This is a genomic window from Streptomyces sp. NPDC002787, from assembly GCF_053592095.1.
Genome location: NZ_JBSFVC010000036.1, coordinates 1 through 56,167, shown reverse-complemented (window position 1 = coordinate 56,167; position 56,167 = coordinate 1). Strand labels below are relative to the sequence as shown.

General features: G+C 70.5%; 53 protein-coding genes and 2 pseudogenes (1 of these 55 cut by a window edge). 28 read left to right on the top strand and 27 right to left on the bottom strand.

Features of this window, described 5'->3' with window-relative positions:
• From ACWD26_RS36985 to ACWD26_RS36970, 4 genes are all read left to right on the top strand, one after another.
• Positions 1-300 carry the 3' portion of a 5'-methylthioadenosine/S-adenosylhomocysteine nucleosidase gene (locus ACWD26_RS36985; RefSeq protein WP_451276896.1) on the top strand. Its footprint begins 573 nt before the window's first position, so the window shows 300 of its 873 coding nt (coding positions 574-873); its start codon lies off the left edge, out of view; its stop codon occupies positions 298-300.
• A gap of 163 nt (positions 301-463) precedes the next feature.
• Positions 464-2,392 carry a tetratricopeptide repeat protein gene (locus ACWD26_RS36980; protein ID WP_451276925.1) on the top strand — a complete coding sequence of 643 codons (1,929 nt, stop codon included), beginning with the start codon at positions 464-466 and terminating at the stop codon, positions 2,390-2,392.
• Between the two features lie 111 nt (positions 2,393-2,503).
• The gene (locus ACWD26_RS36975; RefSeq protein WP_451276895.1) at positions 2,504-2,776 is read left to right on the top strand and encodes a Scr1 family TA system antitoxin-like transcriptional regulator; all 273 of its coding nucleotides are present in this window, start codon (positions 2,504-2,506) and stop codon (positions 2,774-2,776) included.
• 9 nt (positions 2,777-2,785) lie between these two features.
• Positions 2,786-2,977 carry a hypothetical protein gene (locus ACWD26_RS36970; RefSeq protein WP_451276893.1) on the top strand — a complete coding sequence of 64 codons (192 nt, stop codon included), beginning with the start codon at positions 2,786-2,788 and terminating at the stop codon, positions 2,975-2,977.
• Here the strand turns inward: ACWD26_RS36970 and ACWD26_RS36965 are convergent.
• The gene (locus ACWD26_RS36965; protein ID WP_451276891.1) at positions 2,974-3,414 is read right to left on the bottom strand and encodes a PPOX class F420-dependent oxidoreductase; all 441 of its coding nucleotides are present in this window, start codon (positions 3,412-3,414) and stop codon (positions 2,974-2,976) included. The genes ACWD26_RS36970 and ACWD26_RS36965 overlap by 4 nt on opposite strands.
• Before the next feature lie 144 nt (positions 3,415-3,558).
• Between ACWD26_RS36965 and ACWD26_RS36960 the strand changes: the two genes are divergently transcribed.
• On the top strand, positions 3,559-4,374 hold the full coding sequence (locus tag ACWD26_RS36960) for a helix-turn-helix domain-containing protein (protein WP_451276889.1): 816 nt from the start codon (positions 3,559-3,561) through the stop codon (positions 4,372-4,374).
• A 90-nt stretch (positions 4,375-4,464) separates the two neighbouring features.
• Here the strand turns inward: ACWD26_RS36960 and ACWD26_RS36955 are convergent, their stop codons facing one another.
• Complete coding sequence (locus ACWD26_RS36955; RefSeq protein ID WP_451276887.1) at positions 4,465-5,490, bottom strand: ATP-dependent 6-phosphofructokinase; 1,026 nt, start codon at positions 5,488-5,490, stop codon at positions 4,465-4,467.
• Positions 5,491-5,749: 259 nt separating this feature from the next.
• Between ACWD26_RS36955 and pta the strand changes: the two genes are divergently transcribed.
• The 3 genes from pta (at position 5,750) to pyk (ending at position 10,710) form a co-directional block, all read left to right on the top strand.
• The gene (gene pta / locus ACWD26_RS36950) at positions 5,750-7,867 is read left to right on the top strand and encodes a phosphate acetyltransferase (RefSeq protein ID WP_451276885.1); all 2,118 of its coding nucleotides are present in this window, start codon (positions 5,750-5,752) and stop codon (positions 7,865-7,867) included.
• Positions 7,868-7,905: 38 nt separating this feature from the next.
• On the top strand, positions 7,906-9,117 hold the full coding sequence (locus ACWD26_RS36945; protein ID WP_451276883.1) for an acetate kinase: 1,212 nt from the start codon (positions 7,906-7,908) through the stop codon (positions 9,115-9,117).
• 162 nt (positions 9,118-9,279) lie between these two features.
• Positions 9,280-10,710 carry a pyruvate kinase gene (gene pyk, locus ACWD26_RS36940; protein ID WP_451276881.1) on the top strand — a complete coding sequence of 477 codons (1,431 nt, stop codon included), beginning with the start codon at positions 9,280-9,282 and terminating at the stop codon, positions 10,708-10,710.
• A 99-nt stretch (positions 10,711-10,809) separates the two neighbouring features.
• Here the strand turns inward: pyk and ACWD26_RS36935 are convergent, their stop codons facing one another.
• From ACWD26_RS36935 to ACWD26_RS36920, 4 genes are all read right to left on the bottom strand, one after another.
• Positions 10,810-12,216, bottom strand: coding sequence for a hypothetical protein (locus ACWD26_RS36935; RefSeq protein WP_451276879.1), 1,407 nt, complete (start codon positions 12,214-12,216; stop codon positions 10,810-10,812).
• Positions 12,206-12,829: a DUF6114 domain-containing protein gene (locus ACWD26_RS36930; RefSeq protein WP_451276877.1), complete on the bottom strand. Its 624-nt coding sequence runs from the start codon at positions 12,827-12,829 to the stop codon at positions 12,206-12,208. Before ACWD26_RS36930 ends, ACWD26_RS36935 begins: the two co-directional genes overlap by 11 nt.
• Positions 12,830-12,997: 168 nt before the next feature.
• Entirely contained in the window at positions 12,998-13,633 is a 636-nt protein-coding gene (locus ACWD26_RS36925; protein WP_451276875.1) for a DUF6230 family protein, read from the bottom strand.
• A gap of 690 nt (positions 13,634-14,323) precedes the next feature.
• Positions 14,324-15,301, bottom strand: coding sequence for a tetratricopeptide repeat protein (locus ACWD26_RS36920; RefSeq protein WP_451276873.1), 978 nt, complete (start codon positions 15,299-15,301; stop codon positions 14,324-14,326).
• A 195-nt stretch (positions 15,302-15,496) separates the two neighbouring features.
• Here ACWD26_RS36920 and ACWD26_RS36915 point away from each other — a divergent pair, with 195 nt between their 5' ends.
• On the top strand, positions 15,497-16,120 hold the full coding sequence (locus ACWD26_RS36915) for a TetR/AcrR family transcriptional regulator (RefSeq protein ID WP_451276871.1): 624 nt from the start codon (positions 15,497-15,499) through the stop codon (positions 16,118-16,120).
• Between the two features lie 140 nt (positions 16,121-16,260).
• On the opposite strand, the gene ACWD26_RS36910 is transcribed toward ACWD26_RS36915, so the two are convergent.
• The 8 genes from ACWD26_RS36910 to ACWD26_RS36875 form a co-directional block, all read right to left on the bottom strand.
• Positions 16,261-17,961 carry an acyl-CoA mutase large subunit family protein gene (locus ACWD26_RS36910; RefSeq protein ID WP_451276869.1) on the bottom strand — a complete coding sequence of 567 codons (1,701 nt, stop codon included), beginning with the start codon at positions 17,959-17,961 and terminating at the stop codon, positions 16,261-16,263.
• A gap of 141 nt (positions 17,962-18,102) precedes the next feature.
• Positions 18,103-18,441: a DUF3817 domain-containing protein gene (locus ACWD26_RS36905; protein WP_451276867.1), complete on the bottom strand. Its 339-nt coding sequence runs from the start codon at positions 18,439-18,441 to the stop codon at positions 18,103-18,105.
• A gap of 89 nt (positions 18,442-18,530) precedes the next feature.
• Positions 18,531-19,040, bottom strand: coding sequence for a MarR family winged helix-turn-helix transcriptional regulator (locus ACWD26_RS36900; protein WP_451276865.1), 510 nt, complete (start codon positions 19,038-19,040; stop codon positions 18,531-18,533).
• 272 nt (positions 19,041-19,312) lie between these two features.
• Entirely contained in the window at positions 19,313-19,945 is a 633-nt protein-coding gene (locus ACWD26_RS36895) for a TetR/AcrR family transcriptional regulator (RefSeq protein ID WP_451276864.1), read from the bottom strand.
• The gene (locus tag ACWD26_RS36890; protein WP_451276862.1) at positions 19,942-20,598 is read right to left on the bottom strand and encodes a DUF4166 domain-containing protein; all 657 of its coding nucleotides are present in this window, start codon (positions 20,596-20,598) and stop codon (positions 19,942-19,944) included. The genes ACWD26_RS36895 and ACWD26_RS36890 overlap by 4 nt, the downstream gene beginning before the upstream one ends.
• A gap of 75 nt (positions 20,599-20,673) precedes the next feature.
• Positions 20,674-21,420 (bottom strand): hypothetical protein, encoded by a 747-nt coding sequence (locus ACWD26_RS36885; RefSeq protein ID WP_451276860.1) that lies wholly within the window; start codon positions 21,418-21,420, stop codon positions 20,674-20,676.
• Between the two features lie 151 nt (positions 21,421-21,571).
• A complete protein-coding gene (locus ACWD26_RS36880) occupies positions 21,572-21,865 on the bottom strand; it encodes an MTH1187 family thiamine-binding protein (RefSeq protein WP_451276858.1) in 294 nt (97 codons plus the stop codon).
• Positions 21,862-22,206, bottom strand: a complete 345-nt coding sequence (locus ACWD26_RS36875; protein ID WP_451276856.1) for a DUF3817 domain-containing protein — start codon at positions 22,204-22,206, stop codon at positions 21,862-21,864. The genes ACWD26_RS36880 and ACWD26_RS36875 overlap by 4 nt, the downstream gene beginning before the upstream one ends.
• 191 nt (positions 22,207-22,397) lie before the next feature.
• On the opposite strand from ACWD26_RS36875, the gene ACWD26_RS36870 reads away from it, so the two are divergent.
• The 4 genes from ACWD26_RS36870 (at position 22,398) to ACWD26_RS36855 (ending at position 25,096) form a co-directional block, all read left to right on the top strand.
• Positions 22,398-23,030, top strand: coding sequence for an AIM24 family protein (locus ACWD26_RS36870; protein WP_451276854.1), 633 nt, complete (start codon positions 22,398-22,400; stop codon positions 23,028-23,030).
• A 1-nt stretch (position 23,031) separates the two neighbouring features.
• The gene (locus ACWD26_RS36865) at positions 23,032-23,682 is read left to right on the top strand and encodes an AIM24 family protein (RefSeq protein ID WP_451276852.1); all 651 of its coding nucleotides are present in this window, start codon (positions 23,032-23,034) and stop codon (positions 23,680-23,682) included.
• 2 nt (positions 23,683-23,684) lie between these two features.
• Entirely contained in the window at positions 23,685-24,482 is a 798-nt protein-coding gene (locus ACWD26_RS36860; protein WP_451276924.1) for an AIM24 family protein, read from the top strand.
• Between the two features lie 137 nt (positions 24,483-24,619).
• On the top strand, positions 24,620-25,096 hold the full coding sequence (locus ACWD26_RS36855) for a MarR family winged helix-turn-helix transcriptional regulator (protein WP_257540523.1): 477 nt from the start codon (positions 24,620-24,622) through the stop codon (positions 25,094-25,096).
• Positions 25,097-25,168: 72 nt separating this feature from the next.
• Here the strand turns inward: ACWD26_RS36855 and ACWD26_RS36850 are convergent, their stop codons facing one another.
• Complete coding sequence (locus tag ACWD26_RS36850) at positions 25,169-26,590, bottom strand: ATP-binding protein (RefSeq protein ID WP_451276850.1); 1,422 nt, start codon at positions 26,588-26,590, stop codon at positions 25,169-25,171.
• The gene (locus tag ACWD26_RS36845; protein WP_451276848.1) at positions 26,587-27,255 is read right to left on the bottom strand and encodes a response regulator transcription factor; all 669 of its coding nucleotides are present in this window, start codon (positions 27,253-27,255) and stop codon (positions 26,587-26,589) included. Before ACWD26_RS36845 ends, ACWD26_RS36850 begins: the two co-directional genes overlap by 4 nt.
• Positions 27,256-27,427: 172 nt before the next feature.
• Here ACWD26_RS36845 and ACWD26_RS36840 point away from each other — a divergent pair, with 172 nt between their 5' ends.
• Positions 27,428-28,114 (top strand): PepSY domain-containing protein, encoded by a 687-nt coding sequence (locus ACWD26_RS36840; protein ID WP_451276846.1) that lies wholly within the window; start codon positions 27,428-27,430, stop codon positions 28,112-28,114.
• A gap of 199 nt (positions 28,115-28,313) precedes the next feature.
• On the opposite strand, the gene ACWD26_RS36835 is transcribed toward ACWD26_RS36840, so the two are convergent.
• From ACWD26_RS36835 to ACWD26_RS36825, 3 genes are all read right to left on the bottom strand, one after another.
• Positions 28,314-29,540 carry an MFS transporter gene (locus tag ACWD26_RS36835; RefSeq protein ID WP_451276844.1) on the bottom strand — a complete coding sequence of 409 codons (1,227 nt, stop codon included), beginning with the start codon at positions 29,538-29,540 and terminating at the stop codon, positions 28,314-28,316.
• A 313-nt stretch (positions 29,541-29,853) separates the two neighbouring features.
• Positions 29,854-30,810: a methylmalonyl Co-A mutase-associated GTPase MeaB gene (gene meaB / locus ACWD26_RS36830; protein WP_451276842.1), complete on the bottom strand. Its 957-nt coding sequence runs from the start codon at positions 30,808-30,810 to the stop codon at positions 29,854-29,856.
• A 54-nt stretch (positions 30,811-30,864) separates the two neighbouring features.
• On the bottom strand, positions 30,865-32,067 hold the full coding sequence (locus ACWD26_RS36825) for an acetyl-CoA C-acetyltransferase (RefSeq protein WP_451276840.1): 1,203 nt from the start codon (positions 32,065-32,067) through the stop codon (positions 30,865-30,867).
• Positions 32,068-32,215: 148 nt separating this feature from the next.
• Between ACWD26_RS36825 and mce the strand changes: the two genes are divergently transcribed.
• From mce to ACWD26_RS36790, 7 genes are all read left to right on the top strand, one after another.
• Positions 32,216-32,656: a methylmalonyl-CoA epimerase gene (gene mce, locus ACWD26_RS36820; RefSeq protein WP_257567155.1), complete on the top strand. Its 441-nt coding sequence runs from the start codon at positions 32,216-32,218 to the stop codon at positions 32,654-32,656.
• A gap of 242 nt (positions 32,657-32,898) precedes the next feature.
• Positions 32,899-36,747 carry a polarized growth protein Scy gene (gene scy / locus ACWD26_RS36815; RefSeq protein ID WP_451276837.1) on the top strand — a complete coding sequence of 1,283 codons (3,849 nt, stop codon included), beginning with the start codon at positions 32,899-32,901 and terminating at the stop codon, positions 36,745-36,747.
• A 237-nt stretch (positions 36,748-36,984) separates the two neighbouring features.
• Positions 36,985-37,923, top strand: coding sequence for a coiled-coil domain-containing protein (locus ACWD26_RS36810; RefSeq protein ID WP_009310208.1), 939 nt, complete (start codon positions 36,985-36,987; stop codon positions 37,921-37,923).
• Between the two features lie 287 nt (positions 37,924-38,210).
• Positions 38,211-39,161 carry an ABC transporter ATP-binding protein gene (locus tag ACWD26_RS36805; protein ID WP_451276835.1) on the top strand — a complete coding sequence of 317 codons (951 nt, stop codon included), beginning with the start codon at positions 38,211-38,213 and terminating at the stop codon, positions 39,159-39,161.
• A 2-nt stretch (positions 39,162-39,163) separates the two neighbouring features.
• The gene (locus ACWD26_RS36800; protein ID WP_451276833.1) at positions 39,164-39,934 is read left to right on the top strand and encodes an ABC transporter permease; all 771 of its coding nucleotides are present in this window, start codon (positions 39,164-39,166) and stop codon (positions 39,932-39,934) included.
• Between the two features lie 181 nt (positions 39,935-40,115).
• Positions 40,116-41,384 (top strand): ABC transporter ATP-binding protein, encoded by a 1,269-nt coding sequence (locus ACWD26_RS36795; protein ID WP_451276831.1) that lies wholly within the window; start codon positions 40,116-40,118, stop codon positions 41,382-41,384.
• Positions 41,381-42,247, top strand: a complete 867-nt coding sequence (locus ACWD26_RS36790) for an ABC transporter permease subunit (protein WP_451276829.1) — start codon at positions 41,381-41,383, stop codon at positions 42,245-42,247. Before ACWD26_RS36795 ends, ACWD26_RS36790 begins: the two co-directional genes overlap by 4 nt.
• Before the next feature lie 17 nt (positions 42,248-42,264).
• Here the strand turns inward: ACWD26_RS36790 and ACWD26_RS36785 are convergent, their stop codons facing one another.
• Positions 42,265-42,615 carry an ATP/GTP-binding protein gene (locus ACWD26_RS36785; protein ID WP_451276827.1) on the bottom strand — a complete coding sequence of 117 codons (351 nt, stop codon included), beginning with the start codon at positions 42,613-42,615 and terminating at the stop codon, positions 42,265-42,267.
• Between the two features lie 221 nt (positions 42,616-42,836).
• Here ACWD26_RS36785 and ACWD26_RS36780 point away from each other — a divergent pair, with 221 nt between their 5' ends.
• A complete protein-coding gene (locus tag ACWD26_RS36780; RefSeq protein ID WP_451276825.1) occupies positions 42,837-43,865 on the top strand; it encodes an LLM class flavin-dependent oxidoreductase in 1,029 nt (342 codons plus the stop codon).
• A gap of 79 nt (positions 43,866-43,944) precedes the next feature.
• Here the strand turns inward: ACWD26_RS36780 and ACWD26_RS36775 are convergent, their stop codons facing one another.
• Complete coding sequence (locus ACWD26_RS36775) at positions 43,945-44,337, bottom strand: SCO5389 family protein (protein WP_005480204.1); 393 nt, start codon at positions 44,335-44,337, stop codon at positions 43,945-43,947.
• Between the two features lie 394 nt (positions 44,338-44,731).
• Between ACWD26_RS36775 and nucS the strand changes: the two genes are divergently transcribed.
• The gene (gene nucS / locus ACWD26_RS36770) at positions 44,732-45,403 is read left to right on the top strand and encodes an endonuclease NucS (protein ID WP_451276822.1); all 672 of its coding nucleotides are present in this window, start codon (positions 44,732-44,734) and stop codon (positions 45,401-45,403) included.
• A gap of 119 nt (positions 45,404-45,522) precedes the next feature.
• Here the strand turns inward: nucS and ACWD26_RS36765 are convergent, their stop codons facing one another.
• The 4 genes and pseudogenes from ACWD26_RS36765 to ACWD26_RS36750 all read right to left on the bottom strand — a co-directional run.
• Complete coding sequence (locus ACWD26_RS36765) at positions 45,523-48,120, bottom strand: ATP-binding protein (protein ID WP_451276820.1); 2,598 nt, start codon at positions 48,118-48,120, stop codon at positions 45,523-45,525.
• A 309-nt stretch (positions 48,121-48,429) separates the two neighbouring features.
• Positions 48,430-48,753 (bottom strand): STAS domain-containing protein, encoded by a 324-nt coding sequence (locus ACWD26_RS36760; protein WP_033526497.1) that lies wholly within the window; start codon positions 48,751-48,753, stop codon positions 48,430-48,432.
• A gap of 185 nt (positions 48,754-48,938) precedes the next feature.
• Positions 48,939-49,787 (bottom strand): 3-hydroxyacyl-CoA dehydrogenase family protein, encoded by an 849-nt coding sequence (locus ACWD26_RS36755; RefSeq protein ID WP_451276818.1) that lies wholly within the window; start codon positions 49,785-49,787, stop codon positions 48,939-48,941.
• Positions 49,788-49,916: 129 nt separating this feature from the next.
• A pseudogene (locus tag ACWD26_RS36750) lies at positions 49,917-50,153 on the bottom strand (TetR/AcrR family transcriptional regulator); the annotation flags it as partial.
• Between ACWD26_RS36750 and ACWD26_RS36745 the strand changes: the two are divergent.
• Positions 50,151-50,665: pseudogene (locus tag ACWD26_RS36745) on the top strand (ABC transporter permease); the annotation flags it as partial. The pseudogenes ACWD26_RS36750 and ACWD26_RS36745 sit on opposite strands and share 3 nt — an antisense overlap.
• Before the next feature lie 13 nt (positions 50,666-50,678).
• Positions 50,679-51,251, top strand: a complete 573-nt coding sequence (locus ACWD26_RS36740) for a cob(I)yrinic acid a,c-diamide adenosyltransferase (RefSeq protein WP_451276816.1) — start codon at positions 50,679-50,681, stop codon at positions 51,249-51,251.
• Between the two features lie 30 nt (positions 51,252-51,281).
• Here ACWD26_RS36740 and ACWD26_RS36735 read toward each other — a convergent pair whose 3' ends face one another.
• Both ACWD26_RS36735 and ACWD26_RS36730 read right to left on the bottom strand, forming a co-directional pair.
• Positions 51,282-51,503: a DUF5708 family protein gene (locus ACWD26_RS36735; RefSeq protein ID WP_451276814.1), complete on the bottom strand. Its 222-nt coding sequence runs from the start codon at positions 51,501-51,503 to the stop codon at positions 51,282-51,284.
• Positions 51,500-52,087, bottom strand: a complete 588-nt coding sequence (locus ACWD26_RS36730) for a hypothetical protein (RefSeq protein ID WP_451276812.1) — start codon at positions 52,085-52,087, stop codon at positions 51,500-51,502. Before ACWD26_RS36730 ends, ACWD26_RS36735 begins: the two co-directional genes overlap by 4 nt.
• Before the next feature lie 153 nt (positions 52,088-52,240).
• On the opposite strand from ACWD26_RS36730, the gene ACWD26_RS36725 reads away from it, so the two are divergent.
• The 3 genes from ACWD26_RS36725 (at position 52,241) to ACWD26_RS36715 (ending at position 56,029) form a co-directional block, all read left to right on the top strand.
• Entirely contained in the window at positions 52,241-53,437 is a 1,197-nt protein-coding gene (locus tag ACWD26_RS36725) for a sensor histidine kinase (protein ID WP_451276810.1), read from the top strand.
• Complete coding sequence (locus ACWD26_RS36720; RefSeq protein ID WP_451276808.1) at positions 53,434-54,072, top strand: response regulator; 639 nt, start codon at positions 53,434-53,436, stop codon at positions 54,070-54,072. The genes ACWD26_RS36725 and ACWD26_RS36720 overlap by 4 nt, the downstream gene beginning before the upstream one ends.
• Before the next feature lie 136 nt (positions 54,073-54,208).
• Positions 54,209-56,029 (top strand): glycosyl hydrolase family 18 protein, encoded by a 1,821-nt coding sequence (locus tag ACWD26_RS36715; protein ID WP_451276806.1) that lies wholly within the window; start codon positions 54,209-54,211, stop codon positions 56,027-56,029.
• The last annotated feature ends 138 nt before the right edge of the window (positions 56,030-56,167 follow it).

Genomic DNA, 56,167 nt, shown 5'->3' with positions numbered 1-56,167 from the left:
CACGCGGCCCACCTCAACGGCCAGTTGGACGCGCTCGTCATCCGGGGCATCAGCGACCGCGCCAACCGCCACAAGCACAAGGCGGACGCCTCGGGTTCACAGGAGTTGGCCTCCAAGCAGGCCGCTGCCGTGGCCGTGGCCGTCCTCCGTAAACACCGGCCGCGCGGCGGCGGTTCCTCCGACTCCCAGGAGGGTCCCTTGCGCAGCCACGAAGGCGGAGCCACTTACGGCGGCGATCACATCGACTTCCGAGGGGGCACCTTCCACGGGCCCGTCACCGGCAAGTCGGACGGACGGTAGCGTCGAGGACCGGCCGCAGGGCCGGGAACTCGTCCACGGCCCGGTCCCGGTCGCGACCAGCACCCTCCCGCCCCGCCCTCCCGGTTTCACCGGCCGCACGGCGGAACTGAACCGTCTACTCCCCCGCCTCGCCCCCACCTCGGACGAGGGCACCCCACTTCTCATCTCGGCCGTCACCGGCATGGGCGGCATCGGCAAGACGGCGCTCGCGGTGGAGGCGGCGCACCGGGCGCGGGCGGAGGGCTGGTTCCCCGGCGGTTTCCTCTTCGTCGACCTGCGCGGCTACGACGACAACCCGGCGACAGCGGACCAGGGCGTCCTGGCCCTGCTGGACGCGATGGGCGTACGGGACGCGGACCTACCGCCGACGACAGCACGCCAGTACGACGCCTACCGCACGCTCCTCACCGAGCGGCGTGCCCGCACCCTCCTGATCCTGGACAACGCCTCCGACCCGTCTCAGTACCTCCCCTTGCTCCCCGGCACGGACCACCACCGGGTACTGATCACGTCCCGGGACCGCCCTGACGCCCTCCCGGTACGCGTCATCGACCTCGAAACGCTCGACCCGGACGAGTCCGCCGCGCTCATCACCCGCGCGCTGCACGACGCCGACGAACGCGACGACCGCCCGTCCCGCGAACCGGACGCCCTACGCGAACTTGCCTCTCTCTGTGGCCACTTGCCCCTCGCCCTCCAGATCGCCGCCGCGATGCTACGACGACGCCGTCACCGGGAGATCTCATCGCTGGTGGAGGAGATCCGGGAGGCCGGCGATCCGACGACCGCCCTCGACAGCGGCAGCCCCGGCACCGACCTGTACGGCCGCTCGCTGGTCCTGCGGCCTGTGCTGGAGACCTCCTACCGCCGCCTGCCGCCTGACCAGGCCCGGTTGCTACGGCTGCTGTGCCTCGCGCCGGGCGCGGAGACCGGGACGGAGGCGGTGGCGGCGCTGGCAGATCTGGATGAGGGGACCGCCTTGCCCCTGCTGGAGAGCTTGGCTGCCGCGTACCTGGTCACGCCAGTCCGAGGCGACGAGGGGACGGCTGCCGTCCTGCGGTGGCGGTTGCATGACTTGGTGCGGGTGTTCGGGGTGGGTGTGGTGGCGGGGGATGTGGGGTTGCGGGAGGAGGGGGAGGAGGCTCGGGAGCGGGTGTTGGAGTTCTATCTGCGGTGGGCGCAGGTGGCGGATGACCGGTTGCGGTGGTTGCCGGGTGCTCCGGTGCCGGAGCGGTTCACCGATCGGGGGGAGGCGTTGGGGTGGTTTGACGGGGAGCGGGCGGGGTTGGTGGCGGCGGTGTTGTGGGGGCGGGAGGATCTGTTCGCGGACCCGGCGATGCGGCTGGCCGAGTGCCTGGCAGAGTATTTGGACTGGCGGCGGTACTTCGACGACGGGATCACGGTCTGCAGGGTGGCGCAGGAGGCCGCCTACCGTGCCGGAGAAAGCGTCCGCGAGGCCGGTGCGTGGAACAACCTCGGCCTCGCCCTGCGGGAGGCGGGCCGGGTGGAGGAGGCGATCGAAGCCCACACCCGTGCCCGCGACCTGTACCAGGCCGCCGGGGACGGCCACATCGAGGCCGGTGCGTGGAACAACCTCGGCAACGCCCTGGGGGAGGCGGGCCGGGTGGAGGAGGCGATCGAAGCCCACACCCGTGCCCGCGACCTGTTCCAGGCCACCGGGGACCGCCACCGCGAGGCCAGCACGTGGAACAACCTCGGCGGCGCCCTGCAACTGGCAGGTCGGGCAGAGGAGGCGATCGAAGCCCATACTCGTGCCCGCGATCTACACCAGACCGCCGAGGACCGCCACGGAGCGGCCCAGGCATGGAACAACCTCGGCAGCGCCCTGCAGAGGGCAGGACGGGTAGAGGAGGCGGTCAGGGCGCACGGCATGGCGCTGCAGATTTACCGGGAGTTCGAGGACTGGTACCGCACAGGCCTTGCCCTGCGCAACCTGGCCCTCGCGCACGAGGGTGCCCATCGCCCCGCCGAAGCCCGCGCCCACTATCTCCAGGCCGCCGACGCCTACACCCGAGGCAACGCCCCGACTCAAGCCGCCCGAGCACGCACCCAAGCCGAGCGACTAGCCTGACCCACCCGGGCCCCCTCACACCCTCTCCCCAAACCCCAAAGCCCCCCACCCCGGCAGCACCACCCACATCAGCCGGCAGTCGCCAAGCGGCAACTCCAGCACCTTCTCCGCATGTCGGAGCGCGACAACGTCACGATCTGCGTCATCCCGTTCAAGGCGGGCGGCTTCCCCGGCGCTGGACAGTCCGTCATCTACGCCGAGGCCGCCGTGCCCCGCCTCGACACCGTCGAACTCGACAGCACACACGGAGCCGAGTTCGTCGACACCGAGGCGCAGCTGAACAAGTACCGAGCCCAGCTCGATGCGGCCCAAGCCCTCGCACTCACCCCCGACGCCTCACGCGACTTCATCCGCACCGTCGCCGACGACCTCGCCACGCCATAAGGACCCCGCATGCCTGACATCACCTGGGAAGAGCCCTTCTGTGGTGGAGGCGCCAACTGCTTCCGCCTAGGCACCGACCCCACCGGCAACGCCTACATAGCCATCGCCGGCCAAGAAGACACCTACCTCACCGACACCCGCGAAGGCCTCCGCACCCTCATCCGCGACATCAAGGCCGGCAAGGCCGACCACCTGCTCTAGGCACCCTCCGGCAACACCCCGGGCCGGAACGGCTCCACCCCCACAACCCGCCGCACCCGCAGCGGCTCGATCAGGATCATCAGGCGCCGCTCCCCGGGGAGGAGCCACGGATACCGCTCCTCCCCGATGTACTTCCGCGTGAGCCGGTCCATCGCCCTTTCCGCCTCCTCACCCTCCACGAAGCGGACGACCCGCCCCCGGATCTCCGCCCGGTCGTAGGGGTTCGCGGAGTCGATGTGGGACAGGGAGACACTCGGGTTGCGCCGCAGGTTCTCCTCCTTCACCCGCCCGACCGACGTGTTCACCATCACGTACTCACCCTCGATGTCCACCCACATGGGTGACACCTGAGGCGCCCCGTCCGGTCCGACCGTCGCCAAGTGCCAGAAGTTCGGGGCGAGTAGGCGCTCACGTATGTGTCCGTCCAGCTTCGTCATGCGGTCACCTCTACCCACGCATGCGCACGCAGCCACTCCGATCACTCGAAGCACATCGCCCACACAAACCGTAGATTCCTACAATCCGTGATTGTGGCCGAACAGCCCGTAGTCACCGCACTCCCGCCGCCCTACGTTGTGCGCGTGCACCGACGCTCAGCCCACGAACGGCAGCCCCACCAGCCGTACACGGACCCATACCCGCAGACGGACCCGTACCCGTATCCCGACCCTCACGCCGCCGCGACCCCCACCCCGCCCTTCAACGCCCCCACCGCCCGAAAACTGCGCGTAGCGCTGGGCATGGGACCCGAGCACGTCGCCTACGGAATGCGCTCCTCCTACGGGCTCCCCTACGTCACCCCGGACATCGTCGCCGCCTGGGAACGCGGCGCCGTCGCGCCCACCGGCCCCGAACTCACCGCGCTCGCGGGCGTGTTGTGGTGCTCACCGGGCGAACTCATCGGGGTGCCCCGGACCTTGCGCGAGCACCGTATGGCGCGCGGTCTCGCCGCCGAGGACGTCGCCCGCGCGGTCGGTCTCGAACTCTCCGCCTACCTCCGCATGGAGGAGACCGACGAGTGGCGCGGCACGGACCGCCAGTCCGCCGCGCTCGCCGACGTGCTCGACCTCTCGCTGCCCGACCTGATCACCGTCACGGGGCGCGAGGCGAAGCTGACCGACCTGCTCCGCAGCGCGGTGACCACGCGCTGGCAGGCCCATGTACGGCCGACCGCCAAGCTGCTGTCACTCGAACGGAATCGCGGCCGAAATCCCGACCGGCAGCTGCTGGAAGACGTGCTCCAAGAGATGCACAGCGAGTACCAGGGTCGTATGAGCGCGACCCTCACCTGGGCCAACGGCACCGCCGCCACCGACTCGGGAGACGTCGGCCGCGACTACCTCGACCGGATCACCGACCACTTCTGGTCACTGATCCAGAGAACGACCACCTACTAGGAAAGCCACCGCGAAGCCCTGCCACGCGAAGCGAAGCCTCGCGAACCGAGACCCCGCAGACCGGGACCCCGCGAAGCGAAGCCCCGACCCCTAGAACACCGACTCCGCCTCATCCATCCGGTCCTTCGGCACCGTCTTCAGCTCGGTCACCGCCTCCGCCAGCGGCACCATCACCACCTCGGTGCCGCGCAGCGCGGTCATCCGGCCGAAGTCGGCCCGGTGCGCGGCCTCGACCGCGTGCCAGCCGAAGCGCGTGGCGAGCACCCTGTCGTACGCGGTCGGGGTGCCGCCGCGCTGGACATGGCCGAGAATGACCGGCTTGGCCTCCTTGCCGAGGCGGCGCTCCAGCTCGTAGGCGAGCGCCGTGCCGATGCCCTGGAAGCGCTCGTGGCCGAACTGGTCGATCTCGCCGTGGCCGTAGTCCATGGAGCCCTCGGCCGGATGCGCGCCCTCCGCGACACAGATGACCGCGAACTTCTTGCCGCGCGAGAAGCGCTCCTCGACCATCTTCACGAGGTCGGCCGGGTCGAAGGCCCGTTCGGGCAGGCAGATGCCGTGCGCACCCGCCGCCATCCCGGACTCCAGCGCGATCCAGCCCGCGTGCCGGCCCATGACCTCGACGACCATCACCCGCTGATGGGACTCGGCGGTCGTCTTCAGACGGTCCATCGCCTCCGTGGCGACCCCGACCGCCGTGTCGAAGCCGAACGTGCGGTCCGTCGAGGAGATGTCGTTGTCGATCGTCTTCGGGACCCCGACCACCGGCAGGCCCGCGTCGCTCAGCATCCGCGCCGCCGTCAGGGTGCCCTCGCCGCCGATCGGGATCAGTACGTCGATACCGAACTGGTGAGCCATGTCCTGCGCGTTCTCGCAGGCCTCGCGGAGGCGGTCCCGCTGGAGACGCGACGAACCGAGGATCGTGCCCCCTCGCGCCAGGATGCCGCTGACGGACTCCAGGTCGAGGGCGCGGTAGCGGCCGTCGAGCAGGCCGGCGTAGCCGTCCTCGAAGCCGATGACCTCGTCGCCGTACTGGGCGACCGCTCGGTGCACGACCGACCGGATCACTGCGTTCAGGCCCGGGCAGTCGCCGCCTGCGGTGAGAACTCCGATACGCATCGTGCTGTGTCTCCTGCTCGTCCAGATCGTCCTGATCGTCGTGCGCGGTACTGATACTTGTGAGCCAGTCCGATTGTTTCACGGCTCCCCGGGGCCCGCCGCGCCCGTAGCACCCGCCTGCCCCGACCGCGACCTGACAGGCGCCTTATCCATCCGCAAGGGTATTGTCAAGAGGGTTTCCGCCCGCCACTGCGGTCATTTTCACCCATGACCATCACACGAATTCGCCCACGACCATCACATGAAACGGAGAGCACACGTGACGCGCAGCGTGTACGTGACCGGGATCGACCGCGGCGACGGCCGCCAGGTCGTCGAGCTGGGGATCATGGAGCTCCTGACCCGCCAGGTCGACCGGGTGGGGGTGTTCCGGCCGCTGCTGCACCACGGACCGGACCGGCTCTTCGAACTGCTGCGCGCCCGATATCGGCTCACCCAGGACCCCGCGACCGTGTACGGCATGGACTACCACGAGGCGTCCACCCTCCAGGCGGAGCACGGCACGGACGAGCTGGTGTCCACGCTCGTCGACCGGTTCCACGCCGTCGCGCGCGGCTACGACGTCGTCCTCGTCCTGGGTACGGACTTCGCCGACACCCAGTTCCCGGACGAGCTGTCCCTCAACGCCCGGCTCGCGAACGAGTTCGGCGCCTCCGTCATCTCCGTCGTCGGCGGGCGGAAGCAGACCGCCGAGTCCGTCGCCGCCGAGACGCACAACGCGTACCGCGCGTACGAGGGCCTCGGCTGTGACGTCCTGGCGATGGTCGTCAACCGGGTCGCGCCCGGCGACCGTGCCGAGATAGCCGAGCGGCTCGGCGACTCCCGGCTGCCGCTCCCGGTGCCCTGTTACGTCCTGCCCGACGAGCCCGCGCTCTCCGCGCCGACCGTCGCCCAGATCACCCACGCGCTCGGCGGCAAGGTCCTCCTCGGCGACGACTCGGGCCTCGCCCGCGACGCGCTGAACTTCGTCTTCGGCGGCGCCATGCTCCCGAACTTCCTCAACGCTCTGACCCCGGGCTGTCTGGTCGTCACCCCCGGCGACCGCGCCGATCTCGTCGTGGGGGCGCTGGCCGCCCACAGCGCCGGCACCCCGCCCATCGCCGGTGTCCTCCTCACCCTCAACGAGCGGCCCAGCGAGGAGGTCCTCACCCTGGCCGCCCGTCTCGCGCCCGGCACGCCCGTCGTCGCCGTCGAGACCGGTTCCTTCCTCACCGCCTCCGAACTCTTCTCCATGGAGGGGAAGTTGAGCGCGGTGACCCCGCGCAAGGCGGAGACCGCGCTCGGTCTCTTCGAACGGTACGTCGACACCGCCGAGCTGCGCGGCCGGGTATCTGCACCCAGCAGCGACCGGATCACGCCGATGATGTTCGAGCACACGCTCCTCGAACAGGCCCGCTCCGAGCGGCGCCGTGTCGTTCTCCCCGAAGGCACGGAGGAGCGCGTCCTGCACGCGGCCGAGGTCATCCTCCGCCGGAACGTCTGCGACCTCACCCTCCTCGGCCCGGTCGACCAGATCCGCAAGAAGGCCGCCGACCTGGGCATCGACCTCGGGGACAGCATGCTGGTGGACCCGGCGACCTCCGAGTGGCGGGACGCCTTCGCCGAGAAGTACGCCCAGTTCCGCGCCCACAAGAACATCAGCATCGAGCTGGCGTACGACGTCGTGTCCGACGTGAACTACTTCGGCACGCTCATGGTCCAGGAGGGGCTCGCCGACGGCATGGTGTCGGGGTCGGTGCACTCCACCGCCGCCACCATCCGGCCCGCCTTCGAGATCATCAAGACCAAGCCGGACGCCGACATCGTCTCGTCCGTCTTCTTCATGTGCCTCGCCGACAAGGTGCTGGTTTACGGGGACTGCGCGGTCAACCCGGACCCGAACGCCGAGCAGCTCGCCGACATCGCCATCCAGTCCGCCGCGACCGCACAGCGGTTCGGGGTCGAGCCGAGGATCGCGATGCTGTCGTACTCCACCGGTACGTCCGGCTCGGGCGCCGATGTCGACAAGGTGCGGGAGGCCACCGAGATCGTGCGCTCCCGGCGGCCCGATCTGCTGATCGAGGGGCCGATCCAGTACGACGCCGCCGTAGAGCCGAGTGTCGCGGCGACCAAGCTGCCGGACTCCGAAGTCGCGGGCCAGGCAACGGTGTTGATCTTCCCGGACCTCAACACCGGGAACAACACCTACAAGGCCGTGCAGCGTTCGGCCGGCGCTCTCGCGGTCGGACCGGTCCTGCAGGGGCTGCGCAAGCCGGTCAACGACCTGTCCCGGGGCGCGCTCGTCCAGGACATCGTCACCACCGTCGCCATCACGGCGATCCAGGCCCAGACCCCCGCCTCCCCGCTCACCCCGGCCCCGGCCACCCCCGCCCCGTGAATCCGGTGAATCCGTTGAATCCCGTCAGGAAGCAGACCGTGACCGCCACCCGCGTCCTCGTCCTCAACTCCGGCTCCTCCTCCGTGAAGTACCAGCTGCTCGACATGCGCGACAGCAGCCGGCTGGCCGTGGGCCTGGTCGAGCGGATCGGCGAGGAGAGCTCCCGGCTGAAGCACACCCCGCTCACCGACGGGGGCGCCGCCCGCGAGCGCACCGGGCCGATCGCCGACCACGAGGCCGCCCTGAAGGCCGTCGCCGAGGAGCTGGCCGAGGACGGGCTCGGCCTCGACTCCCCCGAGCTGGCCGCCATCGGACACCGTGTCGTGCACGGCGGGCAGAGCTTCACCCAGCCGACGGTCGTCGACGACGCCGTGCTCGCCGAGATCGAACGGCTGATCCCGGTGGCCCCGCTGCACAACCCGGCCAACCTGACCGGCCTGCGCACCGCCCGGGCCCTGCGCCCGGACCTCCCCCAGGTCGCCGTGTTCGACACCGCGTTCCACACGACGATGCCGGAGTCCGCCGCCCGCTACGCGATCGACGTGGAGACGGCGGACGCGCACCGCATCCGGCGCTACGGCTTCCACGGCACCTCGCACGCGTACGTGTCCCGGGCGACGGCCGAGCTGCTGGGAAAGGCGCCGGAGGACGTCAACGTCATCGTGCTGCACCTCGGCAACGGGGCGTCCGCGTCGGCGGTCGAGGGCGGCCGGTGTGTGGACACCTCCATGGGGCTGACGCCTTTGGAGGGGCTCGTGATGGGTACGCGGTCCGGAGACATGGACCCGGCCGTCATCTTTCATTTGATGCGCGTTGGCGGAATGTCCACGGACGAGATCGACACTCTCCTCAACAAGAAGAGCGGTCTGATCGGGCTGTGCGGCGACAACGACATGCGGGAAATACGCCGGCGTATCGACGAGGGCGACGAGCGGGCGAAGCTGGCCTTCGACATCTACATTCACCGGTTGAAGAAGTACATCGGCGCCTACTACGCGGTGCTCGGCCGGGTCGACGCGGTCGCGTTCACCGCCGGTGTCGGCGAGAACGCGGCGCCCGTGCGGGAGGCCGCCGTGGCCGGGCTGGAGGGACTGGGCCTCGCGGTCGACGCCGAGCTGAACGCCGTACGGAGCGGTGAGCCGCGGCTCATCTCGCCCGTCGGCGCGCGGGTCGCGGTCGCGGTGGTGCCGACGGACGAGGAGCTGGAGATCGCGGCACAGACGTACGCCCTGGTCGGAAAGAACACCTGAAGCACCTGAATCACATATGAGCTTCGAAAAGAACAACTGAGCAAAGAACAGCCGAACAGGCTGAGCAATACACGCCGGTAACACGACTGAGCGCATAGCCGCCCATCTGCAATTCCACCAGACGGAATATTCCGGAGCGAAACAAACCGATAGGATCGTCCCATGCGCCGTTCGAAAATCGTCTGTACTCTCGGCCCCGCGGTCGACTCCCACGAGCAACTGGTCGCCCTCATCGAGGCCGGCATGAACGTGGCCCGTTTCAATTTCAGCCACGGCAGTCACGCCGAGCACCAGGGCCGCTACGACCGGGTCCGGGCCGCCTCCGCCGAGACCGGCAAGGCCATCGGTGTCCTCGCCGACCTGCAGGGCCCGAAGATCCGGCTGGAGACCTTCGCCGAGGGTCCGGTGGAGCTGGTGCGCGGTGACGAGTTCACCATCACCGCCGAGGACGTGCCGGGCGACAAGCAGATCTGCGGTACGACGTACAAGGGCCTGCCCGGTGACGTCTCCCCCGGCGACCAGGTCCTCATCAACGACGGCAACGTCGAGCTGAAGGTCCTGGAGGTCGACGGCCCGCGCGTGCGGACCGAGGTCATCGAGGGCGGTGTCATCTCGGACCACAAGGGCATCAACCTGCCCGGTGCGGCCGTCAACGTGCCCGCGCTGTCCGAGAAGGACGTCGAGGACCTGCGGTTCGCGCTGCGGATGGGCTGCGACCTGGTGGCGCTCTCCTTCGTGCGGGACGCGGGCGACGTGCGGGACGTCCACAAGGTGATGGACGAGGTGGGCCGCCGGGTCCCCGTCATCGCCAAGGTGGAGAAGCCGCAGGCGGTGGAGAACATGGAGGACGTCGTGATGGCGTTCGACGGCGTGATGGTCGCCCGTGGCGACCTGGCCGTCGAGTACCCGCTCGAGAAGGTCCCCATGGTGCAGAAGCGGCTCATCGAGCTGTGCCGCCGCAACGCCAAGCCGGTGATCGTGGCGACCCAGATGATGGAGTCGATGATCACCAACTCCCGCCCCACGCGCGCCGAGGCCTCCGATGTCGCCAACGCGATCCTGGACGGCGCGGACGCGGTCATGCTGTCGGCGGAGTCCAGCGTGGGCGCGTACCCGCTGGAGACCGTCCGGACGATGTCGAAGATCGTCGCGGCGGCCGAGGAGGAGCTGCTCTCCAAGGGGCTGCAGCCGCTCGTGCCGGGCAAGAAGCCGCGTACGCAGGGTGGTTCGATCGCCCGTGCCGCCTGCGAGATCGCCGACTTCCTCGGCGGCCGGGCGCTGGTGGCCTTCACGCAGTCCGGTGACACCGCCCGCCGGCTGTCCCGCTACCGCGCGTCGCAGCCGATCATCGCGTACACCACCGACGAGTCCACCCGTAACCAGCTGGCGCTCAGCTGGGGTGTGGAGTCGCATGTCGTGCCGTTCGTGAACAGCACGGACGAGATGGTCGACCTGGTCGACCACGAGATGGTCAAGCTCAACCGTTTCAACGAGGGCGACATCGCCGTCATCACCGCCGGCTCGCCCCCCGGTGTCCCGGGCACCACGAACATGGTCCGGGTGCACCACCTGGGCGGCGGCGCCCGCGACTGACGCGGACACCGTCGTACGACAGCACCGAGGGCGCTCCCTGGCGACAGGGGCGCCCTCGGTGCTGTGCGGCTCCCGGACGGGTCCTGGGTGACCGGCTGCTCAGTCGGTCATGTACTGGTGCATGCCCGGGACGGTGAGCGTTCCGCCGAACTGGCCCGCCTGCACGACCTTCACCTTGGTGAAGTAGATCAGCGGGATGTTCAGCGGCGGCGGGTGCTTCGGGTCGAAGGTCACCGGGATCAGACCGAGCAGGTTGCCGGAGATGCTCTCGGTGTACATGACCGTCTTGCCGTCGCGGATCGTGGACGTCGTGCCCTTGCCGGCCTGCACGTGGTAGGTCACGCCGGCCTGCTTGTCCTCGACCGTCTGGTGGAGGTCGCCGATGTCGGTGCCGTCGGAGACGACGTACTTCAGCACCTCCTTGACCGTGCCGTCGGCCGTCTTCACCTTGACGATGCCCTTGTAGTCGGCGCCCTTCAGCGTCAGCGAGCTGGCGTTGAGGTACCAGGGGTCGTCGGGCAGCGGCGGGATGCCCTTCTCGACGCCGCTCTCGTCGTCCGTGGCGACCGGGCAGCCCTCGGCGTCCGTGCTCTCGCTCGGGGACGGGCTCGCCGTCGACGTGGCGTCGTCGGTCGCCTCCTCGGTCGGGTCCTCGGTGTCCTCGACGGTGTCGGTGACGTCCTTCGCGGCGCCCTCGACCTTGTCGGTGGCGTCGTCGGCGGTGTCCTGCGCGTCCTTACCGGAGTCCGAGCCGGAGTCCGAGCCGGAGTCCGAGCCGGTGTCCGTGTCCTCGTCCGAGCCGGAGGCGTCCTCCGAGGCGGAGGGCGAGGGCGACGGGCTGGTGGACTCGGTCGGCGTGGTGGCCGCCGTCTCCTTGTCGTCCGGGGTGAACAGGTCCTCGAGCGCGCCGCCGATGTCCTCCAGGACGTTGCCGCCGCTCTCGCTCCCGGAGGTGTCGGTCGAGCCGGCCGTGTCGGTGGCGGACTTGTCGCCGTCGGTCGTCGTGGACCCGCCCGAGGTGTCCTTGTCGTCGGAACCTGAATCCGACGAAGAGGAGTCGTCCTTGGACGTGTCGTCGGAGGCCGAGTCACCGGAGGAGTCGCTGTCGTCGGCGGGGTCGTCGGCGGAGTCGTCGCCCGCGGGCGTGTCCTCGTCCTTGGCCGCGTCGTCCGAGGAGTCGGTGCTCTCCGACTCGGACGGTGTCGGGGTCGGCGAGGCGGAGGTGTCGGTGCCCTCCTCGGCGGCCTCCAGGGCCTCCACGCAGTCCTTGTACTCGTCGGCCGTCAGGCTCAGCTTCTTCGGGTCCTCGGCGCGGGCCAGGGTGAGCGTGGGCGTGAAGCCCATGCCCATGAGGACCGCCGACGGCATCGCCGCCAGGGCTATCGCCTTGCCCGCCGGCATGTTCAGCCGGGTGAGAAGGGGCTTCTTGGGCGCCGCGTGCCGCGGTCCGGATCTCGCACGGGACTCTCCCACCGAAGTCCCGTGGGTCACCTCGTCAGCCGGCACTGTGCCTCCCGTTCGTCCCGTTCGTGGGGGTGGTACCTGTCAGGTCGTCGCCCTCGCCGTTCGCCGCCCCGCTCACCGAGCCCGCTCCCGCGGACTCCGGGGCGTCGCCCTTGTGCAGGGGGACCGCACCTTGCTGTGCCGTGTTCTGCGGGGCCGTGTCCTGGGGAACCGGGGTCCGCGCGGGGGTCTTGTAGGTGGACGGCACCCGCTCCTCCTCGTGACCGGGCGCCCAGGCGATGGCCAGCGCACCGCCGATCAGGGAGAGCATGAAGCCGACACCGAAGCCACCGAAGTTGGAGACCGGGATGGACACGAGCGCCAGGAGGATCGCCGCCGTACCGGCGAAGGTGCGTACATGCCGCTGGAACCACAGGCTGACGCCGAGCACCATCAGCAGCACACCGATGATGAGGGATCCCGCGCCCGCCGTCGTCGACATGGCGAGCGTGAGGTGACCGATCTGCAGGTTCGCGTACGGCAGGTACATGATCGGGAAACCGCCGAGCAGTACCAACAGGCCCGCCCAGAAGGGGCGTGCGCCCCTCCAGTCGCGGAAGCGCCGCCGAAAGGCGCGGAGATAGTCTTCGTTCTGCCCCGTTGACTCGGCGCTCATGGACAACAGCTCCCTGGAACGGTGTTGCTGTGGGAAGTTCACGTGCGGCACGTACGAAGCGCGTGCACGGAATTCACGTACGGAGTTCGCGTGCGCGGCGTTGGCGCGCACGGCGAGAAAGACGGGCGGGCGAAGAAGCGCAGGCCCCCTCACCCGCCCAGGGAGTGCTCAGTAGCACTCCACGACGCCCTTGTGGAGCGACATCTTGAGGTTGCTCAGCTTGAAGGTTCCGGCGGTGGTCGCCCACGCCGTCTGCTTCACTCCGGTCAGCGAGGCCGAGTCGGCCTGCTGGGAGAACCCGTAGGGGTTGGCCTGCTCCGAGCCGCCCTTCATGCCCGGACCCTTGTTGGCGTCCTTGGCCGCCACACCGATGTCGATGCCCTTGAAGACGGCGTCCGCCTCAAGGTCCTCGACGTCGATGTAGAGGTTCTCGGCCTCGACCTTCTTGCCACCGGTACCGGCGGTCAGCTTGAGGCTGACGCTACCGAGGATGGGGACACCCGGGGTCACGACCGACTGGCACATGTTGGTGATCGTCGCGGACTTGAACGCCGAAACGGCGACGGGGTGAACCGTCTTCTCGCCCTTGAGGGTGTAGCCCTCGTCGAGCGCTCCGTACTGCGAGAAGCCCGTACCGTCGAGCTGACCCGCCGTCACCTTGAACGACTGGCCCGACACACTGAACGACGCGGCGAGGGCGCCCTGCGCGAGGGCGACACCTATCGCTGCTGTGGCGGCGACGCTGGGCACCATGACCACAGCGAACCGCTTCCATCTGGTCCCGCCACGCACCTGGGACTCCATATTTCCTCCTTCTCGGACGTACATCTCCTGTCACCGGCTCGCCTCTTGGCGGCTCGGCCGGACAGGGATGGGAGAAGTGCTACGTCCTCGGGAAGGAGAGCGCCCGCGCTCGGTGGCGCGAAAAGCGCCCGAATCACCGGCGATCACCCCCGAGCGACAACCACTGGTCGCGCCTGACACGCATCACGCACAACCTGCTGGACAGGCTCCGCCGTTGAGCGGAGACCCCCCTGCCCAAGAGCCGGCGCCACTGTCGCCCGCTCTACTCGGTGGGGACCCAGAAAACCCGTTGACCCGACTGGCTGGCGGGGCACGGGAACGGACCGAGCGTCGCCGATCGTGGTGCATTCTCGCCGCCCCCGCAAGGGGGTCGTTACTGGCTAGTAACGGACGGATAACCGAACAACGACCCATCGGCATCGGCCAGCGACCCTGGGTGGCGTCGAGTGAGGCGACACATCGGTTGACAGTTGGACAGAGTCCGACACAACGACGACTTTCTCTTACTGCAAGTAACAGCGGCCGCGATTACCAAGATTTGGTAAAGCGCGGCCGCTGTGTCGCTGTGTCGCCAAATCTCTCACTCACGCAACACACGCACCGGCACGCCGGAACCGAGCGGTCCCGGCGCACCGACTCCCCCCGCGCGCCACAGCCGACTCTCAGCTGTGGCAACGCTTCGAGGGACGGTCAGAACAACGCCCGAGCCAGCGCCCGCCGCGCCGCGGCCACCCGCGGATCGTCGCCGCCGACCACCTCGAAGAGCTCCAGCAGCCGCACCCGTACGGCGTCCCGGTCGTCACCGAACGTGCGCCGCACCGTGTCGATGAGTCGCCCGAACGCGTCCTCCACATGTCCGCCGACGAGGTCGAGGTCCGCCGCCGCGATCTGCGCCTGCGCGTCACCGGGGTTCTCGGCGGCCGCCTTGCGCACGTCCTGCGGGTCGGCGCCCTGCACGCGCTGCAGCAACTCGGCCTGCGCGAGGCCCAGTTTGGCCTCGCTGTTGCCCGGGTCGTCGCTCAGCACGTTCTTGTACGCCTGCACGGCACCGCCGAAGTCGCCCGCGTCCAGGGCGTGTACGGCGGCTTCGAGCAGGTGGTCGTAGGGGCCGGCCGGGACCTGCGGGGCGACTTCGGCGGGGGCCCCGGACTCGGCGTCCGGGTCCACCACGAGGCCGGTGAGCCCGAAGCGCTGCTCGGCGACCTGGACGAGCTGGTCGAGGGTCGCGCGGATCTGCTGCTCGGGGGCGGCACCCTGGAAAAGAGGCAGGGCCTGTCCGGCCACTACGGCGAACACAGCCGGAATGCCCTGGATCCCGAACTGCTGCATCAACATCTGGTTGGCGTCGACATCGATCTTGGCGAGGACGAACTTGCCGTTGTACTCGACGGCGAGTCGCTCCAGCACCGGGCTGAGCTGCTTGCAGGGCTGACACCACTCGGCCCAGAAGTCGATGACGACGGGCACTTCGGTGGACCTCTGCAGGACCTCGCTCTCGAACCCGGCCTCATCGACATCGATGACCAGGTCGGCCGGGGAGACCGCCCCTCCCCCGCCCTGTCGGGCCGCTTCGGCGCGCGCCTGCTCCGCCTTCGCCTTGGCCTCTTGGGCCGCCTTCACCGCGGCGAGGTCGACGACTCCGCTCATGGACATGTTCCGTGGCTGCATGAGTACATCCTCCCCCTTCCGAGCACGCGCGTGAAAAGCGTCCTGAAACCCGGGCGTCGCCCACTCCAGACTTTCGCTACGGGTCGTAGCGTAACTGTCCCGGGCGACTCTTCTGTACCCCTCAGTACCCACTCCCCGGTGATCTGCCTCACGACTTCCCGGGGGACTTCGGGAACGGCCGGATATGGTCGGCGGATGCAGAGCCGCACCCCCGCCTCCCGTGCCACGGGCGGCCGTCCGCGCAGCGCCGCCGCGGACGCCGCGATCCTGGCCGCGACCCGGGAGGCGCTCGTCGAGCTGGGGTGGTCGAAGCTGACGCTGGGCGACGTGGCCACACGGGCGGGCGTCGCGAAGACGACCCTCTACCGCCGCTGGGCCGGCAAGAACGAACTCGTCGTCGACGCGGTCGCGGAACTCTTCGACGAACTCCGCCTCCCCGACCGGGGCAGCCTGGCCGCCGACATCGAGGGCGTCGTCCTGCAGTTCGCGGCGATCCTCGCCCGCCCGGAGGCCAGGAGCGGCCTGATGGCCGTCATCGCCGAGTCCACCCGCGACGACGCCCTCCGCGAACGCATCCGCGCCTCCATCGTCGACCGCCAGAAACGCCTGGTCCTGGAAGGCCGCTCCCGAGCCCAGACCCGAGGCGAACTCCCCCCGGAGTCCGACCCCACCACCGCCACCGGCACCATCGACCTCATCTTCGACGTCGTGGCGGGCGCCATCGTCCACCGCACCTTGGTGAGCGCCGAACCAGCCGACGAAGCCTGGGCCAAAGCCTTCACCAGACTCCTGCTACTGGGCTTGAGGAACGCGCCCTGAAGGGGCGCGGGGAACTGCGCGACCAGCCCCCACCCACCCGCATCCGAAGAACGAACCCGAGGGGGTCGAAGGGGCGCAGCCCCTGGGGATGGGACGGGTAGGGGCGGCGGGGGCGAAAAACACCCCACGCCACCCGCCCCCTAGAACCCCGCCGGCTCCGTATACACCCCCCACTCCTCCCGCAGCACCCCACAGATCTCCCCCAACGTCGCCTCGGCCCGCACCGCGTCCAACATCGGGCCGATCATGTTGGCCCCCTCCCGCGCGGCAGCGATCATCGCATCGAGCGCGGAGCGCACCGCCACCTCGTCCCGCACACCCTTCCTCCCCGCGAGCACCCGCACCTGCTCCCGCTCCACCTCATGACCGACCCGCAGGATCTCCAGGTCCCCGGTCACGGAGCCGTGGTGGACGTTGACGCCGACGACCCGCTTCTCGCCCTTCTCCAGCGCCTGCTGGTACCGGAAGGCGGACTCCGCGATCTCCCCGGTGAACCACCCGTCCTCGATCCCCCGCAGAATCCCGGACGTGACCGGCCCGATGGGATGCCGTCCATCGGGATGCGCCCGCAGCCCCCGCTCCTTGATCTGGTCGAAGATCCTCTCCGCGTCCGCCTCGATCCGGTCGGTCAGCTGCTCGACGTACCACGAACCGCCCAGCGGATCGGCCACGTTGGCGACCCCGGTCTCCTCCATGAGCACCTGCTGCGTCCGCAGCGCGATCTCGGCGGCCTGCTCCGACGGCAGCGCCAGCGTCTCGTCCAACGCGTTGGTGTGCAGGGAGTTGGTCCCGCCGAGCACCGCCGACAGCGCCTCCACCGCCGTACGCACGACGTTGTTGTACGGCTGCTGCGCGGTCAGCGAGACCCCGGCGGTCTGGGTGTGGAACCGCAGCCACTGCGCCTTCTCGGTCCGCGCCCCGTACACGTCCCGCATCCACCGGGCCCAGATCCTGCGCGCCGCACGGAACTTGGCGATCTCCTCGAAGAAATCGACGTGCGCGTCGAAGAAGAAGGACAGCCCCGGCGCGAACACGTCGACGTCCAGCCCACGGCTGAGCCCCAGTTCGACGTACCCGAACCCGTCCGCGAGCGTGTACGCCAACTCCTGCGCGGCCGTCGCCCCCGCCTCACGGATGTGGTACCCGGACACGGACAGGGGCTTGTACGCCGGGATCTCGGCGGCGCAGTGCTCCATCAGATCCCCGATGAGCCGCAGATGCGGCTCGGGCTGGAAGAGCCACTCCTTCTGCGCGATGTACTCCTTGAAGATGTCGGTCTGGAGCGTGCCGTTGAGCACGGCCGGGTCGACGCCCTGCCGCTCGGCGGCGACGAGGTACATGCAGAAGACGGGAACGGCGGGCCCGCTGATCGTCATGGAGGTGGTGACGTCCCCGAGCGGAATGCCCTCGAAGAGCACCTCCATGTCGGCGGCGGAGTCGACGGCGACCCCGCAGTGCCCGACCTCGCCCAGCGACCGCGGGTCGTCGGAGTCGCGGCCCATCAACGTCGGCATGTCGAACGCGACGGACAGGCCCCCGCCCCCGTTGGCGAGGATCGTCTTGTACCGCTCGTTCGTCTGCCGCGCGTTCCCGAAGCCGGCGAACTGCCGGATCGTCCAGGTCCGCCCCCGGTACCCCGTCGAGTACAGCCCTCGCGTGAACGGGTACTCCCCCGGCCACCCGATCCGCTCGAACCCCTCGTACACATCCCCCGGCCGCGGCCCGTACACGGGCTCCACGGCGTCACCGGAAAGCGTCGTGAAGTCGGCCTCCCGCTTGCGCGCGGCGTCATACCGCTCCTGCCAGCGTCGGCGTCCCTCTTCGATGGCGTCAGCGTCCATGAGACCAATTTACTTGGACGTCCTAGTAAACGTCGACGGCAGACCGCCGTACGCACTCGTACGGCGGTAAGAGGCGGGCGAAGAGGCGGACGCCGGCGTCGCGGGGTCGCGGTGTCGCGGTTCAGCCGACGGGGCCGAGCCTCACACCTTGGCGACCGCGGGTGAACCGTCGGTGATCTTGCCCTCCAGCTCCTGGGTGATCCGGCGCTCCACGAAGAAGGCCGCCGTCGGGATCGTGCCCGCCAGCAACACCCACAGCTGCTTCTTGACCGGCCACTTCGCCTTGGACCCGAGATCGAACGCGAAGACCAGGTACAGGACGTACAGCCAGCCGTGGGCGAGGCTGACGACGTACGTGAAGTCCGCGGCTCCGTCCAGTTCGAGCACGTACTTGCCGATCATGCCCAGGGTCAGCAGAATCAGCAGCACACCGGTGACATAGGCCAGGACGCGATAGCGGGTCAGCACGCTCTTTTTCATGCGTACGAGCCTAGCTACGGGATGCGGGCGATCTTCACGCGCCCCTCGGCCGCCCCTCAAGCGCCCCTCGGCCGTCTCTCGGCCGCCCTTCAGCTCTCCTCGAAGTCCCCCGCGGCCACCCGCAGCGGGCGGAGCATGGCGAAGATCTCCGCGCATTCCTCGGCGTCGTAGACGCCGAGGCCGAAGTCCATGGCCATGAGGTCACGGGTGGCGGCGTCGCAGACCTCACGGCCCTTGTCGGTGATGGAGGCGAGGGTGCCGCGGCCGTCGTTGGGGTTGGGACGCTTGTCGACGAGGCCCGACTTGACCAACCGGTCGACCGTGTTCGTCACGGACGTCGGGTGCACCATCAGCCGCTCGCCGATCTTGGACATCGGCAGCTCGCCCTTCTGGGAGAAGGTGAGGAGCACGAGGGCCTCGTAGCGGGCGAAGGTCAGCCCGTACGGCTTGACGACCGCGTCGACCTCCGCCAGCAGGATCTGCTGGGCACGCATGATCGAGGTGATCGCGGCCATGGACGGGACGCTTCCCCAGCGCTGTTTCCAGTGCTCGTCGGCGCGCGAGATGGGGTCGAAGGAGAGGCTGAGCGGCTTCGGCACGGCACCGACCTTACCGGCCGGTCATATGCTGGTCAGCCCCGTCTCGCCTTTCGGTCGCGGCCCCGCGCAGACCGGGAGAGCTCGGGGGCACGGATTCGTCGCGAGTGCGGGTAAAAGCCCCGGGCTTGCCCGGGGAGTTAAAGGGGCGCGGGGAACTGCGCGACAAGCCCCCACCCACCCGCACCCGACAACACACCCATGCGGGGTCGAAGGGGCGGCAGCCCTTGGGGATGGGAATGGGTAGGGGCGGCGGGGGCGAGAAACACCCACGCTCAGCGCGCGACGCTCTTCCGAAGATGATGCCGAACCGCCCGCTGAGCCACAGGCCCAAGACTGTCAAGGGCGGCCGCAAGCACCGTGAGCTGCTCAAGCGCCCCCAGCGCAGCCGAGGCCCCCTCCGCGTCAACCCCCTCATAAAGCTCCAGCCCCACGAACGACGCGGCCACGGCCCGAGCCAGACCCCCCGCATCGGCGAACTCCCCGAGCGGCGACCCCGCCAGAACCCGACGCAGCACCCCCTCGATCTCCGTGATCCACAGATCGAGCCCCGCCGCCGTGGCCGGCCCCAGCCGAGGATGCGTCTGCGCCCCCGCGAGAAGCTGCCCGAGAACGGCCACATGCCCCTCCGCCCGCTCCTCCACATGCATCTCCCGCCCGAACGCCAGCAATTCGGCGAGAGAGCCGATCTCCGCCAGCCGCTCCCGATGCCGGGCCACCCGCCGCTCCGCCCCGTGCCGGCACGCCGCCGCCAGGAGCTCGTCGACGGACCCGAAGTGGTAGAAGACGAGCGCCTGGTTCACCCCGGCGGTCGCGGCGATCGTCCGCGCGGACGTCTTGGCGATGCCCTGCTCGACGAGCGTGCGCAGCGCGCCGTCCAGCAGCTTCGCCCGCGTCGCCTCGCTCACGCCCTCACCTCCTCGCGCACGGGGCGCAGACCGGGCCGGACCCCGCACTCCCGGACGTCCTGGTACGAGGCGGCGAAGGAGCCCTCGTAGCCGAAGAGCGGCCCGAAGCGCCGGTTCACCACCCTCACCCGGATCCGGAAACGGCCCGTCCGCTCGTCGAACCGCTCCCGCACCTCCGCCTCACCGCCGATGAGTTCGGGGACGCGTACGTCGACCGGCCCCTCCCGGAAGCGGTGCTCACCCGAGCGGATCAGCAGCGACCCGTCGGGTTCCGCGCTGAAGTGCAGATCACTGGCGAGGTGCTGGTGGGTGCCGAGGTAGTCGAGGACACGGTCACCCTTGGGGCTCAACACCATCTGGGCGTCGAACCGGCGGGACCGGCCGGGCAGGTCGAAGGTACGCACGAAGCTCACCGTCTCACGGCCGTGACGGTCGACGTACGGCACGTTCTCGATGACGAAGGGGACGTTCCGCCCCTCGCGCGGGACGAGGATGTTCCGCGTACCGCCGAGCGCGAGGAACGGCTTCACCAGCCCCCGGCCGTACCAGACGCGGTCCATCACACCCCGGCCGACGCACGCCTCACCGCTCGCCAGGCCGACCGAGAAACGGCGGCGCAGCTCGGGGTGGAGCCGCTCGAAGTCCGCACCCATGACCGTACGGAAGATCGAAGTCCTCGGAGCCCACAGAGCCCCCGAACTCCTTGAAGCCGTGGAATCCATGATCGGCTATCCCTTCAGCGTCGCGAGCAGACGGGGCGCACGCGCGCGTGCGGGTGGCGTCCGCAGACAGCGGCGGGCGGACGGCGTGCCGGGCAGGGGCGGCACGAGCAGCGCGGCCAGGACCGCCGACACGGCCAGCACCGGCGTCGCGAACAGTGCCAGCGGTGCCAGAACGCCCGCCGGGTCCACCAGCGCCCCGCACACGAGCCCGGCGCAGGCGGCGACGACGGTCAGCGCGCGTACGGCCGCCTCGGCGAGCCAGTGGCGCAGGGCCCGCTCGGGGGTGATGTCCCGCTCCAGCCACAGACGGAGGCGGTCGAACGACCAGGCGGTGGCCCAGCCCATGAGCGGGCGGAAGAGCAGCCGGTCGGCGAGCGCGCCGAGGCGGCCCCAGCGGGGGCGGTAGTCGTAGCCGGTGAGGAAGCGGACGCCCTCGCCGTCCGGGACGTAGCGCCAGTAGCCGCTGCCCTCCGCGATCAGGGAGAGCGGGTGCGGCGAGACGAACCGCAGGGCCGAGGTCCTGGTGCCGTCCGGGCGCTCCCTCTCGCCGGCCGATATCCCGGTGCCGGCGACCGTCAGGCCGGGGAGCACACGGGTGGCGTACCGGAAGTGCTGCGGCTCGCCCTCCGCGCGCGGGAGGTAGTCGATCTCGGTGAAGCGCAGGTCCCAGCGCTGGTGCGAGGCCGGGTCCTGAGTGCGTTCCCACACCTCCTCCAGGCCGGCCCGTACACGTGTCTCGATGTAGAGACCCATCAGCGTTCCCCCAGGTCGAGTGAAGTTTTGAGCGAGTGCTCAACTCACTTGCCAAGACCGTAGCACCGATTTGAGCGAACGCTCAAACATCTAGGCACAAAAGAACCCCGACCCATGGGCCGGGGTTCTCGAGGGGCCGTAGGGCCGACGGCTACGCGGACAGGTGCCGCTCCACCGTCTCCACCTTCGACGTCAGGCCGTCCGTGACACCGGGGCGGATGTCGGCCTTGAGGACGAGGGAGACCCGGGGTGCGCGCTCCTCGACGGCGGCGACGGCCCGCCGTACGACGTCCATGACCTCGTCCCACTCCCCCTCGATGGAGGTGAACATGGCGTCGGTGCGGTGGGGCAGGCCCGACGCGCGGACGACCCGTACGGCGTCGGCGACGTACTCCCCCACGTCCTCACCGACGCCGAGCGGGGTCACGGAGAAGGCGACGATCACGCGTTCACGATCCCTTCCTTGCGGGCACGGGACGCGATCAGCGCGCTCTCGGCCTCACGGCGGAGCCTGCGCTCGGCGAAGAAGCCGCCGGCGGGCAGGACGGCGAGGGCGAAGTAGAGGGCGGCGGTCTTCAGGGACCACTTGGTGCGGTTCCAGGCGTCGGCCCAGAAGACCACGTACAGGATGAACAGGATGGCGTGGACCCAGCCCATCACGGGTACCGCGTTGAACTCCGTGGTGCGCTTGAGCACCGAGCAGACGAGCAGCAGCAGGAAGGAGACGGCCTCGGGGGCCGAGACGAGGCGCAGGCGGCGCAGGGCTGAGGCGGTCTTTATGTCCACGGGTCACCTTCGGTGGGGTCGGTGGGGCGGGTCGTCGCGTCGCTTGTCGGTCCTTGTGAACGGAAGCACAAGCGCGGTCCATTCTGGCATCCGTCAACCTCCCGATGGCCCTAGGGGTCCCTTCAGGGTCGAGATCCCCCTCTGGGACCTGTCCTGTCCACCCATCGGACGGTTAACGTCACCACGTGGCAATGTTCCGACTTCAAGGCAGCAAAGTGCTGGCCGTCGACATGACCGGTGACGCCGTGAAGGCGAAGAACGGCTCGATGGTCGCGTACGACGGCCAGATGACGTTCAAGAAGCTGAGCGGCGGCGGTGAGGGCCTGCGCGGGATGGTGACGCGGCGCCTCACGGGTGAGCAGATGACGTTGATGGAGGTGACCGGGCAAGGGACCTGCTGGTTCGCGGACCGAGCCTCCGAGATCAACCTCGTGAATCTTCAGGGGGACAAGCTGTACGTGGAGTCGAGCAATCTGCTCGCGACGGACTCCGGGCTGCGGACGGGCACGAGCTTCACGGGGCTGCGCGGCGCCTCGCAGGGCAACGGCCTGTTCACCACGACGATCGAGGGCCACGGCCATGCGGCGATCATGTCCGACGGCCCGGCGGTGGTGCTGCGGGTGAGCCGCCAGTACCCGCTGACGGTGGACCCGGGGGCGTACATCGCGCACCAGGGCGACCTCCAGCAGTCCTTCCAGTCCGGTGTGACGTTCCGCACCTTCATGGGCGAGGGCGGCGGCGAGGCCTTCCAGATCCGCTTCGAGGGCGACGGACTCGTCTACGTCCAGCCCAGCGAGCGCAACACGGTGGCGGGGGACGTCTGACATGGCCTTCCGTGAGATCAACTCGAAGATGGTCGAGGCGACCGTGGCGCCGGGCCAGCGGCTGTTCAGTCAGCGCGGCGCGATGCTCGCCTACCAGGGCGAGGTGTCCTTCACCCCCAACATGCAGGGCGGCCAGGGCGGTATTGCGTCGATGATCGGCCGCCGGGTGGCGGGCGAGGCGACGCCGCTGATGACGGTCGAGGGCAGCGGCACGGTGCTGTTCGGGCACGGCGGTCACCACATCCAGGTGATCAACCTGACCGGCGAGACCCTCTACGTCGAGGCCGACCGCCTCCTCGCCTTCGACGGCACCCTCCAGCAGGGCACGATGTTCATGGGCTCGCAGGGCGGCGTCATGGGCATGGTCCGGGGCCAGGTGACGGGCCAGGGCCTGTTCACCACGACCCTCAAGGGGCAGGGGGCCGTCGCCGTCATGGCGCACGGCGGTGTGATCGAGGTCCCGATCACCCCCCAGCGCCCGGTCCACGTGGACCCCCAGGCGTATGTGGCGCACCACGGCGACGTACGCAACAAGCTCTCCACCGCGCTCGGCTGGCGCGACATGGTGGGGCGCGGCTCCGGCGAGGCGTTCCAGCTGGAGCTGAGCGGCAGTGGTGCGGTGTACGTCCAGGCCTCGGAGGAGAAGCTGTGAGCATGTACGGGGCTCCGGGCGCCGGCCCGACCGTCTTCGACCCGATGACGCTGCCGTCCGACGACAACGTCAACAACTACACCTTCTGCGTGGAGCTCAAGGGGAGCCAGTGGTTCCTGCAGAAGGGGAAGATGATCGCCTACTACGGCCAGATGGAGTTCAACGGCATCGGACACGGCGGGCTGGACCGTCTCGTCCGTTCGTCGTTCCATTCGCCTCTGCACGCGAGCGACTGGGTCGTGGCCCAGGGTTCCGGCAAGATGCTCCTCGCCGACCGGGCCTTCGACGTCAATTCGTATGACTTGGAGGACGGCAACCTGACCATTCGCTCGGGCAACCTCCTCGCTTTTCAGCCAAGTCTCGCGCTGAAGCAGTCGATCGTTCCGGGCTTCCTGACCCTGATCGGAACCGGCAAGTTCGTGGCGGCCTCCAACGGCCCCGTGGTGTTCATGGAACCCCCCATCCGGGTGGACCCGCAGGCCCTGGTCGGTTGGGCCGACTGCCCCTCGCCGTGCCACCACTACGACCACGGCTACATGACGGGTCTGATGGGCGGCCTACGTGCGATGACGGGGCTCGGCGGCGCCTCCGGCGAGGAGCACCAGTTCGAGTTCGTCGGGGCGGGCACGGTCCTGCTCCAGTCCTCCGAGACCCTCATGGCCGAGCAGGCCACGGGCATGGTCCCGCACGAGCCGGGCGTCCCCGGCGGCGGTGGGGTACCCGGGCATCACGGACAGCAGGCCGGCGCACCGCGCCTTCCCGGACAGCTGGGGGACCTCCAGCGTCGCTTCGGGCTGTGAGCGGTAGTCTGCGGAGTGTGACATCGAACGTGTGCGCGTTGTCATGCTCCAACCCGTAAGACCCGACCTGTCCGTACGACCGGCACCACCAAAACCCTCACTAGTTCGCCTTTCAACATTTTAGGTAGACTTCATTCATGGAGACCGAAACGGCCACGCGCTGGCTGACCGATGCGGAGCAGTGCGCCTGGCGCACCCATCTGGACGTCAACAGGCTGCTGACGCACCAGCTCGAAAGGGATCTGCAGCCGTTCGGCCTGACAATGAACGACTACGAGATCCTGGTGAACCTCTCCGAGTCGGAGGGCCGGCGGATGCGGATGAGCGACCTCGCCGCCGCCACCCTCCAGTCCAAGAGCCGCCTCTCGCACCAGATCACACGGATGGAGAACGCGGATCTGGTACGCCGCGAGAACTGCGAGTCCGACCGGCGCGGGCTGTTCGCCGTGCTGACGGAGCACGGCATGGAGACGATGCAGCGGGTGGCTCCGCACCATGTGGCGTCGGTGCGGCGGCACTTCATCGACCTGCTGCCGGAGGAGGCACTGGAGGAGCTGCACAAGTCGCTGGCGCCGATCGCGGAGCACCTCCGGAGCCACCGCGGTAAACCGTAGAGGGCTGGGGGACTGCCGGTTCAGTGCCGACTGCGGGTTCGTCGTGGCTGGTCGCGCAGTTCCCCGCGCCCCTTACCTCGGCAGCCTGAGTTCGAAGAGGGCGCCGCCGCCCGGGGCGTCGCCGACCGTCAGGGTGCCTCCGTGGCGTACGGCGATGTCCCGGGCGATCGCCAGGCCCAGACCCGCGCCGCCGTCGTCCCTCGCCCGTGACTCGTCGAGGCGGACGAAGCGTTCGAAGATGCGGTCGCGGTCGGCTTCGGGGACGCCCGCGCCATCGTCCGTCACCTGGAGGACCGCCCGGTCGGCGTCCGTGCGCAGGGTGACGGCGACCCGTTCGCGGGCGTGACGGCCGGCGTTGTCCAGAAGGTTGCCGAGGACGCGGCAGATCTGGGTGCGTGAGCCGCTCAGCATCAGGGAACCGACGGCCTCCAGGGTCACACCCTCCCGGGAGGACACCTCTTCCCGTACGACCTTCGCCAGGTCGAAGCGCGCGTCCGGCGGCGGGCGCTCCCCCGCATCCAGTCGGGCGAGCAGCAGCAGGTCGGCGGCGAGGCTCTGCAGCCGTACGGTGTCCTCGACCGCCCCCTCCAGATCCAGCAGCTCCGGGTGTGCCGCGGCCACTTCGAGCTGGGTGCGCAGGGATGCGATCGGGCTGCGCAGCTCGTGGGAGGCGTCCGCGACGAACGCGCGCTGCCGCTCCACCGAGGTCTCCAGCGCCGCCAGCGTCTCGTTCGTCGTCCGCGCGAGCCGGGCGATCTCGTCGTGCGTGTCGGGCTCGGGGACGCGCCGGGAAAGGTCCTCGGAGGCGGTGATCGCCGCCATCTCCGAACGGATGCCCTCGACCGGGCGCAGGGCCCGTTTGGTGACGAAGTACGTCACCCCGCTGACCGTCAGCAGCAGGAGCGGCAGCCCGATCAGCATCGTCGTCAACGCGGTGCCGACGGCCTCCTCCTCGGTGGAGAGCGGAGCGCCGGCGTAGACGGTCAGTGGCACACCGGCCGGTGTGATCACGTCGACCGCGGCGAAGCGGTAGTCCGCCGTGTCCCCCTCGACGGTCGCGGTGCCCTCGCCGTACCAGGTCTCGTCGGCGATCTCGCCGGGAGGGAGCGTGCCGGCGTCCTCCGTGTCCCGGTCGCCCTCCGCCCTGTCGTCGGCGTCGTCGTTGGTCTCGGAGTTCAGCCGGTCCGAGGCGACGGCGGTCACGTCCATGCCCTCGACGTCCTCGCCGACCGCGACGGGCTTCTCGTCCCGGTCCAGGACCTCGACCGGGTTCTCGTCGCCGTCCGGCAGCCTCAGCTCGTCGTAGGCGAACCCGTTCGCCAGCGCCGAGGCGGCGTTGCGGGCCACGGAATCGGCCTCCGCGTCCGCCTTGTCGGTGAGCGTGAACCGCAGCGAGAGCAGGACCGCGGCACCCGCGGCGACCAGGGCCAGGGCGACGACGACGGTCGCGGCGAGGGTGGCGCGGGCCCGCACCGAGCCCAGACGGCGCTTCACGGACGGGCCTCCAGTCTGTATCCGGCACCGCGCACGGTCTTGATGAGCGTGGAGCCGAGCTTGCGGCGCAGGGCGCTGATGTAGACCTCGACGATGTTCGGGTCGCCGTCGTAGGCGAAGTCCCAGACGTGCTCCAGGATGTCGGCCTTCGACACGACCTCACCGGCTCTGAGGACGAGCTGCTCCAGGACGGAGAACTCCTTGGTGGTGAGGGTGACCTCGTCCTCGGCGAGGAACACGCGCCGGGCGGCGGTGTCGACCCTCAGATCGCCGACCTCGTGCACGGGCGAGACACCGGCCGACGCGTTGCGCCGCCGCAGCAGCGCCTTCACCCGGGCGACGAGGACGACGTACGAGAACGGCTTGGTCAGATAGTCGTCGGCGCCCGTGTCGAGTCCCTCGGCCTCGTCGTACTCGCCGTCCTTGGCGGTGAGCATCAGGATCGGCACGTCGTGCCCGGCGGCGCGCAGGGCGGCGCAGACGCGGTAGCCGTTCATGCCGGGCAGCATGATGTCGAGGATCACGAGGTCGTACGACCCCTCGCCCGCCCGGTGCAGGCCCTCGGTCCCGTCGTGGACGACGTCCACGGCATATCCCTCGGCCGTCAGCCCCTTGGCCAGCGACACCGCGAGCCGCTTCTCATCTTCCACGATCAACAGGCGCATGCGCCCAGCTTGGCAAACCGAACCTGAAGCGGTCTTCAGGGGGCTTCAGGCTCGCTTCAGCGTCGATCGGCCAGATTGGTTCCCGTCGAAAGCAGACGAGGCAGGCAAGCCAGCTGCAACCGGCGACACCATCCGTCACTGGTTGCAACCAGTCGCATCCCGGAGGAATCCCATGAAGCGCAACATCGTCATCGCCACCGTCGCGGCCGCCGCCCTGATCGGCGGCGGAACCGCGACCGCCATCGCGGTCTCGGGTGACGACGAGGCGCAGGCGAAGAAGACCGTGACGGTGTCCGACGACGACCGCGACGGCACCGACGACACGGACGGCACGGCCCAGGACAAGGCCGAGGACCAGGCCGCCCGCGACACGGACGAGGACGCCGACGACAAGGCCGAGAACGCCGCCGAGGCGAAGGCCGGGCAGGTCACGGCCGCCGAGGCGATCAAGACGGCGCTGAAGCACCAGGCCGGCACGGCCGTCTCCGCCGACCTCGACGACGAGGGCACGAACCTGGTGTGGGACGTCGACGTCCTGACCAACGGCGGCAAGTGGTTCAGCGTCCAGGTCGACCCCGGCACCGGCAAGGTCCTCGGCTCGCACGCCGACCGCGACGACGACGGTGACGACGCCGCCGAGACCGAGCAGATCCGGGCCGCGCTGAAGGGCACCTCCGTGACCGCCGCGGAGGCCGCCGAGGCCGCCGCCGCGAAGGGCACGGTGACCTCCGTCGACCTCGACGAGGAGAGCCGGGACAAGGCCTGGGAGGCCGGCACCACGGCCGCCGACGGCACCGGCAGCGACTGGAGGGTGAACCTCGACTCGGGCAAGGTCACCGCCGACCGCTCGGAGGACTGACCCCTCGCGGGCCCACATGAACCACCGGGAGAAGTGACCGCCGCCCGGCCGTCACCCCTCCAGGAGGACCGCGCCTCCCTCCCCCACACCAACGGGAGACCGGCTCTCCTTCCACGCCGGGAAGGCCGACACCTCAACTCCCCCAGAGGTACGAAGCCCTCCTCACCCCACAGGTAGGGGCACCCGACACCGGGTGCCCCTACCGGCGTTTCACCGGCCCGCGACCCCGCCTCCTGCCCCGCCCCACCACGGTCGCCGTGAGGAGGGTCGCCGTCCCCGCGAGGGCGAAGCCGACGGTCGGTGAGACGTGGGCGACCAGGAGGCCCGAGGTGGCCGCGCCCGTCGAGATGCCGGCGTTCACGGCGGTGTTGACCCAGGCGCCGGCCTGGGTGCGGGCGGTGGGCGGGGCGGATGCGTCGGCGACCAGGTACGCGGTGGTCAGGGCCGGGGCGACGAAGAACCCGGCGCACACGATGGCGCCGGTGAGGGTGGCGAGGTTCGGAGCGAGGCCGGCGCCGGCGAGCGCGAGGCCCAGGCCCGCCGTCAGCAGCGACAGCCGTACCCGCGCGCCGGAGCGCCACTCGACCGCGCCGTACAGCAGGCCGCCCACCGCGCTCCCGGCGGACAGCGCGGCGAAGATCCAGGCGACCACGTCGTCCCCGTGCCCCCGCTGCTCGGCGAAGGCCAGCACCAGCAGATCGAGGGCCCCGAGCGCCAGCCCGACCCCGCCGGCCGCGACGACCGGCGGCACGATCCCGGCCACCACCCTCGGCCTCCGTACGCCGCCCGCCTGCTTCGGCACCGCGCCACGGCCCGGAATGCCCGCCACGGCCGGGGAGGTCACGAATCCGAGGGTTCCCGTCACCACCAGCACGGCACCCATGGCCACGGCGGCGGCCGGAGCGGCGAACTGCACCACCCCGCCCACGACCAACGGCCCCGACACGAACAGCAGTTCCTCCGCGACCCCGTCGAGGCTGTACGCGCGCCGCAACAGCCCCGGCCCTGCCGCGAGTTCGCTCCACACGGTCCGCATCGTCGGCCCGAGCGGAGGCGTACAGGCGCCCGCCGCCGCCGCGACCGCCCCCAGGGCCGGCCCCGACGCGCCCGGCCGCCAGCTCACCACCGCGAGCGTGCCGAGCAGTACGGCGTAGAGCGAGGCCATGGGCAGCAGCGCCCGGCGCGGACCGTACCGGTCGACGAGCGCGGCCCTCGCGGGCGACAGGAAGACGCTGGTGGCCCCGAACAGAGCCATCACCGTGCCGGCGACGGCGTACGACCCCGTCGCACGGGTCACGGCGAGCAGCACGGCGACAGGGACCATGCCGTAGGAGAGGCGGCCGACGAGTACGGCGACGAAGGTGCGGCGGGCGTACGGGATACGGAGCACGGCGGCGTACGACGGCCGCGAGGAGATCGCGGACATGCGGAATGTTCCTCACGTGGAGGCGAAAGGGGGACACCGATGTCCCGCACGACGACCCAGGTCGTCTGCGGGAGGGCCCGCCCTCTACGCACAGTGATGGAACATCCGGCCAACTTAGCAGCAGGAGGGGTGCGTTGGTTGTTCTGCGGGTGGGTGGGGGCTGGTCGCGCAGTTCCCCGCGCCCCTGAAAGACACGGCCCTGCGGGCCGAAAAGCACGGAGCGCAGCCCCTGGTGGGGGCACCTCCCGCTCGAGCGAAGCCGAGAGTGGGGGAGGGACGGGTAGGAGCGGCGGGGGCGAGAAAAGGCCCCCGGTCAGCCCTCCGTCAGGCTGGCCACCAGCTCGTCCGCCGCCCGGTAAGGATCCAGCTCACCCGTCACGATCCGCTCGGCCAGGGAATCGAGACGCCGATCCCCGTGCAGATCCCCGATGCGTTCCCGCAGCGCCGTGACCGCGATCGTCTCGACCTCCCGAGCCGCCCGCACCCGCCGCCGCTCGGCAAGCACTCCCCTCTCCTCCATCCACGCCCGGTGCTTCTCCAGGGCCTCGACCACCTCGTCGACCCCTTCTCCCCGCGCCGCGACCGTCTTGACGATCGGCGGCCGCCAGTCACCGGGGCCCCGGGACTCCCCCAGCCCCAGCATGTGGTTCAGCTCGCGCGCGGTCGCGTCCGCGCCGTCCCGGTCGGCCTTGTTGACGACGTAGACGTCACCGATCTCCAGGATCCCGGCCTTGGCCGCCTGGATGCCGTCGCCCATACCGGGCGCCAGCAGCACCACGGACGTGTCCGCCTGGGAGGCGATCTCCACCTCCGACTGCCCGACGCCGACCGTCTCGACCAGGATCACGTCGCAGCCGGCCGCGTCGAGGACGCGGATCGCCTGCGGGGCCGCCCAGGCGAGGCCACCCAGATGGCCGCGCGTCGCCATCGAACGGATGTACACGCCGGGGTCGGAGGCGTGCTCCGACATCCGGACCCGGTCACCGAGCAGCGCGCCCCCGCTGAAGGGGGACGACGGGTCCACGGCGAGCACACCGACCCGCTTGCCGGCCCGCCGGTACGCCGTCACCAGCGCGGACGTGGAGGTGGACTTGCCGACACCCGGCGAGCCCGTCAGGCCCACCACGTACGCCCCGCCCGTGAGCGGGGCCAGCGCCGCCATGACCTCGCGCAGCTGCGGGGACGCCCCCTCCACCAGGGAGATCAGCCGGGCGACGGCCCGGGGCCGCCCTTCCCTGGCCTGTGCCACCAGCGTGGGGACGTCCTGCATCACAGCTCCGTTCCGAAACAACGAGTGGCCGCCTGCGCCCGGGACCGACAGGTCTCAGGCCTTGGGTACCCGCACGATCAGCGCGTCACCCTGACCACCGCCACCGCACAGCGCGGCCGCGCCGACCCCGCCGCCGCGCCGCTTCAGCTCCAGCGCGAGGTGGAGGACCAGACGCGCGCCGGACATACCGATGGGGTGCCCGAGAGCGATCGCACCACCGTTGACATTCACCTTTTCGGGGGACACCCCGAGGTCCTTCATTGACTGCACGGCGACCGCGGCGAAGGCCTCGTTGATCTCGATCAGGTCGAGGTCCGCCACCTCCAGACCATCCTTCTTCAGGGCGTGCTGGATCGCGTTCGACGGCTGGGACTGCAGCGAGTTGTCCGGCCCGGCCACGTTCCCGTGGGCGCCGATCTCGGCGAGCCACGTGAGGCCCAGCTCCTCCGCCTTCTCCTTGCTCATCACGACCACGGCCGCCGCACCGTCCGAGATCTGCGAGGCGGAGCCGGCGGTGATCGTGCCGTCCTTGGCGAAGGCCGGCCGCAGCTTGCCCAGCGACTCGGCGGTGGTCTCACCGCGGATGCCCTCGTCCTGGCTGAAAACGACCGGTTCGCCCTTGCGCTGCGGGATCTCGACCGGGGTGATCTCGGCGTCGAAGAGGCCGTTCTTCTGCGCGGCGGCGGCCCGCTGGTGGGACAGGGCGGCGATCTCGTCCTGCTCGGGGCGCAGGATGCCGAGGCGGGTGTTGTGCTTCTCGGTGGACTCGCCCATGGCGACGCCCTCGAAGGAGTCGGTCAGCCCGTCGTGCGCCATGGCGTCGAGCATCTGGATCGCCCCGTACTTGTAGCCCTCGCGGGACTTCGGGAGCAGGTGGGGGGCGTTGGTCATGGACTCCTGGCCGCCCGCCACGACCACGTCGAACTCGCCGGCGCGGATCAGCTGGTCGGCCAGCGCGATGGCGTCCAGGCCCGACAGACACACCTTGTTGATCGTGAGCGCGGGCACGTTCATCGGAACGCCCGCCTTGACCGCGGCCTGGCGCGCCGGGATCTGCCCCGCCCCGGCCTGGAGCACCTGGCCCATGATCACGTACTGCACCTGGTCGCCACCGATCCCCGCACGGTCGAGGGCGGCCTTGATCGCGAAGCCACCGAGGTCGGCTCCGGAGAAGGACTTCAGCGAACCGAGCAACCGTCCCATGGGCGTCCGGGCGCCCGCGACGATCACCGAGGTCCTGCCGTTCGTTCCAGTCATGAGGTGCGATCCCCTTCCAGCTTGCACAGCCGAGGAGTGAACGAGGGTTTACTTCGAATGTACTGAGTGGCACTCCGTGCCGTCATCGGGCTGTCAGTGTGATCGCTGGCACGTTGCGTAACCGCCGCGGGAGCGCTGCACTGACACCATGCTGACGCGAATCGACCACATCGGGATCGCCTGTTTCGACCTCGACAAGACCGTCGAGTTCTACCGGGCCACGTACGGCTTCGAGGTGTACCACTCCGAGGTCAACGAGGAGCAGGGCGTGCGCGAGGCCATGCTCAAGATCAACAGCACGGACGACGGCGGTGCCTCCTACCTGCAGCTCCTTGAGCCCACCCGCGAGGACTCCACCGTCGCGAAGTGGCTGGCCAAGAACGGCGAGGGGGTCCATCACATCGCCTTCGGCACCGCGGACGTCGACGGCGAGGCGGCCGCGATCAAGGACAAGGGCGTACGCGTCCTGTACGAGGAGCCGCGAGTCGGTTCCATGGGGTCACGGATCACGTTTCTGCACCCCAAGGATTGCCACGGCGTACTGACAGAACTGGTCACTTCGGCGCCAGTTGAGTCACCTGAGCACTGACCCCCGTACATATGGGCCGGTAGGGTTGGGGTCGGCCGTCGCCTTCCAAGGGGACGGCCCCGGGTCCTGCCGCCTTCCGACGACAGGACTCTAGGGCCGGGGTCCAGGTTTCGGGGACGAGGGTGAGGGCGGCAGCCCGTGCTCCGCCGTTGATCTGACACCATTCCCCGGGGGCACCGTTCGGCGGTTGGACGGAGCTCGTTTGCCAGAGGTTGCGACCAGGGGACGGATGGGACCGCGCAGTGCGGGGCTACGAACGCCAGGAGCGAGAGCCGGCGGCTGACGTCGACCACCTCTCTCGGTTCGAGGCCGAGATGGAGCGGCTGAAGACCGAGCGGGAAAAGGCGATCCAGCACGCCGAGGACCTCGGCTACCAGGTCGAGGTGCTGCGCGCCAAGCTGCACGAGGCGCGCCGCACCCTCATGTCCCGGCCCGCCTACGACGGGGGCGACCTCGGGTACCAGGCCGAGCAGATGCTCCGCCAGGCCCAGATGCAGGCCGACCAGCTGCGCGCGGACGCCGAGCGTGAGCTGAGCCAGGCCCGGGCACAGACCCAGCGGATCCTCCAGGAGCACGCCGAGCAGGCCGCGCGCCTCCAGGCGGAGCTGCACCAAGAGGCGGTCACCCGCCGCCAGCAGCTCGACCAGGAGCTGTCGGAGCGCCGCCAGACGGTCGAGTCGCACGTCAACGAGAACGTGGCGTGGGCCGAACAGCTGCGCGCCCGCTCCGAGCAGCAGGCCCGCCGGCTGGTCGACGAGTCGCGGGCCGAGGCCGAGCAGGCGCTGGCCGCCGCCCGCGCCGAGGCCGAGCGGCTGACGAACGAGGCACGGCAGCGGCTGCAGAGCGACTCCGAGGCCGCCCGCTCCGAGGCCGACCAGATCCTGCGCCGGGCCCGCGCCGAGGCCGAGCGGCTGCTGAACGCGGCGTCGACGCAGGCCCAGGAGGCCACCGAGCACGCCGAGCAGCTGCGCTCCTCCACCGCCACCGAGTCGGACTCCGCCCGCCGCCAGGCCGCCGAGCTGAGCCGGACCGCCGAGCAGCGCATGGCGGAGGCCGAGACGGCGCTCCGCGAGGCGCGCGCCGAGGCCGAGAAGCTGGTCACCGAGGCGAAGGAGAACGCGGCCAAGGCCCTCGCCGGCGCCGAGTCCACCAACGAGCAGCGCACGCGTACGGCGAAGGAACAGGTCGCCCGGCTGGTCGAGGAGGCCACGAAGGAGGCCGAGGCCACCAAGGCGTCCGCCGAGGAAGTCGTCGCGGACGCCAAGGCCGAGGCGGAGAAGCTGCTGGCCGAGGCGGCCGAGAAGGCCCGCTCGATCACGGCGGAGGAGTCCGCCTCCCAGCTCGCCAAGACGGCCAAGACCGCCGAGGACGTGCTGAACAAGGCGTCCCAGGAAGCCAAGAACACCACCAAGGCCGCCGCCGAGGAGGCCGAGCGCATCCGCGCCGAGGCCGAGGCCGAGGCGGACCGGCTGCGGGCCGAGGCACACGACATCGCCGAGCAGCTCAAGGGCACGGCGAAGGACGACACCAAGGAGTACCGCGCCAAGACGGTCGAGCTGCAGGAGGAGGCGCGCCGGCTGCGCGGCGAGGCCGAGCAGCTGCGCGCCGACGCGGTCGCCGAGGGCGAGCGGATCAGGGCCGAGGCCCGCCGCGAGGCCGTCCAGCAGATCGAAGAGGGCGCCAAGACCGCCGAGGAGCTGCTCGCCAAGGCGCGGACGGACGCCGACGAGCTGCGGCAGACGGCCACCGCGGACAGCGAGAAGGTCCGCACGGAGGCCATCGAACGCGCTTCGACGCTGCGCCGCCAGGCCGAGGAGACCCTGGAGCGCACCCGCAAGGAGGCCGAGCGGTACCGCGCCGAGGCCGCCGAGCAGTCCGAGGAGCTGAAGGCCGAGGCCGAGCGTGCCGCCCGCGAGCTGCGCGAGGAGACCGAGCGCGCCGTCGAGGCCCGCAAGGCCGAGGCCGCCGAGGAGCTGGCCCGGCTGCACAGCGAGGCCGAGGCCCGGCTGGCGTCCGCCGAGGAGGCGCTGGCCGACGCCCGCGCCGAGGCCGAGCGGATCCGCCGCGAGGCCGTCGAGGAGACGGACCGGCTGCGCTCCGAGGCCGCCGAGCGCATCCGTACGCTCCAGGCGCAGGCCGAGGCCGAGGCCGAGCGGCTGCGCGACGAGGCCGCGTCGGACGCGTCCGCGTCCCGCGCCGAGGGCGAGGCCATCGCCGTACGGCTGCGGTCGGAGGCCGCGTCCGAGGCGGAGCGGCTGAAGTCCGAGGCGCAGGACACCGCCGACCGGGTACGGGCGGAGGCGCAGGCCGCGGCCGAGCGGCTCGCCACGGAGGCCTCCCAGGCGCTGGCCGCCGCGCAGGAGGAGGCCGCCCGGCGCCGCCGCGAGGCCGAGGAACTCCTCGGCTCCGCCCGGCAGGAGGCCGACCAGGAGCGCGAGCGGGCCCGCGAGCAGAGCGAGGAGCTGCTGGCCTCGGCGCGCAAGCGTGTGGAGGAGGCCCAGACCGAGGCCGTACGGCTGCTCGAGGAGTCCGAGCGGCGCGCCACGGAGATGGTGTCGGCGGCCGAGCAGCACGCGCAGCAGGTGCGGGACTCCGTGGCCGGACTGCACGAGCAGGCCCAGGAGGAGATCGCCGGCCTGCGCAACGCGGCGGAGCACGTGGCGGACCGTACGCGCCGGGAGGCCGAGGAGGAGGCGGACCGGGTCCGCTCCGACGCCTACGCGGAGCGGGAGCGGGCCGCGGAGGACGCGGGCCGGGTCCGCCGGGAGGCCCGGGAGGAGACGGACGCCGCGAAGGCGCTCGCCGAGCGTACGGTCGCTGAGGCCATCGCCGAGGCGGAGCGGATCCGTGTCGACGCGTCGGACCACGCCCAGCGGGTCCGCACCGAGGCCTCGGACACCATCGCGCGGGCCGACCAGGACGCCTCGCGCACCCGGGCGGAGGCCCGCGACGACGCCAACCGCATCCGTTCGGACGCGGCCACCCAGGCCGACACCCTCATCACCGAGGTGACGGCCGAGGCGGAGCGGCTCACCCGGGAGACCAACGAGGAGGCCGAGCGCGTACGGGCCGAGTCCGTCGCCAAGGCCGACCAGCTGATCGGCGAGGCCACCGACGAGGCGGAGCGGCTGCGGGCCGAGGCCGCCGAGACGGTGGGCTCCGCGCAGCAGCACGCCGAGCGGGTCCGGGCCGACGCCGAGCGCGCGCGGGCCGAGGCGGAGGCGGAGGCCGACCGGCTCATGGCGCATGCCCGCGAGGAGGCCGACCGCACCCTCGACGAGGCCCGCAACGAGGCCAACAAGCGGCGCTCCGAGGCCGCCGAGCAGGTCGACAAGCTCATCACGGAGACGGCGGCCGAGGCCGACAAGCTGCTCACCGAGGCGCAGACGCAGGCCCAGAAGACCACCGCGGACGCCGAGGGACAGGCCGACTCCATGGTCGGCGCGGCCCGCAAGGAGGCCGACCGGCTGGTCGCCGAGGCGACCGTCGAGGGCAACTCCACGGTGGAGAAGGCCCGTCAGGACGCCGACGAGCTGCTGGTCGGCGCGCGCCGGGACGCGACCGCCATAAGGGAGCGGGCCGAGGAACTGCGGGACCGCATCACGGCCGAGATCGAGGCGCTGCACACGCGGGCCCGCCGCGAGGCCGCCGAAACCATGAAATCCACCGGCGACCGTTGCGACGCGCTCATCAAGGCCGCCGAGGAGCAGTTGGAGAAGGCGACGGCGAAGGCCAAGGAGATCGTTTCCGAGGCCAACTCCGAGGCGGGCAAGGTCCGTATCGCCGCGGTGAAGAAGGCGGAGGGCCTCCTGAAGGAGGCCGAGCAGAAGAAGTCCACGCTCGTCCGTGAGGCCGAGGAGCTGAAGGCCGAGGCGATCCGCGAGGCCCGCCGCACGGTCGAGGAGGGCAAGCGCGAGCTGGATGTGCTGGTCCGCCGCCGCGAGGACATCAATGCGGAGATTTCCCGTGTCCAGGACGTCCTGGTGGCGTTGGAGTCTTTTGAGGCCCCGTCGAGCGGCAAGGACGGTGGAGTCAAGACGGGTGCTGCGGCGGGTGCGACTCGTTCGGGTGGCAAGTCGTCAGACGGCTAGCGGTGCCGGGGCGTTGCGGGTATCTTCCCGCGCCGCCCCCGGTACTACAGACACCAATTTGTGCTCGTTCTGTGCTTGTCAGGGCCTTTATGCAAAGTTTCAGACAAGCATTCCGATGGTCGGCCACTCAAAAGGGGCGTCATTCTCCAGATCAAACGTGCATCTGCTCGATGACACGCCGCTTCGCCCCCTAGGATTCCACCTATCACCTCACCGGTCTCATTCGACAGGAACCCCATGAGCGACACTTCCCCCTACGGCTTCGAGCTTGTGCGGCGTGGATACGACCGCGCTCAGGTGGACGAACGTATCTCCAAGCTCGTCTCCGACCGTGACTCCGCTCTCGCCCGCATCACCGCTCTGGAGAAGCGCATCGAGGAGCTCCACCTCGAGACGCAGAACGCCCAGGCCGCGGTGACCGACGCCGAGCCGTCCTACGCCGGTCTCGGCGCGCGCGTCGAGAAGATCCTCCGCCTCGCCGAGGAGGAGGCGAAGGACCTGCGCGAGGAGGCCCGCCGCGCCGCCGAGCAGCACCGCGAGCTCGCGGAGTCGGCGGCCCAGCAGGTGCGCAACGATGCCGAGTCCTTCGCCGCCGAGCGCAAGGCCAAGGCCGAGGACGAGGGCGTCCGGATCGTCGAGAAGGCCAAGAGCGACGCTTCGCAGCTGCGTGCCGAGGCGCAGAAGGACGCGCAGTCCAAGCGCGAGGAGGCGGACGCCCTCTTCGAGGAGACCCGTGCGAAGGCCGCGCAGGCCGCCGCCGACTTCGAGACGAACCTCGCCAAGCGTCGCGAGCAGTCGGAGCGCGACCTGGCGTCGCGTCAGCAGAAGGCCGAGAAGCGTCTCGCGGAGATCGAGCACCGCGCGGAGCAGCTCCGCCTGGAGGCCGAGAAGCTGCGCACCGACGCCGAGCGCCGTGCCCGCCAGACGGTGGAGACCGCGCAGCGTCAGGCCGAGGACATCGTCGCGGACGCGAACGCCAAGGCGGACCGGATCCGCTCGGAATCCGAGCGGGAGCTGGCGGCGCTCACCAACCGTCGCGACTCGATCAACGCCCAGCTGACGAACGTGCGCGAAATGCTGGCGACGCTGACGGGTGCCGCTGTGGCCGCCGCCGGCACGCCCGCCACGGACGACGAGCCGATCTCGCGTGGGGTTCCGGCGCAGCAGTCCCGGTAACACGACCGCCTGACGGCAACGCCACCAGAGGCGGACCGAGGCCCGCACCACCCCTCCGGGGGGGTGCGGGCCTTTGCCGTGCGCATGACTGCGGGCAGTCGTGCCGCTGGGGCGAGGGGGGCACCTCCCGCTCGAGCTCAGCTTCGGCGCCGGGTGCCCAATGGCTCGGGAGTGCAGGTCGTATCGCGGCTGTCACCCGTACGCGCTGGTCGCGCAGTTCCCCGCGCCCCTGAGGGGGCTTCGCCCCTCCGGTGGCAGGCGCCCCATGCCCGTTCTAGCGTGGCCGCATGATCGAGCTCGAGGGGCTGACGAAGCGGTACGGCGAGAAGGTGGCGGTCAACAACCTCACCTTCGCCGTGCGGCCCGGCATCGTCACCGGGTTCCTCGGACCGAACGGCGCCGGGAAGTCGACGACGATGCGGATGATTCTGGGGCTCGATCGGCCGACGGCGGGGGACGTGCGGATCGATGGGAAGCACTACGACGGCCTCAGGGACCCGCTCAAGTACATCGGCGCCCTTCTGGACGCCAAGGCCGTGCACGGCGGCCGTAGCGCCTTCCATCACCTGCTGTGCCTCGCGCAGAGCAACGGCATCCCGAAGTCACGGGTCCACGAGGTCCTGGACACCGTCGGACTCACGTCGGTGGCGCGGAAGAAGGCGAAGGGCTTCTCGCTCGGAATGGGGCAGCGGCTCGGTATCGCGGGCGCGCTGCTCGGCGACCCGCGGATCCTGATGTTCGACGAGCCGGTCAACGGGCTCGACCCCGAGGGCATCCACTGGATCCGGAACGTGATGAAGTCCCTCGCGGCCCAGGGCCGGACGGTGTTCGTGTCGTCGCACCTCATGAGCGAGATGGCGCTGACCGCCGACCATCTCGTCGTCATCGGGCAGGGACGGCTGCTCGCCGACACCTCGATGGCTGAGTTCATCCAGCAGAACTCACGGGCGTACGTACGGATTCGTACGCCGCAGCGCGAGCGGCTGCTCGACGTGCTGTACGGCGCCGGGATCACCACCGTCGAGACGGGCAACGGCGCGCTGGAGGTCGACGGCGGGAAGCCGGAGCACATCGGGGAGCTGGCGGCCCGGCACCAGATCGTGCTGCATGAGCTGAGCCCTCAACAGGCCTCGCTGGAGGAGGCGTTCATGCAGCTGACCGCCGAGTCGGTGGAGTACCACGCGCACAGCGACACGCCGACCGAACAGTGGGGCGGCGACTGGAAGAGGGAGGGCTGAGCATGGCCGCCACCCAGGTCGTCCGCTCGGAGTGGACCAAGATCCGGTCGGTGGCGTCCACAGTGTGGACGCTGTCGCTGGCCATGATCGTCACGATCGCGCTCGGTGTGCTGATCTCCCTGCTGTCGAAGCACGAATTCGACAGGATGGGCCGAGCGGACCGGCTCTCGTTCGACCCGACGTTCATCAGCTTCGCGGGAATGAGCCTCGGACAACTGGCGATGATCGTCTTCGGGGTGCTGGTGGTGTCGAACGAGTACAGCACCGGCATGATCCGGACCTCCCTGGCCGCCGTACCGCAGCGGGGCACCTTCCTCTTCAGCAAGATCGCGGTGGCCACCGCCCTCGCCTTCGTGGTGGGGCTCGCGACCAGCTTCGTGGCGTTCTTCCTGGGACAGGCGATGCTCGGCGAGCACCGGGCCGAGATCGGCGACCCCGGCGTCCTGCGCGCGGTGTTCGGCGGCGGGCTCTACATGACCCTCATCGCCGTGTTCTCGATGGGCGTCGCGGCGATGCTGCGCGGCCCCATGCTGTCGCTCGGCATCCTGATGCCCTTCTTCTTCCTGATCTCCAACATCCTGGGCAATGTCGACGCCACCGAGAAGATCGGCCGGTACCTGCCCGACCAGGCCGGCAGCCGGATCATGCAGGTGGTCACCCCGGTGGACGACGACACCCCGTACGGGCCGTGGGGCGGCCTCGCCGTCATGGCGCTGTGGGTGGTCGCGGCCCTGGCCGGCGGCTACCTGCTGCTGAAAAGACGTGACGCGTGATCGGGCACCTGACCAGCGGGTACGTACATGCCAAGCAAGCCGGCCCGTGACCTGCGAGGTTTTACTTCGTCTTGGGCGGAACCGTCAATGCCCCGATAAGCTCCTAGTCCTTACGGGGGCGTGTGCCCCGACGTCCTGAGACGAGTCCGAGACGTCCTGAACCGTTCGATGGGTGCGGAGCATGATCGAGGCAGTCGGCCTGACGAAGCGCTATGGCGCCAAGACAGCCGTGTACAACCTTTCCTTCCAGGTGCGGCCGGGGGCCGTCACCGGCTTCCTGGGCCCCAACGGCTCGGGCAAGTCGACGACGATGCGCATGATCCTCGGCCTGGACAATCCCACCTCCGGGCAGGTGACGATCGGCGGCTATCCGTACCGCAAGCTGCCGAACGCGGCCCGTCAGGTGGGTGCGCTCCTCGACGCCAAGGCCGTGCACGGCGGCCGGCACGCCCGCAACCACCTGCTGTCCCTGGCCCAGCTGTCGGGCATCCCGGCCCGCCGGGTGGACGAGGTCCTGGGCGTCGTGGGCCTCCAGGACGTGGCCAAGAAGCGCTCCAAGGGCTTCTCGCTCGGCATGGGCCAGCGGCTCGGCATCGCCGCCGCCCTGCTCGGCGACCCGCAGGTGCTGCTCTTCGACGAGCCCGTCAACGGCCTCGACCCCGAGGGCATCCTCTGGGTCCGCAACCTGATGAAGGCGCTCGCCGCCGAGGGCCGTACGGTCTTCGTCTCCTCGCACCTGATGAGCGAGATGGCGCTGACCGCCGACCACCTCATCGTGATCGGGCGCGGGCAGCTGCTCTCCGACATGAGCATCAAGGACTTCATCTCGGCGAACTCCGCCGACTTCGCGCGCGTACGGACGCCGGACGCCGAGCCGCAGCAGCGCGAGAAGCTGTCGGCCGCGCTGACCGAGGCGGGCGGCCAGGTGCTGCCCGAGCAGGACGGCGCGCTGCGCGTCATGGGTCTGCCGCTCCCCCGGATCAGCGACCTCGCGCACGGCGCCGACGTACGGCTGTGGGAGCTGTCGCCGCACCAGGCCTCGCTGGAGGAGGCGTACATGCGGATGACGCAGAACGCCGTCGACTACCGCTCGACGGCCGACCAGAAGGCCGGTCTCCAGCAGCCCCTGCCGCCCGGCGCGCAGCCGCCGTTGCCGGTGCCCGGGCAGGGCCAGCCGGGCTGGTACGCCCCGCCGGCGCCGCAGCAGGGCGGCCAGCCGTACGCCCCGCAGGGCGGGCCCGTGCCGCAGGGCCAGCCGCCGGCCGGTCCGTACGGGGCCCCGGCGCCCGCCGCCGCGCCCGCGCCGGCTCCGGGTCAGCCGCAGCCGAACCCGTACGCCCAGGCCGCACCCCAGGCCCCCGCGCAGCCGCCCGCCGCGCCGGCCCCCGCTCAGCCCGCCCCCGCGGCCGCGCCCGCCGCCGACCTGACGAAGTCCGAGGACGCCCGATGAGCACGCCCCAGCCGCCCCTCACCCAGCAGCCGCCCGCCCCCAACTGGCAGGGGATGCCGGGCACTTCGTACACCTCGCCGATCCCGATCGTGCGCACCCACCTCGGGCACGCGATCAGCTCCGAGTGGACGAAGATCAAGTCGGTCCGCTCGACCATGTGGACGCTGGGCGTCTTCGTCGTCCTGGTGATCGGCATCGGTCTGCTCTTCGCGCTGATCGCCGCCTCCACGGACATGAACCTGGAGGGCGAGTCCCCGCTGGGCCTCGGTCTGTTCGGGCTGATGATCGGCAGCGTCTGCATCATCACGCTCGGGGTGCTGACCACCGCCTCCGAGTACGGCACGGGCATGATCCGGACCACGATGACCGCGTGCCCGAGGCGCGGCCGGGTCCTGGCCGCGAAGGCGATCGTGTTCTTCGCGCTCACGTTCACGGTCACCCTGGTCACCACCGCGTTCATCGGCTTCGCGCAGGTGGCGATCCTGGAGGGCAACGGCGCCGCCAGCCCCGACGGTGAGGACTGGTTCAAGGCCACGGTCGGTGTGAGCCTCTTCCTCGCGCTGTTCGGGCTGCTGTCGCTGCTGATGGGCTCGCTGATCCGGCACTCCGCGGGCGCGATCACCATCATGCTCGGCGTCTTCCTCGCCCCGCTGGTCATCGCGATCTTCATGTTCTCGGAGTCGCTGAGGGACGTGCAGGAGTTCCTGCTGGAGTACTCGATCCCGAGCCAGCTCAGCGTCTTCTACGGCGCGGAGCTCAGCGAATCGGGTCCGACCGGCTGGGACCCGCTGTGGATCATGCTCGCGCTGGTGGCGGCCTCGTTCGTCGGCGCGTACGCCCTGCTGGAGAAGCGGGACGTGTAACGGGAGTTCGCGGGGTTTCAGAACCTCGGCGCGTTACGGGACCGCTGCACCCGCGTGGTGCGGCGGTCCTTCGCGTTCCAGCAGGCCTTGTGCCAGTGCCGGCGCTCGTCGACGCCCGAGTGCTCGGGCCAGGCGACCACGTGCGGCATCCCGGAGGGGATCATCTGGTCGCAGCCGGGGCAGCGGTAGGTCTTGCCGGCCGCGCTCGCGCCCGCCACATGACGCACGCTCCACTCCTCGCCCTGCCAGGGCTCGCTGGTCTGCCAGCCGCCGTACCGGTCCGACCGGTCCTCCTCCGCACTGCGGCCTGACGGACCCGACAGACCCGACGAGTCATGGTCCTTGGGGCGGTTACGACGCGGGGACACGGGACACCTCACCGGGCTATACAGGGAGCAGGGTTGGTGTCCAGCCTACGCGGGCCCGGTGGGGGTATGCGTACGTCACCAAACCCCTCAGATCGCCCTCCGCCCGGCCCATTCTGCAGACAATCCGCAAATCTCGCCGCCAGGCCGTGTCTTCGGCACGTACCACGCGGTTATGCCGATGGGGGAGCTCCCGAGTCGGAGCCGAGGAAGCAGGAAGAACGATGCACGTAGGAACATTTGTACTGGGAGCCCAGTTCCCCGGCCAAGGCCAGGGGGAAGCGCTCCACCGCGCGGTACGGACGGCGGAAGTGGCCGACGAGGCCGGGCTGGACGCGGTCTGGCTGGCCGAGCACCATTTCGTGCCGTACGGGACGTGCCCGTCGGCGATCACCCTCGCCGCTTTACTGCTGGGGCGCACCCGGCGGATCCGCGTCGGCACGGCGGTCAGCGTGCTGCCCACCGTCCATCCCGTGGCCCTGGGCGAGCAGGCCGCCCTGCTGCACGTGACCTCCGGCGGACGCTTCTCGCTGGGTGTCGGACGCGGCGGCCCCTGGGTCGACCTGGAGGTGTTCGGCTCCGGACTTCAGGCGTACGAGAAGGGGTTCCCGGAATCACTCGATCTGCTCATGCGCTGGCTGCGCGAACCCTCGGTATCGGCGTCGGGGGAACGATTCAGCTTCCGTGAGGTCCCCGTCGTACCGAGGCCCGCGGAGGACCTGGACGAGACCCCCGGGCCCGAGGTCGTCGTAGCCTGCACCTCGCCGGCGAGCGTGAAACTGGCCGCCGAGCGCGGGCTGTCGATGCTCCTCGGGATGCACGTCGGGGATGAGGAGAAGGCCGAGATGGTCGCGGCGTGGCGCACGTACGCCCGGGCGGCGGGCCGCTCGCCGGAGGAGATCTCCGGGGCGGCCCATGTCTCGGCCGGTGTCTGCCAGATCGCGGACCGGCGCGTCGACGCCGCGGAGGCGCTCACCAAGGCCATGCCCGGCTGGCTGAAGCAGGGCCTCGACGCCCATGTGACCGTCGACGGCCGCGCCCGCGCCATGCGGGATCCGCTGGCGTACACCGAACTGCTCTGCGGGCTCCACCCGGTGGGGACCCCACGGCTGTGCACGGACCGGCTCGCGGCGACCAGCGAGCGGACGGGCATCTCCCGCTTCGCCCTGCTCGTCGAGGGCACCGGCGACCTGTCGGCGACGGAGGAGAACGTACGGCGACTCGGTGCCGAGGTGCTGCCTCACCTCGGCTGAGCCACTACGGAGAGCTTGCCGCCCCGATTACTGATGCACCTCCCGCGGTTGGAGCGGCAAGCCGTGCTGCGTCACGACCTCAGCAGTCCCGGAGTTCCGGGGACTGGTTGAGGAGTTGGCCACGTATCGAGGTGAAGCGGGCCAGCCTGTCGTCCACGGACGGGTCCAGTGGGAACACCGCCACCCGGTGGCAGTTCTGGAAGGCCAGCCGGACACCGAAGTGCCGCTGCAGTGCGCCGCGAATCGCGTCACTGGCGAGCGCGCGCAGCAGTTGCCCGCGTGCCTGCTCGTCCGGCGGGGGCGTCTGGTTGTCGGCGAACTCTCCGCCGTCGACCTTCAGCTGGGCCACCAGAGAGCTGATCATCTCCCACGCATAGGGCAGGGAGGTCCGGACGCAGTCGACGAAGGCGGCTTCGTCGACCTCGCCTCGCTCGGCCTGTTCGAGTAGGGCCGGTGAGACGTCGAGCGACATGGGTTCTCCTCTCGCACCCCCGCAACAACAGGGGTTGACGGACAAGGGTGGAGATCGGGTCGGCGAACACGCAGAGTGCACACTTCGCGACCTCCAGTTTCTACGGTAAGCAACCGCACGTGACCGCACCAGGAGATTGCGCGCACCGACAGGGCCCATGACGCACACAATCAGCCAATGCCGAACATGAGTTGACAGCGGCACATGCCGGGGGACGACGGAGGCCCACGTGAGGGGCGGGAGAGCGTGACGGAGGGCGACAGCCGCCGTGCGGGACGACGGGGCAGTCGAACGGTTCCCGGCCGGGTGCGCCGGCGGTGCGGTGGCCTCCGGCCAAGGCAGTTCCGGTGGTCGAATCGCGCGCACCCGTCGGCGTCGAGTAGCGTTGCCGACCATGCGTCTCGTCATTGCCCGCTGCTCCGTCGACTACGCGGGCCGGCTCACCGCCCATCTCCCCTCGGCCCCCCGTCTGATCCTGGTGAAGGCGGACGGCAGCGTCTCGATCCACGCGGACGACCGGGCCTACAAGCCCCTCAACTGGATGTCGCCGCCCTGCACGCTGAAGGAGGGCACGGGCGACGAGGAAGGCGTCTGGACCGTCATCAACAAGGCGGGCGAGAAGCTCATCATCACGATGGAGGAAGTCCTCCACGACTCCTCGCACGAACTGGGCGTCGACCCCGGGCTGATCAAGGACGGCGTCGAGGCGCACCTCCAGGAGCTGCTCGCCGACCGCATCGAGACCCTCGGCGAGGGGTACACCCTCATCCGCCGCGAGTACATGACGGCGATCGGTCCGGTCGACATCCTGTGCCGGGACGCCGACGGCGCGACGGTCGCGGTCGAGATCAAGCGGCGCGGTGAGATCGACGGGGTCGAGCAACTCACCCGCTACCTGGAGCTGTTGAACCGCGACCCCCACCTCGCGCCGGTCCGCGGCATCTTCGCGGCCCAGGAGATCAAGCCCCAGGCCCGCGTCCTCGCCACCGACCGCGGCATCGGCTGCACGGTCCTCGACTACAACGCCCTGCGCGGCATCGAGGACGACAAGCTGCGCCTGTTCTGACGGTCCCGCTCCGCCGCCCCACGTCTTTCCACCGGCCCCCTTTCTCCGCCGCTGTCACAGCGGAGAAAGGGGGCCGGGCGCAATAAGGAGCCGGGACGCTCCGAGCCGAAGGGTGGGCCTCAGGCCACCGTGCCGGTCCCAGTGCCGGCCGCGGTCTCCGGGGCCCCCGCCGAGCTGCTGGACTCGGCGGGCTGGCCGGTGGTGGGGGCGCTGGCCGTGTCGGTGGTGTCCGGGGGCGGTGGGTTGTCGGTCGGCTCGTCCGAGGGTTCGTCGCTGGGCTCGTCCGAGGGATCGGTCGACGGGTCGTCGGACGGGTCGTCCGAGGGATCGGTCGACGGATCGTCCGAGGGATCCGTCGACGGGTCGTCGGACGGGGTCGGCTTGGGGGACGACTTCGTCGGGGACGGCGTCGGGTCGCCCGTGGGCCCCTTAGTGCCGGTCGGGTCGTCCGTCGGCCCCCCGCTGTCCGTCGGCGTCGGGTCGTCCGCCGTGCCGTACGTGCCGTCGGGGCCCGGATCGGTTGGTTCGGGGGCGACCCCGGGTCCGTTGTCGTCGTCGCCCGCCTTGGGGCGGTCCGCGCTGAGTCCGCCGTCGTCGACGCCCTCGCTGGCGGACGGGTTGACTCCGACCTTCTCGGCCGGGGTGTCGCCGTTGCCGTCGGAGGTCGCGCCGAGGGTCACGACGGTGCCGAGGACGGCGGCGAGGAGCGCCCCGGCGCCCGCGGCGACCAGGTTGCGCCGGGCGCCGCCGACGAGGGTCTTGAGGCCGCTCAACTTGTGCGCGGGGGCGCCACCGCCGGGCCGGTGCGTGACGAGCGTCGTGTCGTTGGTCGGCTGAGGCCCACCGGGCCCCGTCGCCCCCAAGCCCGTCGCCCCGAATCCCGTCGCGCCGAAGCTCATCGGTGTGTACCCGGCGGGCACGCCCCCGGGCGGCGAGGCCGACTCCTCGTGCCGGGCGTCCGGCACCTCCTCCCCCGCGGCCGTACGCCCGCCGGGCGGCGTCGCCCCGGAGCGGTCGGCGACCAGGGCGAGGGCCCGGCGGCCGGCGACCGTGCCGCGCTTGTCGGCGAGGACGTTGCGCAGCCCGATGGACGCCTCCAGCTCGGCCCGGGCCCGCTCCAGCTGCCCGGAGCAGAGCGCGAGGACGCCCAGCTCGTGGTGGAAGTAGGCCTGTTCGCCGGTCTCGCCTGCGAGGCCGGCCGCCTCCGCGCCGGACCGCAGCGCCCGCTCCCAGGCGCTCCAGCGCAGCCCCGCCGCGAACGCGGGCGCGGCCTGCCGGGCCAGCACCACGGCGGCGCTCTCCTCGCCCTCGCCGGGCGCGGTCGTGCCGGGCACGAGCGCGGTGAGGGCGGCCAGTACGGCGTCCGACTCGGCCGAGACCCGGTCAGGGGTGACCGAGGGGTGCCCGGACCACCAGGCGTAGTGCTGGGCGGCCGTGCGGGCGCGCGCCTCGGCTTCGTCGGCGTACCCGGCGGCCTCCAGCTGGGTCCGCACCCCGGCGGCGAGCCGGTAGCGGGCCCCGACCGGTGTCACGAGGGCGCAGCCGACCAGCTCACCGAGGGCGGCGTCGGCGTGGGTGTCGCCCACCAGGGCGGGCAGGTGCGCCTGATGCGGGACCTCCCCGCCGAGCGCGACGGCGAACCTGAGGGTCTCGCGGGCCGAGGAGCTCAGCCGGGACGCGAGCAGCGCGGCGGGCGCGGCCCCCTCGGCGAGCGACGGCAGCGGTATGTCGTGCCCGTCGGCGGCGGAGCCGGAGGGCGCGTCGACGGGCGGCGCGTCCTGGAAGACACCGAACTCGTCGACGGCGTCCGCACCGGCCCGCTGCCGGTCCCGCTGCCTGAGCAGTGCCCCGGCCTGGGTGAACCGCAGCGGCAGCCCCTCGGACTCGAACCAGAGGTCACCGGCCCAGTTCGACTCCTCCTCGCTGAGCGGCCGCCCGACGACGCGCTCCAGCAACTGCTCGCCGCCGGCCCGGTCGAAGCCGCCGAGCACGATCTCCTCGAGGGGCGCGTCGGCGGACGGCAGGGGGATGTCGGGGGTGGCGCCGATCAGGAAGGCGCACTCGGGGGTCGCGTCGAGCAGCTCGTCGAGGGCGGCCCCGCCGAACTCCAGGTCGTCCAGGACGACGACCGCGCCGATGTCCCGCACGATGTCGAGGATCTGCTGCCGCGCGGGCCGGAACAGCGGTGTGCTGTACACGGCTGCGAACAGCTCGTACAGCAGGTCGTCGACCGTGCGCCGGAAGCCGCTCAGCCGTACGACGCCGTCGGGCGCCAGGTCGGCGCAGTCCTCGGCGACGGCGTCGAGGAGGGTGGTGCGGCCGGAGCCGGGGGCGCCGGTGAGGCGGACGGAGCGGCCGCGCGCGAGGAGCCGTACGAGCCGTTCCCTCTCCTCGTCGCGCTGGAGCAGGGGCAGCCGGGGCAGCGAGGGCCCCGGGGGCACCGGCGGCCGGGCGGCGCGGTCGATCTCGGCGCGCTCGGCGGGCAGGTGCTTCACGGGCGGACCAGGCGATTCGCCCGGCGGGCAGTTCTCTATCTCGCTGCCGTCGACGGGGTTCACGGTGAGCAGGAAGTCGCCCGAGACGAGCTGGACGGTGCGGGCGAGTGCCGGAGCGTGCCGGTCGAAGTCCTGGGTCAGCGCGTCACGTGGTGGACGCTTGCTCGGCGCCTGTCCGTCGTCATGGCCGTACTCTTCGGGTCCCCGGTTGGTCGGGTCCATCGGTTCTAGCCCCCCAAAAGCGTCTCGTGTGCTGGAGCCCCTCCCGGCCTTGCCGCACACCGCGCTGTCGCTTCTGGTCCGGAACCCGCTCGAGGGTAGCTGGCAGCGGGCAGCCGAACCCTAAACCTTCGCACAGTATCTCCGACAGTCCGGGGTCCCGCGCCGTCCGAGACGTCACAGTCTCGTGAGGATTGCGTGCGTCGTGCGTTTCGCCCCCATGGTCCCCATGGCCCCATGGCGACCGGAAGCGGCCAGGGCGACCGGGTGTCCCGCACACACCGAGCCATACGTACGGGCCCGTACACGCGTTCACACTCTGGGCAATGACTCCAGGCCGATGCCGCCCTCGATCGCCAGGATCCGGTGCAGCCGGGTGGCCACGAGCAGCCGCTGCATCTGCGGCGGCACATCGCGCAGCACCAGCCGCCGTCCGCACCGTCCCGCCCGCCGGTGGGCTCCCATGATCACCCCGAGTCCGGTGGCGTCCCAGGAGTCCAGCTCTGACAGGTCGAGCACCAGGTCGCCGGCTCCGTCGTCGACGGCCGAGTGCAGGACCGTACGGGCGTCCGCCGCGCTGCGTACGTCGAGGCGGCCCCCGACGACCAGCTCGGCGTGGTCGCCCCTGATGTACATAAGCGCTCCCCGTGAGTGCGTCTCGTACTCCGTGATGTGGGTGATGCAACGTCTGACGGCGTTTGACACCGCCAGGTTGCCGTCTGTGAGCGAACCGATACCGAATTCACCTCAAGGGGTGAGGCCCGAGAGGCTCATGCGTTCACATGCTGGGGAAGTGCCGCCTGTTGACGTGTGCGCCGGCGTCAGTAGGCGTAGAAGCCCTGCCCGCTCTTGCGTCCGATGTCACCGGCGTCCACCATCCGGCGCATCAGCTCCGGAGGGGCGAACTTCTCGTCCTGGGACTCGGTGTAGATGTTGCTGGTGGCGTGCAGCAGGATGTCGACGCCCGTCAGGTCGGCCGTGGCCAGCGGTCCCATCGCGTGGCCGAAGCCCAGCTTGCAGGCGAGGTCGATGTCCTCGGCGGTGGCGACGCCCGACTCGTAGAGCTTCGCGGCCTCGACGACGAGGGCGGAGATGAGACGGGTCGTCACGAAGCCGGCGACGTCGCGGTTGACGACGATGCAGGTCTTGCCGACCGACTCGGCGAACTCCCGTGCGGTGGCGAGCGTCTCGTCACTCGTCTTGTAACCACGCACCAGTTCGCAGAGCTGCATCATCGGCACCGGCGAGAAGAAGTGCACGCCGACGACCCGCTCGGGCCGCTCGGTGGCCGCCGCGATCTTGGTGATCGGGATGGCGGAGGTGTTCGAGGCGAGCACGGTGTCCTCGCGGACGACCTTGTCGAGGGTCCGGAAGATCTCGTGCTTGACCTCGAGCTTCTCGAAGACGGCCTCGACGACGATGTCCGCGTCGGCCGCCGCGTCGAGGTCGGTGGTGGCGGTGATCCGCCCGAGCGCCGCCTCGGCGTCCTCGGCCGCCAACTTCCCCTTGCCCACGAACTTGTCGAACGACGCCGTGATGCCGCCGATGCCACGGTTCAACGCCTCGTCGGTGACGTCACGCAGGACGACGTCCCAGCCCGCCTGCGCGGACACCTGGGCGATACCGGACCCCATGAGCCCGGCTCCGATGACGGCGAGCTTCCGTGCCACTGTGCGACTCCCCTGGTACGCGCTGTCGATGGGTTACCTCTCCGGCGGACACTAGCGCTCGTGAGGGGCTGTGTGACCGCTTAGTAACGCGAGTCACGTCTCAACTGACGGACATCACACCGGCGGCACTCACTCGAAGGGTCGTACGGCGTAGTTGAGCACCTTCTCACTCAACAAGCCCTCCATGTCGTCCAGGAGGACAAGCACCTCTCGTGACACTTCGTCCGGATTGTGCCCGGCGAGCATCTCGCGCCCGATGACCGCCATCACCGTCTGGTGGACCCGGTTGACCTGACCGGCGATCAGGGTCGGCAGGGGGTCGTCAGCACCGGCACCGGTCTCCTCCCGGAGGGCCGCGTCCAGGTTGAGAAGCAGACGGGCGTGATCGAGCGGATGCGGGTCACCCCGTGAGCAGGCTCGCCCTGCTGCCGGGCCGGGTGCTGCGCGACGCGGCGGTCTTCGTCCTCCAGGCGGTGCTGCTGGTCCTCGCCGCCCTGGTCATGGGCCTGCGCGCCCCCCTCGTCGGCATCCTGATCGGCTTCGTCTTCGTGGCCCTGCTGACGGTCTCGCTCGCCTCGCTGTCGTACGCGCTCGCGATGAAGGCCCGCTCACAGCACGAGTTCGGTCCCGCGGTCAACGCGCTGACGACGCCGTCGATGCTCCTGTCGGGTCTGATGCTGCCGATGTCGCTGGCTCCCGGCTGGCTCGACGTCCTGTCCCACCTCGTCCCGTTCCGCTATCTGGTGGACGCGATGCGGGACGCGTACGTCGGCGCGTACGCCACCCCGGCCATGCTCCACGGCGTCCTGGTCGCCCTCGGCCTCACGGCGCTCGCCGTGACAGTGGGCACACGTGTCTTCCGGACGGCCGGGGCGTAACTACGCTGGTCACATGGTCAATCTGACGCGCATCTACACCAGGACCGGCGACAAGGGCACCACCAACCTCGGGGACATGAGCCGGGTGCCCAAGACCGATCCGCGGATCTCCGCGTACGCGGACGCCAACGAGGCGAACGCGGCGATCGGGACGGCGATCGCGCTGGGCGGTCTGGCCGAGGAGGTCGTCAAGGTCCTCACCCGCGTCCAGAACGACCTGTTCGACGTGGGCGCCGACCTCTCCACCCCCGTCGTCGAGAACCCCGAGTTTCCGCCACTGCGGGTCGAGCAGTTCTACATCGACAAGCTGGAGGCGGACTGCGACCACTTCAACGAGCGGTTGGAGAAGCTCCGCTCCTTCATCCTCCCCGGCGGCACCCCCGGCGCGGCCCTCCTCCACCAGGCCTGCACGGTCGTACGCCGTGCCGAGCGCTCGACCTGGACGGCCCTGGAGGTCCACGGCGAGACGATGAACCCGCTGACGGCGACCTATCTGAACCGCCTCTCCGACCTCCTGTTCATCCTCGCCAGGACGGCGAACAAGGAGGTCGGGGACGTGCTGTGGGTGCCGGGCGGGGAGCGGTAGCCGCTCCCCGGGGGCGCTCTCGCGGAGCGGCTAGCCATCACCCGCCGTTCCGCGGGCCCGCTGGTAGAGGCCCGCCGCGACGAGGACGGCGCCCACGCACATCATCACCACGCCGACCTTGGTCAGAGTGACGACCGGGACCTCCACGCCGTCGGCGAAGAGCCACAGCACCAGGCCGATCACGAAGGTGCCGGCCCCTTCCGCCAGGTTCCTCGTCGACTTGCCGGCCGTCGCGTCCATCGTCCCGCTCATCGTCCGACACCCTCCTTCGAGTAGGTGGGCCGGTGCTCGCCCTCAGGGGCGTCCGGGCCCTTCTTCGGCCAGAGCGTGTAGGTGAGAGCCACCAGGCCGTGGATGCCCGCCGCCCTGAGAGCGATCCACTGGAACGACCTCAGCGAGTCGACGTCGCCGTCGTCGCCGACGTACCAGACGGCGATCTGGAGCAGCGCCAGCGCCACCCCGGCCGCCACCAGCGTCCGCGCCCAGAGCCTCCCCTCGTACCGGGCCCTGGCCAGGCCGTACTTCGGCGGCCCCACCGGCTTGGGCCCGCCGGCCAGGCGATGCGCCGCGTGGCCGTCCAGCCAGCGGATCATGTAGTGGCCGTAGCCCACGGTGAATCCGATGTAGAGCGCCGCCACCCCGTGCTCCCAGCTCGGTTCGGCGCCGTTCTTCAGGTCGATCGCCGTCACGACGAAGAGCACCAGCTCCAGCACCGGCTCGCAGAGCAGCAGCACGACACTGGCGCGGCGCTTGTTCAGTAGGTAGCGGACGGCCAGGGCCAGCACCAGCAGTACCCAGAAGCCGACCTCGCAGGCGATGATCAACGCGACGATCACGACTCGCTCCTCTCGTTCACCCTTCCAGGCTCCCCGCGCCGGGCGCCCGCTTCGTCGTCGGCGGTGACGAAGTCGCCGTACATCGAAAGATGCAGTCCAGGACCGTTCGCGGGCATCAGGCGGCGGGGGCCCGTCGCGTGTTGGATGGAGGGCATGGCCGTACGACCGCCCCGCCCGCACCGCATGGACCTGTGCATCGCCGCCGCCGGACTCCTCGGCGGTCTGCTGCTGTGGGGTCTGGGTCTCACCACACGCACCGCCCACGACGGGATCGTGGTGTTCGAGAGCCACTGGTGGGTGCTGCCGCCCCTCGTCGTGACCGCGGGCTGTGAGGCGCTGCGCACCACGATGCCGCGCACGGCCGTGCTGGTCGGGTGGGCCGCCCTGACGCTGGAGACGATGACCCGGGGCAGTCTGCTCACGGTGCTGATGTTCACCGACCTGGTGTACGCGGCCGTGCTGTACGGTCCGCCCGCCACCGCCCGCCGGGTCCCCTGGATCGCCGGGCTGGTCACCGTGGCCTTCACGGTCGTGCCCCTCGCGGCCTTCCGGAAGCCGGACGCCCTGCTGATCGGTCTGGTCGTCGGACTGGTCTCCCTCATGCCCGCCATCACCGGCTGGATCGTCCGCAACCACCGCGACGCCGCCGAGGCCGCGCGGCTGCGCGCGGAACAGACGGCGCTGCTGGCGGAGATGGACCGCAGCCAGGCCGTCATTACCGAACGGGCGCGGATGGCACGGGAGTTGCACGACATGGTCGCCAACCACCTCTCGGCGATCGCGATCCACTCCACGGCCGCGCTCTCCCTCGACGACGCCGCCACCTCCAAGGAGGCCCTCGGGGTCATCCGGGAGAACAGCGTCAAGGGGCTCGCCGAGATGCGCCGGCTGATCGGCATCCTGCGGGACGCCGGCGACGACGCCGAGCCGTCCGCCGCGCCCACGCTCGACGGGCTCGGCGCGCTCGTCGAAGGCGCCCGCACCAACGGGCTGGACGTCGCCCTCGACGCCGACCACGAAGGCACCCTCCCCGCCCCCGTCGAACTGGCGGCCTACCGCATCGTGCAGGAGTCGTTGACCAACGCCCTCAAACACGCCTGCCCCGGCCGGGTCACGGTGGCGCTGCGCCAAGGGGACGGTTCCCTCGACATCGCGGTGACCAGCCCGTACGGCGACCGGGGCGGGCCGAGCGCGCCCGGTTCCGGCGCGGGCCTGGTGGGTATGCGCGAGCGCGTCGCCCTCCTGAACGGCACCTTCGAAGCGGGCCCCACGGTGGATCCGGCGCCGACCGGGGGCAAGATCTGGGCCGTACGCGCCACCCTCCCCGTCACCGAAGGAGAACCCGCATGATCCGCGTCCTCGTCGCCGAGGACCAGTCCGCCGTACGGGCCGGGCTGGTGCTCATCCTGGGCAGCGCGCCGGACATCGAGGTGGTCGGTGAGGCGGCGGACGGCGAGCGGGCGGTGGCGCTCGCCAGGGAGCTGCGGCCGGACCTGGTGCTGATGGACGTTCAGATGCCACGCCTGGACGGGGTGTCGGCGACCCGGCAGGTCGTCACCGAGGGGCTGGCCGATGTGCTCGTGCTCACCACGTTCGACCTCGACGAGTATGTCTTCGGGGCACTGCGGGCCGGTGCCGCCGGGTTCCTGCTGAAGAACACGGAGGCGAAGGACCTCATCGAGGCCGTTCGGACGGTGGGGCGCGGCGAGGGTCTGATCGCGCCGGCCGTCACCAGGCGGCTGATCGCCGAGTTCGCCAAGCCCGTGCGCGACACGACGGCCGATCCGGCCGTCCTCGACTCCCTGACCCGTCGGGAGCGGGAAGTGCTCGCCTGTCTGGGTGGAGGCCTGTCGAACGCGGAGATCGCGATCCGGCTCGACATGGCCGAGGCGACCGTGAAGACGCACGTCAGCCGTCTGCTGGGCAAGCTCGATCTGCGCAGCCGGGTGCAAGCGGCCGTCCTCGCCCAGGAGTTGGGGATCTGACCCTGTTCTGATCGCCGGGGCTGTCCGGCGTGAGCGCACTGGTCCAGACCCATTGACCTATGGTCCAGACCTTTCTATTCTCAGCCCACTGCGCCACGTCATGCTCATGCTCAAGACACCCCACAAGGAGGCGCACATGCGCTTCAGGCACAGAGCCATAGCGGGTTTCGCCACCCTTCTCCTCCCCCTCGCCGGACTGATCGGTCTCGCCACCCCCGCGCAGGCGGCCACGGCGGCGACCGCCACCTACGCCAAGCCCCAGGACTGGGGCTCCGGCTTCGAAGGCAAGTGGACCGTCAAGAACACCGGGACGACCACGATCAGTTCCTGGACGGTCGAGTGGGACTTCCCCTCCGGCACCTCCGTGACCTCGGCCTGGGACGCCGACGTCACCTCCTCCGGCACCCACTGGACCGCCAGGAACAAGTCCTGGAACGGCACCCTCGCCCCGGGCGCCTCCGTCTCCTTCGGTTTCAACGGGAGCGGCTCAGGCTCCCCGGCCAACTGCAAGCTCAACGGCGGAAGCTGTGACGGCGGCCCGTCCGTCCCCGGCGACGCGGCCCCCTCCGCCCCCGGCACCCCGACCACCTCGGACGTCACCAACACCTCCGTCAAGCTCAGCTGGAGAGCGGCCACCGACGACAAGGGCATCAAGAACTACGACGTCCTGCGCGGCGGCACCAAGATCGCCACCGTCACCGGCACCACCCACACCGACACCGGCCTGACCGCCGGCACCGACTACTCGTACACCGTCCAGGCCCGCGACACCGCCGACCAGACGGGACCGGTGAGCGGCGCGGCCGCCGTCCGCACGACCGGCGGCACGACCCCGAACCCCGGCGCGAAGATCAACCTCGGGTACTTCACCGAGTGGGGCGTCTACGGCCGCAACTACCACGTCAAGAACCTGGTGACCTCGGGCTCCGCGTCGAAGATCACCCACATCAACTACGCGTTCGGCAACGTCAAGAACGGTCAGTGCACCGTCGACGACACCTACGCCGCCTACGACAAGGCCTACACCGCCGACCAGTCCGTCAGCGGCACCGCCGACACCTGGGACCAGCCGCTGCGCGGCAACTTCAACCAGCTCCGCCAGCTCAAGGCGAAGTACCCGCACATCAAGGTGCTGTACTCCTTCGGCGGCTGGACCTACTCCGGCGGCTTCGGCCAGGCCGCACAGAACCCGGCCGCCTTCGCCAAGTCCTGCAAGGCCGTGGTCGAGGACCCGCGCTGGGCGGATGTCTTCGACGGCATCGACATCGACTGGGAGTACCCGAACGCCTGCGGCCTGACCTGTGACACGAGCGGGCCCGCGGCCTTCAGGAACCTCATGTCCGCCCTGCGCACCGAGTTCGGCTCGAACTACCTGGTCACCGCGGCCATCACCGCCGACGGCTCCTCCGGCGGCAAGATCGACGCGGCCGACTACGGCGGCGCCGCGACCCATCTGAACTGGTACAACGTGATGACGTACGACTACTTCGGCGCCTTCGACGCGGACGGTCCGACCGCCCCGCACTCGCCGCTGACCTCGTACCCCGGCATCCCGGCGGCGGGCTTCAACTCCGCCGACGCGATCGCCAAGCTCAGGTCGAAGGGCGTCCCGGCCTCCAAGCTCCTGCTCGGCATCGGCTTCTACGGCCGCGGCTGGACCGGAGTCACGCAGTCCGCCCCCGGCGGCTCGGCGACCGGCGCGGCCCCCGGCACATACGAGGCGGGCATCGAGGACTACAAGGTGCTCAAGAACTCCTGCCCGGCCACCGGCACCATCGCGGGCACGGCCTACGCCCACTGCGGCACCAACTGGTGGTCGTACGACACCCCGTCGACCATCGCCGGGAAGATGACCTGGGCCAAGAACCAGGGCCTGGGCGGTGCCTTCTTCTGGGAGTTCAGCGGCGACACGGGCAATGGAGAGCTGGTGACCGCGATCAGCAACGGTCTGCGGTAGCGACGACCCTCCCGCGTTCCGCCGCGGGGGGGGGGCCGGGGGGGCCCCCCGCGGGTTGCGGCCCCCCCCCCCCCCCCGCCGGGGGGGGCCCGCGCCCGGGCGGGGGGGGGGGGGGGGGTGGCCCGGGCGCCCCCCGCC

Coding starts and splice junctions, on each gene's coding strand:
- ACWD26_RS36790 (WP_451276829.1), top strand. CDS start 41,381: ATGAGCACGCCCCAGCCGCCCCTCACCCAGCAGCCGCCCGCCCCCAAC.
- ACWD26_RS36930 (WP_451276877.1), bottom strand. CDS start 12,829: ATGAGCGCCGAGTCAACGGGGCAGAACGAAGACTATCTCCGCGCCTTT.
- ACWD26_RS36855 (WP_257540523.1), top strand. CDS start 24,620: ATGGAGACCGAAACGGCCACGCGCTGGCTGACCGATGCGGAGCAGTGC.
- ACWD26_RS36890 (WP_451276862.1), bottom strand. CDS start 20,598: ATGGGTGCGGACTTCGAGCGGCTCCACCCCGAGCTGCGCCGCCGTTTC.
- ACWD26_RS36905 (WP_451276867.1), bottom strand. CDS start 18,441: ATGAAAAAGAGCGTGCTGACCCGCTATCGCGTCCTGGCCTATGTCACC.
- ACWD26_RS36735 (WP_451276814.1), bottom strand. CDS start 51,503: ATGAGCGGGACGATGGACGCGACGGCCGGCAAGTCGACGAGGAACCTG.
- mce (WP_257567155.1), top strand. CDS start 32,216: ATGCTGACGCGAATCGACCACATCGGGATCGCCTGTTTCGACCTCGAC.
- ACWD26_RS36925 (WP_451276875.1), bottom strand. CDS start 13,633: ATGGAGTCCCAGGTGCGTGGCGGGACCAGATGGAAGCGGTTCGCTGTG.
- ACWD26_RS36760 (WP_033526497.1), bottom strand. CDS start 48,753: ATGTACATCAGGGGCGACCACGCCGAGCTGGTCGTCGGGGGCCGCCTC.
- ACWD26_RS36955 (WP_451276887.1), bottom strand. CDS start 5,490: ATGCGTATCGGAGTTCTCACCGCAGGCGGCGACTGCCCGGGCCTGAAC.
- ACWD26_RS36870 (WP_451276854.1), top strand. CDS start 22,398: ATGTTCCGACTTCAAGGCAGCAAAGTGCTGGCCGTCGACATGACCGGT.
- ACWD26_RS36795 (WP_451276831.1), top strand. CDS start 40,116: ATGATCGAGGCAGTCGGCCTGACGAAGCGCTATGGCGCCAAGACAGCC.
- ACWD26_RS36780 (WP_451276825.1), top strand. CDS start 42,837: ATGCACGTAGGAACATTTGTACTGGGAGCCCAGTTCCCCGGCCAAGGC.
- ACWD26_RS36975 (WP_451276895.1), top strand. CDS start 2,504: ATGTCGGAGCGCGACAACGTCACGATCTGCGTCATCCCGTTCAAGGCG.
- ACWD26_RS36845 (WP_451276848.1), bottom strand. CDS start 27,255: ATGCGCCTGTTGATCGTGGAAGATGAGAAGCGGCTCGCGGTGTCGCTG.
- ACWD26_RS36885 (WP_451276860.1), bottom strand. CDS start 21,420: ATGGGTCTCTACATCGAGACACGTGTACGGGCCGGCCTGGAGGAGGTG.
- meaB (WP_451276842.1), bottom strand. CDS start 30,810: ATGCAGGACGTCCCCACGCTGGTGGCACAGGCCAGGGAAGGGCGGCCC.
- pyk (WP_451276881.1), top strand. CDS start 9,280: ATGCGCCGTTCGAAAATCGTCTGTACTCTCGGCCCCGCGGTCGACTCC.
- ACWD26_RS36835 (WP_451276844.1), bottom strand. CDS start 29,540: ATGTCCGCGATCTCCTCGCGGCCGTCGTACGCCGCCGTGCTCCGTATC.
- ACWD26_RS36965 (WP_451276891.1), bottom strand. CDS start 3,414: ATGACGAAGCTGGACGGACACATACGTGAGCGCCTACTCGCCCCGAAC.
- ACWD26_RS36970 (WP_451276893.1), top strand. CDS start 2,786: ATGCCTGACATCACCTGGGAAGAGCCCTTCTGTGGTGGAGGCGCCAAC.
- ACWD26_RS36725 (WP_451276810.1), top strand. CDS start 52,241: ATGGCCGTACGACCGCCCCGCCCGCACCGCATGGACCTGTGCATCGCC.
- ACWD26_RS36715 (WP_451276806.1), top strand. CDS start 54,209: ATGCGCTTCAGGCACAGAGCCATAGCGGGTTTCGCCACCCTTCTCCTC.
- ACWD26_RS36840 (WP_451276846.1), top strand. CDS start 27,428: ATGAAGCGCAACATCGTCATCGCCACCGTCGCGGCCGCCGCCCTGATC.
- ACWD26_RS36765 (WP_451276820.1), bottom strand. CDS start 48,120: ATGGACCCGACCAACCGGGGACCCGAAGAGTACGGCCATGACGACGGA.
- ACWD26_RS36915 (WP_451276871.1), top strand. CDS start 15,497: ATGCAGAGCCGCACCCCCGCCTCCCGTGCCACGGGCGGCCGTCCGCGC.
- ACWD26_RS36920 (WP_451276873.1), bottom strand. CDS start 15,301: ATGCAGCCACGGAACATGTCCATGAGCGGAGTCGTCGACCTCGCCGCG.
- nucS (WP_451276822.1), top strand. CDS start 44,732: ATGCGTCTCGTCATTGCCCGCTGCTCCGTCGACTACGCGGGCCGGCTC.
- ACWD26_RS36860 (WP_451276924.1), top strand. CDS start 23,685: ATGTACGGGGCTCCGGGCGCCGGCCCGACCGTCTTCGACCCGATGACG.
- ACWD26_RS36775 (WP_005480204.1), bottom strand. CDS start 44,337: ATGTCGCTCGACGTCTCACCGGCCCTACTCGAACAGGCCGAGCGAGGC.
- ACWD26_RS36740 (WP_451276816.1), top strand. CDS start 50,679: ATGGTCAATCTGACGCGCATCTACACCAGGACCGGCGACAAGGGCACC.
- ACWD26_RS36825 (WP_451276840.1), bottom strand. CDS start 32,067: ATGACTGGAACGAACGGCAGGACCTCGGTGATCGTCGCGGGCGCCCGG.
- ACWD26_RS36805 (WP_451276835.1), top strand. CDS start 38,211: ATGATCGAGCTCGAGGGGCTGACGAAGCGGTACGGCGAGAAGGTGGCG.
- ACWD26_RS36910 (WP_451276869.1), bottom strand. CDS start 17,961: ATGGACGCTGACGCCATCGAAGAGGGACGCCGACGCTGGCAGGAGCGG.
- ACWD26_RS36810 (WP_009310208.1), top strand. CDS start 36,985: ATGAGCGACACTTCCCCCTACGGCTTCGAGCTTGTGCGGCGTGGATAC.
- ACWD26_RS36865 (WP_451276852.1), top strand. CDS start 23,032: ATGGCCTTCCGTGAGATCAACTCGAAGATGGTCGAGGCGACCGTGGCG.
- ACWD26_RS36800 (WP_451276833.1), top strand. CDS start 39,164: ATGGCCGCCACCCAGGTCGTCCGCTCGGAGTGGACCAAGATCCGGTCG.
- ACWD26_RS36720 (WP_451276808.1), top strand. CDS start 53,434: ATGATCCGCGTCCTCGTCGCCGAGGACCAGTCCGCCGTACGGGCCGGG.